At 72.0% G+C, this 57,671-nt stretch carries 45 protein-coding genes, 1 tRNA gene and 1 pseudogene (2 of these 47 only partly in view); 36 read left to right on the top strand and 11 right to left on the bottom strand.

Annotation, left to right across the window (positions count from 1 at the left end):
* The 13 genes from GTY56_RS04815 to GTY56_RS04755 form a co-directional block, all read left to right on the top strand.
* On the top strand, nt 1-724 hold the 3' portion of the coding sequence (locus GTY56_RS04815) for an ABC transporter permease (RefSeq protein ID WP_161362790.1). It extends 296 nt beyond the left edge of the window; 724 of the gene's 1,020 nt are visible here — the last part of the coding sequence; the start codon falls outside the window, past its left edge; the stop codon is at nt 722-724.
* A 17-nt stretch (nt 725-741) separates the two neighbouring features.
* Nucleotides 742-1,788: a substrate-binding domain-containing protein gene (locus GTY56_RS04810; protein WP_161362788.1), complete on the top strand. Its 1,047-nt coding sequence runs from the start codon at nt 742-744 to the stop codon at nt 1,786-1,788.
* A gap of 55 nt (nt 1,789-1,843) precedes the next feature.
* A complete protein-coding gene (locus GTY56_RS04805; protein WP_161362786.1) occupies nt 1,844-3,055 on the top strand; it encodes a Gfo/Idh/MocA family protein in 1,212 nt (403 codons plus the stop codon).
* 14 nt (nt 3,056-3,069) lie between these two features.
* Entirely contained in the window at nt 3,070-4,068 is a 999-nt protein-coding gene (locus GTY56_RS04800) for a sugar phosphate isomerase/epimerase family protein (protein WP_161362784.1), read from the top strand.
* Nucleotides 4,069-4,331: 263 nt separating this feature from the next.
* A complete protein-coding gene (locus GTY56_RS04795; protein ID WP_161362782.1) occupies nt 4,332-8,054 on the top strand; it encodes a ThuA domain-containing protein in 3,723 nt (1,240 codons plus the stop codon).
* A gap of 88 nt (nt 8,055-8,142) precedes the next feature.
* Nucleotides 8,143-9,363, top strand: coding sequence for an inositol-3-phosphate synthase (locus GTY56_RS04790; RefSeq protein WP_237524379.1), 1,221 nt, complete (start codon nt 8,143-8,145; stop codon nt 9,361-9,363).
* A 266-nt stretch (nt 9,364-9,629) separates the two neighbouring features.
* On the top strand, nt 9,630-10,553 hold the full coding sequence (locus tag GTY56_RS04785; protein WP_161362842.1) for an SCO3242 family prenyltransferase: 924 nt from the start codon (nt 9,630-9,632) through the stop codon (nt 10,551-10,553).
* A 95-nt stretch (nt 10,554-10,648) separates the two neighbouring features.
* Nucleotides 10,649-11,668 (top strand): sugar phosphate isomerase/epimerase family protein, encoded by a 1,020-nt coding sequence (locus tag GTY56_RS04780; protein WP_524540077.1) that lies wholly within the window; start codon nt 10,649-10,651, stop codon nt 11,666-11,668.
* Complete coding sequence (locus tag GTY56_RS04775; RefSeq protein ID WP_161362781.1) at nt 11,665-12,435, top strand: EboA domain-containing protein; 771 nt, start codon at nt 11,665-11,667, stop codon at nt 12,433-12,435. The genes GTY56_RS04780 and GTY56_RS04775 overlap by 4 nt, the downstream gene beginning before the upstream one ends.
* Entirely contained in the window at nt 12,435-13,346 is a 912-nt protein-coding gene (locus tag GTY56_RS04770; RefSeq protein ID WP_161362779.1) for a TatD family hydrolase, read from the top strand. Before GTY56_RS04775 ends, GTY56_RS04770 begins: the two co-directional genes overlap by 1 nt.
* A gap of 3 nt (nt 13,347-13,349) precedes the next feature.
* Nucleotides 13,350-14,519 carry a metabolite traffic protein EboE gene (gene eboE / locus GTY56_RS04765; protein ID WP_161362777.1) on the top strand — a complete coding sequence of 390 codons (1,170 nt, stop codon included), beginning with the start codon at nt 13,350-13,352 and terminating at the stop codon, nt 14,517-14,519.
* Complete coding sequence (locus tag GTY56_RS04760) at nt 14,516-15,934, top strand: alkaline phosphatase family protein (protein WP_161362775.1); 1,419 nt, start codon at nt 14,516-14,518, stop codon at nt 15,932-15,934. Before eboE ends, GTY56_RS04760 begins: the two co-directional genes overlap by 4 nt.
* An 81-nt stretch (nt 15,935-16,015) precedes the next feature.
* Nucleotides 16,016-17,068 carry a sugar phosphate isomerase/epimerase family protein gene (locus GTY56_RS04755; protein WP_161362773.1) on the top strand — a complete coding sequence of 351 codons (1,053 nt, stop codon included), beginning with the start codon at nt 16,016-16,018 and terminating at the stop codon, nt 17,066-17,068.
* 125 nt (nt 17,069-17,193) lie between these two features.
* Here GTY56_RS04755 and GTY56_RS04750 read toward each other — a convergent pair whose 3' ends face one another.
* The 4 genes from GTY56_RS04750 to GTY56_RS04735 form a co-directional block, all read right to left on the bottom strand.
* A complete protein-coding gene (locus GTY56_RS04750) occupies nt 17,194-18,582 on the bottom strand; it encodes an OFA family MFS transporter (protein ID WP_161362771.1) in 1,389 nt (462 codons plus the stop codon).
* A gap of 120 nt (nt 18,583-18,702) precedes the next feature.
* Nucleotides 18,703-20,847 (bottom strand): acetate--CoA ligase family protein, encoded by a 2,145-nt coding sequence (locus tag GTY56_RS04745; protein ID WP_161362769.1) that lies wholly within the window; start codon nt 20,845-20,847, stop codon nt 18,703-18,705.
* Between the two features lie 4 nt (nt 20,848-20,851).
* The gene (frc, locus tag GTY56_RS04740) at nt 20,852-22,093 is read right to left on the bottom strand and encodes a formyl-CoA transferase (protein ID WP_107453859.1); all 1,242 of its coding nucleotides are present in this window, start codon (nt 22,091-22,093) and stop codon (nt 20,852-20,854) included.
* A 9-nt stretch (nt 22,094-22,102) separates the two neighbouring features.
* Nucleotides 22,103-23,785, bottom strand: coding sequence for a thiamine pyrophosphate-binding protein (locus GTY56_RS04735; RefSeq protein WP_161362768.1), 1,683 nt, complete (start codon nt 23,783-23,785; stop codon nt 22,103-22,105).
* A gap of 143 nt (nt 23,786-23,928) precedes the next feature.
* Here GTY56_RS04735 and sucC point away from each other — a divergent pair, with 143 nt between their 5' ends.
* The 3 genes from sucC to GTY56_RS04720 all read left to right on the top strand — a co-directional run bounded on the left by sucC (nt 23,929) and on the right by GTY56_RS04720 (nt 27,834).
* Nucleotides 23,929-25,059, top strand: coding sequence for an ADP-forming succinate--CoA ligase subunit beta (gene sucC, locus GTY56_RS04730; RefSeq protein ID WP_161362766.1), 1,131 nt, complete (start codon nt 23,929-23,931; stop codon nt 25,057-25,059).
* A gap of 14 nt (nt 25,060-25,073) precedes the next feature.
* The gene (gene sucD, locus GTY56_RS04725) at nt 25,074-25,988 is read left to right on the top strand and encodes a succinate--CoA ligase subunit alpha (RefSeq protein WP_161362764.1); all 915 of its coding nucleotides are present in this window, start codon (nt 25,074-25,076) and stop codon (nt 25,986-25,988) included.
* Nucleotides 25,989-26,310: 322 nt separating this feature from the next.
* Entirely contained in the window at nt 26,311-27,834 is a 1,524-nt protein-coding gene (locus tag GTY56_RS04720) for an aldehyde dehydrogenase family protein (protein ID WP_161362762.1), read from the top strand.
* 146 nt (nt 27,835-27,980) lie between these two features.
* On the opposite strand, the gene GTY56_RS04715 is transcribed toward GTY56_RS04720, so the two are convergent.
* The gene (locus GTY56_RS04715) at nt 27,981-29,312 is read right to left on the bottom strand and encodes a DUF2254 domain-containing protein (protein WP_161362760.1); all 1,332 of its coding nucleotides are present in this window, start codon (nt 29,310-29,312) and stop codon (nt 27,981-27,983) included.
* A gap of 142 nt (nt 29,313-29,454) precedes the next feature.
* Between GTY56_RS04715 and GTY56_RS04710 the strand changes: the two genes are divergently transcribed.
* A tRNA-Leu gene (locus GTY56_RS04710) sits at nt 29,455-29,539 on the top strand.
* Nucleotides 29,540-29,607: 68 nt separating this feature from the next.
* Here GTY56_RS04710 and GTY56_RS04705 read toward each other — a convergent pair.
* Nucleotides 29,608-31,323, bottom strand: a complete 1,716-nt coding sequence (locus tag GTY56_RS04705; RefSeq protein WP_161362758.1) for a helix-turn-helix domain-containing protein — start codon at nt 31,321-31,323, stop codon at nt 29,608-29,610.
* A gap of 306 nt (nt 31,324-31,629) precedes the next feature.
* Here GTY56_RS04705 and GTY56_RS04700 point away from each other — a divergent pair, with 306 nt between their 5' ends.
* The 9 genes from GTY56_RS04700 to fusA all read left to right on the top strand — a co-directional run bounded on the left by GTY56_RS04700 (nt 31,630) and on the right by fusA (nt 44,191).
* Nucleotides 31,630-33,378 (top strand): FAD-dependent monooxygenase, encoded by a 1,749-nt coding sequence (locus GTY56_RS04700; RefSeq protein WP_161362756.1) that lies wholly within the window; start codon nt 31,630-31,632, stop codon nt 33,376-33,378.
* Nucleotides 33,379-33,423: 45 nt separating this feature from the next.
* On the top strand, nt 33,424-34,293 hold the full coding sequence (locus tag GTY56_RS04695; RefSeq protein ID WP_161362754.1) for an intradiol ring-cleavage dioxygenase: 870 nt from the start codon (nt 33,424-33,426) through the stop codon (nt 34,291-34,293).
* A complete protein-coding gene (locus GTY56_RS04690; protein WP_161362752.1) occupies nt 34,290-35,369 on the top strand; it encodes a maleylacetate reductase in 1,080 nt (359 codons plus the stop codon). The genes GTY56_RS04695 and GTY56_RS04690 overlap by 4 nt, the downstream gene beginning before the upstream one ends.
* 144 nt (nt 35,370-35,513) lie before the next feature.
* A complete protein-coding gene (locus tag GTY56_RS04685) occupies nt 35,514-37,307 on the top strand; it encodes a S8 family serine peptidase (RefSeq protein ID WP_202509724.1) in 1,794 nt (597 codons plus the stop codon).
* Nucleotides 37,308-37,335: 28 nt separating this feature from the next.
* Entirely contained in the window at nt 37,336-38,415 is a 1,080-nt protein-coding gene (locus GTY56_RS04680; RefSeq protein WP_161362751.1) for a ComEC/Rec2 family competence protein, read from the top strand.
* The gene (locus GTY56_RS04675; protein ID WP_161362749.1) at nt 38,412-39,692 is read left to right on the top strand and encodes a patatin-like phospholipase family protein; all 1,281 of its coding nucleotides are present in this window, start codon (nt 38,412-38,414) and stop codon (nt 39,690-39,692) included. The genes GTY56_RS04680 and GTY56_RS04675 overlap by 4 nt, the downstream gene beginning before the upstream one ends.
* A 90-nt stretch (nt 39,693-39,782) precedes the next feature.
* Nucleotides 39,783-40,625, top strand: coding sequence for an NmrA family NAD(P)-binding protein (locus GTY56_RS04670; RefSeq protein ID WP_161362747.1), 843 nt, complete (start codon nt 39,783-39,785; stop codon nt 40,623-40,625).
* Between the two features lie 137 nt (nt 40,626-40,762).
* Nucleotides 40,763-41,677 (top strand): YceI family protein, encoded by a 915-nt coding sequence (locus tag GTY56_RS04665; protein WP_161362745.1) that lies wholly within the window; start codon nt 40,763-40,765, stop codon nt 41,675-41,677.
* Nucleotides 41,678-42,148: 471 nt separating this feature from the next.
* Complete coding sequence (gene fusA, locus GTY56_RS04660) at nt 42,149-44,191, top strand: elongation factor G (RefSeq protein WP_161362743.1); 2,043 nt, start codon at nt 42,149-42,151, stop codon at nt 44,189-44,191.
* Nucleotides 44,192-44,344: 153 nt separating this feature from the next.
* On the opposite strand, the gene GTY56_RS04655 is transcribed toward fusA, so the two are convergent.
* A complete protein-coding gene (locus tag GTY56_RS04655; protein WP_524540076.1) occupies nt 44,345-45,961 on the bottom strand; it encodes a pectate lyase-like domain-containing protein in 1,617 nt (538 codons plus the stop codon).
* Between the two features lie 20 nt (nt 45,962-45,981).
* Between GTY56_RS04655 and GTY56_RS04650 the strand changes: the two are divergent.
* Nucleotides 45,982-46,176, top strand: a pseudogene (locus tag GTY56_RS04650) (family 1 glycosylhydrolase); the annotation flags it as partial.
* A gap of 127 nt (nt 46,177-46,303) precedes the next feature.
* Nucleotides 46,304-47,167: an alpha/beta fold hydrolase gene (locus GTY56_RS04645; RefSeq protein WP_161362741.1), complete on the top strand. Its 864-nt coding sequence runs from the start codon at nt 46,304-46,306 to the stop codon at nt 47,165-47,167.
* A 64-nt stretch (nt 47,168-47,231) separates the two neighbouring features.
* Here the strand turns inward: GTY56_RS04645 and GTY56_RS04640 are convergent, their stop codons facing one another.
* Nucleotides 47,232-47,849, bottom strand: coding sequence for an HD domain-containing protein (locus GTY56_RS04640; protein ID WP_161362740.1), 618 nt, complete (start codon nt 47,847-47,849; stop codon nt 47,232-47,234).
* 170 nt (nt 47,850-48,019) lie between these two features.
* On the opposite strand from GTY56_RS04640, the gene GTY56_RS04635 reads away from it, so the two are divergent.
* Entirely contained in the window at nt 48,020-48,562 is a 543-nt protein-coding gene (locus GTY56_RS04635; protein ID WP_161362737.1) for a hypothetical protein, read from the top strand.
* Nucleotides 48,563-48,599: 37 nt separating this feature from the next.
* Here the strand turns inward: GTY56_RS04635 and GTY56_RS04630 are convergent, their stop codons facing one another.
* A complete protein-coding gene (locus GTY56_RS04630) occupies nt 48,600-49,547 on the bottom strand; it encodes a nucleotide-binding protein (protein ID WP_161362735.1) in 948 nt (315 codons plus the stop codon).
* Between the two features lie 151 nt (nt 49,548-49,698).
* On the opposite strand from GTY56_RS04630, the gene GTY56_RS04625 reads away from it, so the two are divergent.
* Nucleotides 49,699-51,213, top strand: coding sequence for an ABC transporter substrate-binding protein (locus GTY56_RS04625; RefSeq protein WP_161362733.1), 1,515 nt, complete (start codon nt 49,699-49,701; stop codon nt 51,211-51,213).
* A 9-nt stretch (nt 51,214-51,222) separates the two neighbouring features.
* Here the strand turns inward: GTY56_RS04625 and GTY56_RS04620 are convergent, their stop codons facing one another.
* The gene (locus tag GTY56_RS04620; RefSeq protein ID WP_161362732.1) at nt 51,223-51,624 is read right to left on the bottom strand and encodes a Rid family hydrolase; all 402 of its coding nucleotides are present in this window, start codon (nt 51,622-51,624) and stop codon (nt 51,223-51,225) included.
* A gap of 230 nt (nt 51,625-51,854) precedes the next feature.
* Between GTY56_RS04620 and GTY56_RS04615 the strand changes: the two genes are divergently transcribed.
* The 5 genes from GTY56_RS04615 (at nt 51,855) to GTY56_RS04595 (ending at nt 55,801) form a co-directional block, all read left to right on the top strand.
* Nucleotides 51,855-52,121 carry an SCO2583/SCO2584 N-terminal domain-containing protein gene (locus GTY56_RS04615; RefSeq protein WP_161362730.1) on the top strand — a complete coding sequence of 89 codons (267 nt, stop codon included), beginning with the start codon at nt 51,855-51,857 and terminating at the stop codon, nt 52,119-52,121.
* Nucleotides 52,122-52,160: 39 nt separating this feature from the next.
* A complete protein-coding gene (locus GTY56_RS04610) occupies nt 52,161-52,532 on the top strand; it encodes a cupin domain-containing protein (protein WP_161362728.1) in 372 nt (123 codons plus the stop codon).
* Between the two features lie 96 nt (nt 52,533-52,628).
* Nucleotides 52,629-53,546 (top strand): zinc metalloprotease HtpX, encoded by a 918-nt coding sequence (gene htpX, locus GTY56_RS04605; protein ID WP_161362726.1) that lies wholly within the window; start codon nt 52,629-52,631, stop codon nt 53,544-53,546.
* A 7-nt stretch (nt 53,547-53,553) separates the two neighbouring features.
* Nucleotides 53,554-54,138, top strand: a complete 585-nt coding sequence (gene pspAB / locus GTY56_RS04600) for a PspA-associated protein PspAB (RefSeq protein WP_161362725.1) — start codon at nt 53,554-53,556, stop codon at nt 54,136-54,138.
* Between the two features lie 40 nt (nt 54,139-54,178).
* Nucleotides 54,179-55,801: an alpha/beta fold hydrolase gene (locus GTY56_RS04595; RefSeq protein ID WP_161362723.1), complete on the top strand. Its 1,623-nt coding sequence runs from the start codon at nt 54,179-54,181 to the stop codon at nt 55,799-55,801.
* A 152-nt stretch (nt 55,802-55,953) separates the two neighbouring features.
* Here the strand turns inward: GTY56_RS04595 and GTY56_RS04590 are convergent, their stop codons facing one another.
* Nucleotides 55,954-56,589: a TetR/AcrR family transcriptional regulator gene (locus tag GTY56_RS04590; RefSeq protein WP_161362721.1), complete on the bottom strand. Its 636-nt coding sequence runs from the start codon at nt 56,587-56,589 to the stop codon at nt 55,954-55,956.
* 102 nt (nt 56,590-56,691) lie between these two features.
* Here GTY56_RS04590 and GTY56_RS04585 point away from each other — a divergent pair, with 102 nt between their 5' ends.
* On the top strand, nt 56,692-57,671 hold the 5' portion of the coding sequence (locus GTY56_RS04585) for an aldo/keto reductase (protein ID WP_161362719.1). It continues 76 nt past the right edge of the window; only the first 980 of its 1,056 coding nucleotides appear in the window; it begins with the start codon at nt 56,692-56,694; its stop codon lies beyond the right edge, outside the window.

Raw genomic sequence — 57,671 nt, 5'->3', positions numbered from 1 at the left:
CGCCTCCGTGTGGGCCACGACCGTCGCCACCCAGGAGTACGGCTTCGCCGGCATCCTCTTCACGGCGGTGGTCGTCGGCGTCGGCTGCGGCCTGGTCAACGGGGTGCTCATCGCCTACGGCGCGATGGTGCCGTTCATCGCCACCCTCGCGATGCTGGCCTCGGCCCGCGGCCTCGCCCTTCAGATCACCGACGGCAAGACGCAGATCGTCACCGTGCCCTCGGTCCTGGACCTCGGCGAGCGCGACGCCTACGTCCTCGGCATCCCGCCCCTGGTCATGGTGTTCGCCGTCGTCACGGTCATCGGCTGGCTGGTGCTCAACCGCACCACCTTCGGCCGGCGCACCGTCGCCGTCGGCGGCAACCCGGAGGCCGCCCGGCTCGCCGGGATCGACGTCCGCCGCCAGCGGCTCTACCTCTACCTGCTGTCCGGACTGTGCTGCGGCATCGCCGCCTTCCTGCTGATCGTCCTGGCCGGCTCCGGCCAGAACACCAACGGCAACCTCTACGAACTCGACGCCATCGCCGCCGCGATCATCGGCGGCACCCTCCTCACCGGCGGGCGGGGCACCATCACCGGCTCCGTGCTCGGCGTCCTGATCTTCACCACGATCACCAACATCTTCGCCCTGAACAACCTGCAGAGCGACGTCCAGCAGATCGCCAAGGGCGCGATCATCGTCGCCGCCGTGCTGGTCCAGCGCCGTACCGCGAGCACGACCTGAGGAAAGGGATCCCCGCCATGCCAGAGATCACGAGCCGCAGAGGGCTGCTCTTCGGGGCCGCCGCCGTCTCCGCCGGTGCCCTCATCACGGGGTGCACGAGCAACGAACCGTCCGACTCCGGGGACGAACCGGCCGGCAAGGACCAGCCGGTGGCCGACGACAAGCCCGGCAAGCAGGTCACCATCGGCTTCGCCGGACCCCAGGCGGACCACGGCTGGCTCAACGCCATCAACGACAACGCCAAGAGCCGCGCCGAGAAGTACTCCGACGTCACCCTGGAGATCACCGAGGGCTCCAACGACACCGCCCAGCAGATCGGCCAGATCGAGACCCTCATCAACAAGAAGGTCGACGTCCTGGTCGTGCTGCCCGCCGACGGCAAGGCCCTCACCCAGGTCGGCCTGAAGGCCATGCGTGCCGGCATCCCGGTCGTCAACCTCGACCGGATCTTCAACACCCCGCAGGCGTACCGCTGCTGGATCGGCGGCGACAACTACGGCATGGGTCTCAACGCCGGGCACTACATCGGCGAGAAGCTCAAGGGCAAGTCCGGCGCCCGCGTCATCGAACTGGCCGGCCTGGACAACCTGGAGCTCACCAAGCAGCGCACCCAGGGCTTCGACGACGCCCTGAAGAACTACCCCAACATCAAGAAGGTCGCCCGGCAGGCCGCCGAGTTCACCGTCGAGTCCGGGCAGGCCAAGATGGCCCAGCTGCTCCAGGCCCAGTCGAAGTTCGACGCGCTGTGGAACCACGACGACGACCAGGGCGTGGGCGCGCTGCGCGCCATCGAGCAGGCCGGGCGCGACGACTTCCTGATGATCGGCGGCGCCGGCGCGCTCTCCGCCTTCCAGGCCATCAAGCAGGACGACGGCGTGCTCAAGGCGACCGTGCTCTACCCGCCGACCATGGCCGCCTCCGCGATCGACCTCGCCCGTGCCCTCGGCCAGAGCAAGGGCATCGGAGGCCTCGCCGAGTTCGAGATCCCGTCGTCGCTCACGCTCTACTCGGCCGTCGTCGACAAGACCAACGTCGACCAGTACATGTCCACCGGCTTCAAGTGAGCCGCCCCGCACCCCCCACGTGCGCCACCCCGACCAGGACGAGGAGGACACCCGTATGGGACAGCCGCAGGAGCAGCCAGAGGGGACCGAGGCAGGCAAGCCACCCCTGCGCGTGGGGATGGTGGGCTACGCCTTCATGGGCGCCGCCCACTCCCAGGGCTGGCGCACCGCGGGCCGCGTCTTCGACCTGCCGCTGAACCCCGTGCAGGCCGTGATCTGCGGCCGGGACGCCACCGCCGTCCGCGCGGCGGCCGACCGGCACGGCTGGGCCTCCACGGAGACCGACTGGCGGGCCCTCGTCGAACGGGACGACGTCGACCTCGTCGACATCTGCACCCCCGGCGACAGCCACGCCGAGATCGCCCTGGCCGCCCTGGCCGCGGGCAAGCACGTGCTGTGCGAGAAGCCCCTGGCCAACACCGTCGAGGAAGCCACCTCGATGGTGCTGGCGGCCGAGGAGGCCCACGCACGCGGCCAGGTGGCGATGGTCGGCTTCAACTACCGCCGGGTGCCCGCCACCGCCCTGGCCCGCCGCATGGTCGCGGAAGGCCGCCTGGGCCGGCTGCGGCACGTGCGGGTGACGTACCTCCAGGACTGGCTGGTCGACCCGCAGTTCCCGCTGACCTGGCGGCTGCGCAGGGAGCAGGCCGGCTCGGGCTCGCTCGGCGACCTCGGGGCGCACATCGTCGACCTCGCGCAGTACCTGGTGGGGGAGCCGCTGGCGGGCGTCTCCGCGCTGACGGAGACCTTCGTAAGGGAGCGGCCCCTGCCCATCGGAGCGACGAGCGGACTGTCCGCCGTCACGTCCGCCGGCACCGGCCAGGTGACCGTCGACGACGCCGCCCTGTTCACGGCCCGCTTCCCCTCCGGTGCCCTCGCCTCCTTCGAGGCCACCCGCTACGCCACCGGCCGCAAGAACGCCCTGCGCATCGAACTCAACGGCGAGCGCGGCTCGCTCGCCTTCGATCTGGAGCGGCTCAACGAGCTGTCCTTCCACGACGGCGCCGAGCCCGGCGCCGAGGCCGGCTTCCGCCGCATCCTCGTCACCGAACCCGACCACCCCTACCTGGACGCCTGGTGGCCGCCGGGCCACGGCCTCGGCTACGAGCACACCTTCGTCCACCAGGCCCGCGACCTCGTCCACGCCATCGCCGAGGGCCACCGCCCCGAACCCTCCTTCGCCGACGGGCTGCAAGTGCAGCGCGTGCTCGCGGCGGTGGAGGAGAGCGCCGAGAAGAACTCCGTCTACACGCCGATCGCGGTCTGAGGAGGCCCCTTTCGATGCCGCGCACTTTCACGCTCTTCACCGGCCAGTGGGCGGACCTGCCCCTGGAGGAGGTCTGCCGCCTGGCCCGCGACTTCGGCTACGACGGTCTCGAACTCGCCTGCTGGGGAGACCACTTCGAAGTCGACAAGGCACTGTCCGACCCGGGGTACCTCGACGGCCGCCGGGCCCTGCTCGACAAGTACGGCCTGAAGTGCTGGGCGATCTCGAACCACCTGGCCGGCCAGGCCGTCTGCGACGCCATCATCGACGAACGTCACCAGGCCATCGTGCCCGACGTGGTGTGGGGCGACGGGGACCCGGAGGGGGTCAGGCAGCGGGCCGCCGAACGCATGAAGGACACCGCCCGGGCCGCGGCCGCCTTCGGCGTGAACACCGTCATCGGGTTCACCGGCTCCGCCATCTGGCATCTGGTCGCCATGTTCCCGCCCGCCCCCGAAGCGATGATCGAGCGGGGCTACCAGGACTTCGCCGACCGCTGGAACCCGATCCTCGACGTCTTCGACGCCGAGGGTGTGCGGTTCGCGCACGAGGTCCACCCGAGCGAGATCGCCTACGACTACTGGACCACGCAGCGCGCCCTCGACGCCGTCGGCCGGCGCCCCGCCTTCGGTCTCAACTTCGACCCTTCCCACTTCGTGTGGCAGGACCTCGACCCGGTCGGCTTCCTCTGGGACTTCCGCGACCGGATCTACCACGTCGACTGCAAGGAGGCCCGCAAGCGCCTGGACGGACGCAACGGCCGGCTCGGCTCCCACCTGCCCTGGGGCGACCCGCGGCGCGGCTGGGACTTCGTCTCCGCCGGGCACGGTGACGTGCCGTGGGAGGACGTCTTCCGGATGCTGCGCTCCATCGACTACCAGGGCCCGGTCTCCGTCGAGTGGGAGGACGCCGGAATGGACCGCCTCCAGGGGGCGCCCGAGGCCCTGACCCGTCTCAAGGCCTTCGACTTCGAACCGCCCAGCGCGTCCTTCGACGCCGCGTTCAACAGCTGAATCACGCTCCCGGCACAGGTCGGGGACGGGGACCGGCAGTACCGCCGGTCCCCCCTCCGACCTGCACGGACCCTGCTTTGTCCCGGCTTGGGAGAAAGTGTGACCGAGTCCGGCTCAAGGGGTGTTCGCCCCGGACGGACGCGGTTACCGTCCTTGATGTGTTCAGGACACATGCACCTCCGGGGTGACGGCGCACCCCGGCGCCCGCACCGCACGTCTTCGCACCCACCCCGTACGGCCCACCCCGTTCCCGGAGGGACTTCGTGCACAGAACCAGACTCAGAAGCACCGCCACCCCCAGGCGGCCCGCACTGCGCACCACCGTCGCCCTGCTCACCGGCCTGCTCCTCGCCGTGGGCACCCCGGCCACCGTCGCCGGCGCCCACCCCGGCCACCCGGAGCACGACGAACCGGCAGCCGCCGAGGGCCAGTTCCAGCAGGTGCCGCTCGCCAAGGGCGAGCCCGAGACGGGCGAGCCGATGTCGCTCGCCGTGCTTCCGGACCGCAGCGTGCTGCACACCTCACGCGACGGCACCCTGCGCCTCACCGACCAGGCCGGCGTCACCAAGGTCGCCGGCAAGATCCCCGTCTACAGCCACGACGAGGAGGGCCTCCAAGGCGTCGGCATCGACCCGGACTTCAAGAACAACCGGGCGATCTACCTCTACTACGCCCCGCCGCTCGACACCCCCGCGGGCGACGCCCCGGAGACCGGCACCGCCGCGGACTTCAAGAAGTTCGACGGCGTCAACCGCCTCTCCCGCTTCGTGCTCAACGCCAACGGCACCCTGAACACGGCCAGCGAGAAGAAGGTCCTGGACGTCGCGGCCTCCCGGGGCATCTGCTGCCACGTCGGCGGCGACATCGACTTCGACGCGGACGGCAACCTGTACCTGTCGACCGGCGACGACACCAACCCCTTCGCCTCCGACGGCTACACGCCGATCGACGACCGGCCGAACCGCAACCCGGCCTTCGACGCCCGCCGCAGCTCGGGCAACACCAACGACCTGCGCGGCAAGATCCTCCGTATCAAGGTCGCCGAGGACGGCTCCTACACCGTCCCGGAGGGCAACCTCTTCGCCCCGGGCACCGAGAAGACCCGCCCCGAGATCTACGCGATGGGCTTCCGCAACCCCTTCCGGATGAGCGTCGACGACAAGACCGGCACCGTCTACGTCGGCGACTACGGCCCGGACGCCGGCGCCGCCGACCCCAAGCGCGGTCCCGGAGGGCAGGTCGAGTTCGCCAAGGTGACCAAGCCCGCCAACTTCGGCTGGCCCTTCTGCACCGGCGACAACGACGCCTACGTCGACTACGACTTCGCCACCAAGGAGTCCGGCGAGCCGTTCGACTGCGCCGCCCCGAAGAACACCTCGCCGTACAACACGGGCCTCACCGACCTGCCGCCCGCGCAGGCCGCCTGGATTCCGTACGACGGCGGATCCCTGCCCGAGTTCGGCAACGGCTCCGAGTCCCCGATGGCGGGCCCGGTCTACCGCTACGACCCCGAGCTGAACTCCAGCGTGAAGTTCCCCGAAGCCTACGACGGCGACTTCTTCGCCGGTGAGTTCGGCCGCCGCTGGATCAAGCGCATCGAGCAGAACGCGGACGGCTCCGTCGCGAAGATCAACGACTTCCCGTGGACCGGCACCCAGATCATGGACATGGAGTTCGGCCCCGACGGCGCGCTCTACGTCCTCGACTACGGCGTCTCCTGGTTCCAGGGCGACGAGAACTCCGCCCTGTACCGGATCGAGAACGCCGAGGATGGCTTCTCGCCGCTCGCCGAGGTGAGCGCCGACAAGACGTCCGGCGCGGCCGGCCTGAAGGTGCAGTTCACCGCCTCCGCCAAGGACGCCGACTCCACGAACCTCACCTACAGCTGGGACTTCGGCGACGGCACCAAGGGCGAGGGTCTCAACCCCACCCACCGCTACAAGAAGGTCGGCACCTACAGCGCGACCTTCACCGCCAAGGACCCCGAGGGCAACACCGGCAACGCCAGCATCCGGATCGTGGTCGGCAACACCGAGCCGAAGGTCAAAATCGACATCCCCGGCAACGGCACCCTGGCCGAGTTCGGCAAGCCCGTCCCGTTCAAGGTGGCCGTCACCGACCCCGAGGAGACCGTCGACTGCTCCAAGGTCAAGGTCACCTACAGCCTCGGCCACGACTCCCACGCCCACGAGCTGACCAGCGAGATGGGCTGCGAGGGCACCCTGACACCGCCCCCCGGTGACGGCGGCCACGACCCCAACGCCAACATCTACGGCGTCGTCGGAGCCGGCTACACCGACGGCGGGGCCAACGGCCAGGAAGAGCTGACCGGCACCGCCCGCACCGTCCTCCAGCCGCTGCACCGCCAGGGCGAGCACTTCACCACCCAGTCGGGCGTGTCGGTCATCACCAAGACCGGCGCCAACGGCGGCAAAACCGTCGGCGACATCAACGACGGCGACTGGATCTCCTTCACCCCCTACCGGTTCGACGGACAGAAGAAGATGACCGTGCGGGCCTCCTCCGGCGGCGCGGGCGGCTTCATCGAGCTGCGCACCGGCTCGCCCGACGGACCCCTGCACGGCTCGGCCTACATCCCGCCGACCGGCGGCTGGGAGACCTTCCAGAACGTCGACGTGCCCCTGCGGTCGCTGCCGAAGAAGACCACGGACATCTACCTGGTCTTCAAGGGCGGCGAGGGCGCGCTGTTCGACGTGGACGACTTCGAATTCTCCAAGGAGCCGTTCAAGGGCGGCAAGAAGGTCCTGGTCTTCTCGAAGACCGCCGGCTTCCGCCACGACTCCATCCCGGCGGGCATCACCGCCCTGAAGGAACTCGGCGGCCCGGCCGGCATCACCGTCGACGCCACCGAGGAAGCGCGGCAGTTCACCACCACCAACCTCGCCAAGTACGACGCGGTGGCCTTCCTGTCCACCACGGGCGACGTGCTCAACGCCGAGCAGCAGAAGGCGTTCGAGGACTACGTGGCGGGCGGGGGCGGCTACATGGGCATCCACGCGGCGGCCGACACCGAGTACGACTGGGAGTTCTACGGCGGCCTCGTCGGCGCCTACTTCGACTCGCACCCGGCCATCCAGAAGGCCACCGTCCGCGTCGAGGACCACGACCACCCGTCCACCGGGCACCTCGACGACGCCTGGGAGCGCACCGACGAGTGGTACAACTACCGCACCAACCCCCGGGAGAAGGCCAAGGTCCTCGCCACCCTCGACGAGACCACCTACCAGGGCGGCACGATGAAGGGCGACCACCCGATCGCCTGGTGCCAGAGCTACGGCGGCGGCCGCTCCTTCTACACCGGCGGCGGCCACACCAAGGAGTCCTACGCCGATGAGGCCTTCCGCGCCCACCTGCTCGGCGGCCTCCAGTACGCCACCGGCCAGGTGAAGGCGGACTGCAAGCCGGGCAAGGGCTACCGCAAGATCTTCAACGGCCAGACCCTGGACGGCTGGAAGCAGGCCGGACCCGGCAAGTTCACCGTCAAGGACGGCGTCATGGAGTCCGAGGGCGGCATGGGCCTGCTCTGGTACCAGGCCAAGGAGCTGAAGTCGTACTCGCTCAAGCTCGACTGGAAGATGCGGGGCGACGACAACTCCGGGATCTTCGTGGGCTTCCCCGCCTCCGACGACCCCTGGTCCGCGGTGAACAAGGGCTATGAGATCCAGATCGACGCCACCGACGCCGCCGACCGCACCACGGGCTCCGTCTACTCCTTCAAGTCGGCCGACATCAAGGCCCGTGACCAGGTTCTGCGGCCGCCCGGCCAGTGGAACTCCTACGAGATCAAGGTCCAGGGCGAACGCCTCCAGGTGTTCCTCAACGGAGTCAAGATCAACGACTTCACCAACAAGGACCCCCAGCGGAGCCTGACCGACGGCTACATCGGCCTGCAGAACCACGGCGCCGCCGACCATGTCTCCTTCCGCAACATCCAGCTCAAGGAACTGCCCGTCCAGGGCCAGTGAACGGCGGCGGGCGGGGGACGCCGGACCCCCGCCCGCCGTCTCCGTCCCTCCCCCCCCCCGGGGCTCGCGCACGATCAGGAGGCTGCCCATGTCCGCGTCCCTCTCCCGACCGCGTGTGGGGGTGTGGCTGATCGGAGCCCGCGGCTCCGTCGCCACCACCGTCGTCACGGGGTGCGCCGCCGTCACCGCGGGCCTGCACCCACCCACCGGCATGGTCACCGAGACACCCGCGTTCACCGACAGCGGCCTTCCGGCCCTGTCCGACCTCGTCTTCGGCGGCCACGACACCCTCGACTGCCCCCTGCCCAAACGCGCCGAGACCCTGACCGCCGGCGGTGTCCTCCCGCCGGGCATCGCCACCGCCGTCTCGGCCGACCTGGCCATCGCCGACCGCGAGATCCGACCCGGCGGCCCCACACCGGGGGACACCAGGAGCGAGGCCGAACTGATCACGGCCTTCGCCGACGACATACGCGACTTCGTGCACCGCCACGCACTGCAACGGGCCGTGGTGGTGAACGTCGCCTCCACCGAACCCGCCTCCCAGGGGCCCGGCGCCCCCCTTCCGGCCAGCACCCTCTACGCCCTGGCGGCCCTGCGCGCAGGCTGCCCCTACGTCAACTTCACCCCCTCCGAGGGCATGCACCACTCCGTCGCCGCCCGGGCGGCCGAGCACAGCGGCCTGCCGTACGCCGGCCGGGACGGCAAGACCGGGCAGACGCTGCTGCGAGCCGTACTGGGCCCGATGTTCGCGCAGCGGGCGCTGAGGGTCCGGGCCTGGTCCGGCACGAACCTGCTCGGCGGCGGAGACGGCGCGGCCCTCGCCGACCCGGCCGCCGCAGCGGCGAAGAACGCGGGCAAGGAACGCGTCCTCGCCGACACCCTCGGCTCCGTCCCCGAGGGCGAGGTCCACATCGACGACGTCCCTGCCCTCGGCGACTGGAAGACCGCCTGGGACCACATCGCCTTCGACGGCTTCCTCGGCACCCGCATGATCCTCCAGACCACCTGGCAGGGCTGCGACTCGGCCCTCGCGGCACCCCTGGTACTGGACCTGGCCCGCCTGACCGCCCGCGCCCACGAGGCAGGACTGTCCGGCCCGCTCGGCGCGCTCGGCTTCTACTTCAAGGACCCCGTGGGGGAGGGGCCCGCCGGGTTGTCCCAGCAGTACGAGGAACTGGTCCGCTTCGGGCAGAGGCTCGGGCGGGCCGACGAAGAGGCCCGTGGGGCGCGGTCGGTGAGGGACACCGGGGAGAGGGAGACGGGGGAGAGGGACACGGGGGAGAGGGCGACGGGGGAAGCGCTGTGACGCTGCGCCGAAGCCCTTGCGGGTGCCGCGACGGGGCGTCCGGGGGCGCTGCCTCTGGAGACGTTGTCAGTGGCACCGCTGGAGGCGTTGCCCGGGGTGTCGCTGATGGGGTTGCCCGTGGTGCTGACGGTGGCGTTGCCCGTGGTGTCGCTCATGACGTTGCCCGTGACTCCGACGGTGGCGTCGGTCGTGGTGTCGCTGATGGCACGGCCCCCTGCGCATGCGCAGGCCGTCGCTCGCGGCGTAGCCGGGCCTGGGCCGAACTCCTGCGTCTGCCCGCCTTGTTCAGCGTCCCGGGAGACGCCCTGGCCGGCGCGGCCGCCACCGGTTCGGCGCCCAGCCCCCGCACCCTGCTCGCCATCGGTTCCTCCCTCTGCCTCTATGAAGCCGGCATGGCCCTCAACGACTGGGCGGACCGCGACGTCGACGCCGTCGAACGCCCCCACCGCCCCCTGCCCTCCGGCCGTGTCCGGCCCGCCGCGGCACTCACGGCGGCCTGCACCCTCACCGGCGTCGGACTGGCCCTGGCCGCGCGCGCGGGCCGCCCTGCCCTGGCCGTCGCCGGGCCCCTGGCGGCAACCGTCTGGGCGTACGACCTCGGCCTGAAGCACACGCCCGCCGGACCCGTGGCCATGGGCGCGGCCCGCGGCCTCGACCTGCTCCTGGGAGCCGCGGCCACGACGGGCCATACCCGCCCCGCCCTGCCCTCCGCGGCCCTCCTCGGCACTCACACCCTGGCCGTCACCACGGTCTCCCGCCAGGAAGCCCGGGGCGGCTCACCGCTGGCCCCCCTGGCGGCCCTCGCGACGACGGCCCTGCTGACCCGGCAGGTGACGCGTCGCTCCGCCCCGCCGACGAGAGGCCACGGTGCGCCCGCCAGGGGGACTGGGACCGCCCATGCGCCGGCGGGTCCCCGAAGGCCCACCAGGCCCCCCGGGCAGGAGCCCGCGGCGCTGCTCACCACCGCTCTCGGAGCCGCCTACGCGGCGACGGCCGCCCGCCCCTACTTCCACGCCGCCCTGAATCCCTCGCCCCCTCTCACCCAACGCGCCGTCGGCGCCGGCATCCGCGCCACCATCCCCTTCCAGGCCACCCTGGCTGCCCGCTCCCGGGGCACGGCCACCGCCCTCCTCATCGCGGCCCTGGCCCCACTCGGAGCGAGGTTCGCGAAGAAGGTGAGCGTCACATGAGCTCCGAAGCCCCGACCTCAAAGAGCAGTGCGGCCAGGGCCTCACACACAACTCGGGCTGCTGCCTCACCCGCCTCGACCCACCTGCCCCAAGGGGTGCGGGGAACTGCCCGAACAGCCACCACCGGCCCGCAGCCGGACGCCGCCATCGCGCCTCTCGCCGCCCCGCAGGGCACCCTCCCTCCCCTCCGCTTCGGCTACGGCACCAACGGTCTCGCAGATCTCCGGCTCGACGACGCCCTCTCGCTCCTCGCCGACCTCGGCTACGACGGCGTCGGACTGACCCTCGACCACATGCACCTCGACCCGCTCGCCCCCGGCCTCGCCGCCCGCACCCGCCGCGTCGCGCAGCGGCTGGACGCGCTCGGGCTGGGTGTCGCCGTCGAGACAGGTGCCCGCTACGTGCTCGACCCCCGCCGCAAGCACGGCCCGTCCCTGCTGGACCCGGACCCCGACGGCCGGGCCCGGCGCACCGACCTGCTCGTCCGGGCCGTCCGGGTCGCCGCCGACCTCGGCGCGCACGCGGTGCACTGCTTCAGCGGGACCGTGCCGGAGGGAACCGACACCGACACCGCGTGGCAGCGCCTCGCCGAGTCCCTCGCTCCCGTCCTGGACGCCGCCGCCTCCGCGGGCATCCCGCTCGCCGTCGAACCCGAGCCGGGGCACCTGCTCGCCACCCTGGCCGACTTCCACCACCTCCGCCGTGCACTCGGCGACCCCGAACTCCTCGGCCTCACTCTGGACATCGGCCACTGTCAGTGCCTCGAACGCCTCTCTCCCGCCGACTGCGTGCGGGCCGCCGCCCCCTGGCTGCGGCACGTCCAGATCGAGGACATGCGCCGAGGCGTCCACGAACACCTCCCGTTCGGCGAGGGGGAGATCGACTTCCCGCCGGTCCTCGCGGCCCTCGCCACCACCGGCTACCAGGGCCTGACCGTCGTCGAACTGCCTCGGCACTCGCACGCCGGCCCTCACTTCGCCGCGCACTCCCTGCCGTTCCTCCGTCAGGCCGAGCGGACCGCGGCCACCGCGCCGCCCGGCCCCGCCGAGGCCTTTCAGCAGCCCGCGCCTCCCCACGGCGCTCCCTCCACCGACCCTGAAGGGAGCAGCAGATGAGCCACCCCCGCACCACTCCCACGGCGAGAACCGAGAGAGCCCAGGACGCGCCGAGCGCCAGAACCCACACCGGCGAAAACACTCCTGACGCCACCGCCACCGCCACCGCCACCGCCACCCACCCCTCCCTCACAGACCTCCGCCATCACCTCACCGCCCACCTGGACCCACCGGCCCGCGCCTGGCTCGACCACGCCCTCGACGAGGCGGCCGCCCACCCCGGCCTCCACGGGCCCATCTCCGTATGGGAACTGCGGCTGGCCGAAGCCGGCCGGCGCTGCGGCCCCGCACACGCCGACGCCGCACGGGTCCTGATCCTCGACGCGGCCCGCGCCGACACCGACGCTCTGACCCGGGTGTACTTCCAGGGCACCGCCGACGAGCGCCGAGCCGTGCTGCACGCCCTGCCCCACCTCGTGTCCGGCCCGGGCGCCCTCCCGCTGATCGAGGACGCCCTGCGCACCAACGACACCCGGCTTCTCAGCGCCGCCGTCGGCCCTTACACCGCCCGCCACCTGGCGGCCCACGCCTGGCGTCATGCCGTACTGAAGTGCCTGTTCACCGGCGTCCCCGTCGACCACGTGGCGGACCTGCCCCGGCGGGCCTCCGGCGACGGCGAACTCGCCCGCATGCTGGCCGACTACGCCGCCGAACGCACCGCCGCCGGCCGCTCCGTCCCCGAGGACCTGTGCCGCGTTCTGGACCTGACCGAGTCCGTCACCCCGGCTGCCCCCGGCACGGACCACCCCCACGGCAAGGAGTCCTGATGCGCATCTTCGACCCCCACATCCACATGACGTCCCGGACCACCGACGACTACGAGGCCATGTACGCCGCCGGTGTGCGTGCCGTCGTCGAACCCTCCTTCTGGCTGGGCCAGCCCCGGACCTCTCCCGCTTCCTTCCGTGACTACTTCGACTCCCTTCTCGGCTGGGAGCCCTTCCGCGCAGCGCAGTACGGCATCGCCCACCACTGCACGATCGCCCTCAATCCCAAGGAGGCGAACGACCCGCGCTGCACGCCCGTCCTCGACGAGCTGCCCCGTTATCTCGTGAAGGACAACGTGGTGGCCGTCGGGGAGATCGGCTACGACTCGATGACCCCCGCGGAGGACACCGCCCTCGCCGCGCAACTGCAACTCGCCGCCGACCACCAACTGCCCGCCCTCGTCCACACCCCCCACCGCGACAAGCTCGCCGGGCTGCGCCGCACGCTCGACGTCGTGCGGGAGTCCGCCCTGCCCGCGGACCGCGTCCTGGTCGACCACCTCAACGAGACCACCGTCAAGGAGGCCAGGGACAGCGGCTGCTGGCTGGGCTTCTCCGTCTATCCCGACACCAAGATGGACGAGGAGCGCATGATCGCGATCCTGCGCTCCCACGGGACCGAACAGGTCCTGGTGAACTCCGCCGCTGACTGGGGCAGGAGCGACCCCCTCAAGACCCGCAAGGTCGGCGACCTGATGCTGGCCGAGGGCTTCGACGAGGACGACGTCGACCAGGTGCTGTGGCGCAACCCCGTCGCCTTCTACGGGCTCAGCGGCCGCCTCGACCTCGACGTCACCGGCACGGAGGCCACCCACGAGGGCAACTCCATCCTGCGCGGGGTCCCGCGGGAGCCGCACGAGCCGGTCACCGGCTCCGGCACGCCGGCCCGCGTGACCTCCGCGGAGGCGTGAACCATGCGCTTCCGCCACCCCGACGGCTCCACTGTCCACCTCGCCTACTGCACCAACGTCCATCCCGCGGAGACCCTCGACGGCGTCCTCGCCCAGCTTCGTGACCACTGCGAACCCGTCCGTCGCCGCCTGGGACGCGACCGGCTCGGCATCGGGCTGTGGCTGGCGAAGGACGCCGCGCACGCCCTCGTCACCGACCCCTCCGCGCTGCGCGGGCTGCGCACCGAGCTGGACCGGCGCGGACTGGAGGTCGTCACCCTCAACGGCTTCCCCTATGAGGGCTTCGGTGCCGAGGAGGTCAAGTACCGCGTCTACAAGCCGGACTGGGCCGACCCGGAACGCCTCGACCACACCACCGCCCTGGCCCGCGTCCTCGCCGCGCTCCTCCCCGACGACGTCACCGACGGGACCATCTCCACCCTGCCCCTCGCCTGGCGCACCGCGTACGACGACGAGCGCGCGGACACCGCCCGCACCGCGCTGTGCACCCTCGCCGAACGCCTCGACGCCATGGAGGAGCTGACCGGCCGCTCCATCCGCGTCGGCCTGGAACCGGAACCCGGTTGCGTCGTCGAGACCACCCGCGACGCCATCGCCCCGCTCACCGCGATCGGCCACGACCGCATCGGCATCTGCGTCGACACCTGCCATCTCGCCACCTCCTTCGAAGATCCGCACGCCGTCTTCGACGCCCTCACCGAGGCGCGCGTCCCCGTCGTCAAATCGCAGCTCTCCGCCGCCCTGCACGCCGAACACCCCCATCTCCCCGAAGTCCGAGAGGCTCTGGCCGCCTTCGCCGAACCCCGCTTCCTGCACCAGACCCGCACCGCCACAGCGGCCGGGCTGCGCGCCACGGACGACCTCGACGAAGCCCTCGCCGGTCACGCCCTGCCGGACGCCTCACCCTGGCGCGCCCACTTCCACGTCCCCCTGCACGCGGCCCCCGCCACGCCCCTCACCTCCACCCTCCCGGTCCTGAAGTCCGCGCTGACCCGGCTCGTCGGCGGCCCGGCCCCGCTCACCCGCCACCTGGAGGTCGAGACCTACACCTGGCAGGCCCTCCCACCCGAGTCGCGCCCCAGGAACCGCACCCAGCTCGCCGAGGGCATCGCCGCCGAACTCACCCTCGCCCGCGACCTGCTGACCGACCTCGGCCTGAAGGAGCTGCCATGAGCACCGGTCCCCATGACCACCCGGGCCCGGCCGCCACGGACCGCCCCACCCCGCTCCTCGTCCTGGACGTCGTCGGCCTCACCCCCCGTCTCCTCGACCACATGCCCCACCTCAAGGCGCTCGGCCAGTCAGGTTCGCGCGCCCCGCTCGGCACCGTCCTGCCCGCCGTCACCTGCGCCGCCCAGTCCACGTTCCTCACCGGCACCATGCCCTCGGAGCACGGCATCGTCGGCAACGGCTGGTACTTCCGTGAACTCGGCGACGTCCTGCTGTGGCGCCAGCACAACGGACTCGTGGCCGGCGACAAGCTCTGGGACGCCGCCCGCCGCGCCCACCCCGGCTACACCGTCGCGAACATCTGCTGGTGGTACGCCATGGGCGCGGACACCGACATCACCGTCACTCCCCGTCCGGTCTACTACGCCGACGGACGCAAGGAACCCGACTGCTACACCCGGCCGGCCGCACTGCACGACGAACTCACCGCGAAGTTCGGCACGTTCCCCCTGTTCCACTTCTGGGGCCCTGGAGCCGACCTCGTCTCCAGCCGGTGGATCATCGACGCGACCCGCCACATCATCCGCACCCGGCACCCCGACCTGACGCTCTGTTACCTCCCTCATCTCGACTACGACCTCCAGCGCTTCGGCCCCGACGACCCGCGCTCCCTGAAGGCGGCCACCGACCTGGACGCCGCCCTGGCCCCGCTGCTGGACGACGCCCGCGCCGAAGGCCGCACGGTCGTGGCACTGTCCGAGTACGGCATCACCCGTGTGAACCGGCACGTCGACATCAATCGCGCCCTGCGCCGCGCCGGCCTGCTGGAGGTGCACACACAGGACGGGATGGAGTACCTCGACCCGATGGCGTCCCGCGCCTTCGCGGTCGCCGACCACCAGATCGCCCATGTCTACGTGCGCCGCCCCGAGGACCTCGACGCCACCAGGGCCGCACTCGACGGCCTGCCCGGCATCGCTGAACTCCTCGACGACGAGGGCAAGAAGAGCCACCACCTCGACCATCCGCGCGCGGGCGAACTCGTCGCCGTGGCGGAACCCGACGCCTGGTTCACGTACTACTACTGGCTCGACGACGACCGCGCGCCCGACTTCGCGCAACTCGTCGAGATCCACCGCAAACCCGGCTACGACCCGGTCGAACTCTTCATGGATCCCCTCGACCCGTACGTCAAGGTCAAGGCGGCCACCGCACTGGCGCGCAAGAAACTCGGCATGCGCTACCGCATGGCGGTCGTGCCCCTGGACCCCTCACCTATTCGCGGCAGCCACGGCCGCCTTCCGGCGAGCGACGACGACGGTCCGCTCCTCATCTGCTCCACCCCCCGTGCTGTCGGCGACCGCGTCGCGGCCACCGATGTGAAGTCACTGCTGCTCCGACTCGCCGGTCTCGCCTGAGGACACAGCTCTCAGTCCCGAACGGTCACAAGTGAAGCACTCACCACTGACAACGCCCCGCGATCACGAGGAGTTCCACGCATGAGCCGCTTCTCCCAGCCCGACCCCGAACTCGGCCACCGCCTCAGCAGACGAGGCATGCTCGGCGTGGCCGCCGGCGCCACCGCCGCCGCCCTGCTCGGCGCCGCGGCCCCGGCGACCGCCGCCACCGCCACCGCGTCCACCGGCACCGCGTCCGGCGCCAAGGGCAGGGGCCGCCCCGTCCTGCCGCCCGGCCGCCTCGGCATCCAGCTGTACAGCCTGCGCGACAAGGTCTCCACCCTCGGCTTCGGCCCCGTCTTCGCCGAACTGGAGCGGTACGGCTACGACGAGGTCGAGTTCGCCGGCTACACCCAGGGTTCGGCGGGCCCCATCACCCTCGCCCAGCTCAAGCGCCTGGCCCGCAGCCACGGTCTGAACCCGATCGGCAGCCACGTCGGCTACTACTCCTCCGACCCGGGCGCCTACACGTTCGCCCAGAACCTCACCAAGGTCCTCGACGACGCCCAGGCCCTCGGCCTGCGGCACATCGGCACGGCCGCCGGCCCGTTCCGCTACGGCTCGACCGTCGACGCCTGGAAGCGCGCCGCCGAGGACTTCAACACGTACGGCGCGGCGGCGAAGGCCCGGGGCATGAAGTTCTACCAGCACAACCACTCCGAGGAGTTCTCCTTCGCCACCGACAACCCCAAGGTCCGCCTCTACGACGTCCTGCTCAAGGAGACCGACCCCGACCTCGTGTACCTGGAGATGGACATCTACTGGGCGTACGTCGGCCAGTTCCGCTTCTCCAAGCGGCCCGACGGCACGCCCGCGCCCTTCGAACCGCTGAACTACGTCCTGCGGCAGCCCGACCGCTACCCGCTCTTCCACGTGAAGGACGGAGAGAGCGACCCGTCGAACCCGTACGGCTACCGCATGACCGACGTCGGCGACGGCGACATCGACTACCAGCGGTTCATCTCCGCCGTGACCCGCCTGCGCGGGCACCGCATGGCCCACCACTGGCAGGCCGAGCACGACAACCCGGCCGAGTCCTTCACCTTCGCGCGCCGCTCCAGCGCGCACCTGCACTCCCTGAGGGAGAAGTGCTGACGGCCCCACCTGTCCCGCCGGGGTGGCGGACGCGGGGATGGCAGTCGGTCGTTCGGAGAGGGGGACGGTGTACGGCGGCGGACGGTGCCGAGGGTCCGGGTGCCGCGGACGGATCCGGCGTCATGTCAGGTGGTGTCCTCGCCGAGCGGTTGCGGGTTGGGGGAGATGCGGCGCGTTTCCTTGTCGCGTCCCGGCGGGGTCAGGAACAGTGCCACGCAGCCGGCGAACAGGGAGATGGAGCCGGCCAGGATGAAGGCGCCGGAGTGCCCCCAGGCGCCGACGACCACGGCACCCATGCCGGCGCCCAGGCCGGAGACGAGCTTGGCGCTGTAGACCATGCCGTAGTTGGAAGCGTTGTTGTTCTCACCGAAGTAGTCCGCGGTGAGCGCGGCGAACATCGGGAAGATGGCGCCGCCGCCGAAGCCGGAGATCGAGGAGAAGACCAGGAACAGCGGAAGGTTCTCGGCGTTCGCCGACCACAGGATGCCGTACTGGGACAGGCCCAGGATCACGCAGACGACGAGCAGGCACCGCTTGCGGCCGTGCAGGTCGGAGAGCCAGCCGATGACACCGCGGCCGGTGCCGTTGACGATGGCCTTCAGGGACATGGCCGTGGCGACGATCCCGCCCGCGAACCCGGCCTCCTCGCCGATCTCCACCTGGAAGGCGATGCCGAAGATGTTCACGCCGGACGTGCACGCCAGACAGAACCACATCAGGGCGACCCGGCCGGTCTTCCACGCCTCCCTGGGGGAGTACTGGCGCACCGCCGGCGGGTTCATCCGCAGTGAGCGGGCCGCGCGCGGGTCGTCCGGCGGGTTCAGCGGGTCGATCGTGGAGGGCCACCAGTTCTTCGGCGGGTCCTTGAAGAAGTAGCCGGAGCACGCGACCATCGCGGCCAGGAACACACCCACCGAGACCAGCACCCAGCGGAAGTTGGTCAGGTCCATGTAGCCGTTGAAGAGGAAGACGAAGGGCACCGAGCCGTAGGCGAAACCACCGTTGACGAAACCGGTCTTGCCGCCCTTGCGCTCCGGGTACCACTTGCCGACCATGTTGACGCAGGTGGCGTACACCATGCCCGCGCCCATGCCGCTGAACATGCTGAACCCGATGTAGGCGAACACCACGTGCGGCGCGAAGGCGAGGGACAGGTAGCCCAGCAGCGTGCCGGTGGCGCCGAGCATCATGGCCCAGCGGGCCGGCAGTTTCCCGCTTTCCCGCAGCTTGCCCGCGGGGAAGGCCACCGCGGCCTGGAAGAAAACCCAGACGGTCATCATCCAGAAGATGTGCATGCTGTTCCAGCTGTGCGCCGTGTGCAGGGTGTCCTCGGCGGACGCGAACGCGTACTCGGCGGAGGAGATGCCCATCATGCCGATCCAGGGCAGGATCACCATCCACTTGCGTTTGCGCCCCATGATGTCGATGTCGGTCTCACCGAGGCGGTAGACGCGACCGTTCGCGTCGGTGACCTCCCGGTAGGGAACCGTGGTGGGCAGATCGGTCGTTGTCATGTCGTGTCGCACCCCTTGCGTCGAAAGATCTGGCCAGCGCCCCCTGTCCCATGCCTTTCGTGCGCGTGCGGCTCCCGGGGCCGGCCGACGCGCACCGTCGGCCGGCCCCGCTCACTCACCTCATGTACCGCCCCCCAGCCGTCCCGCCTCCCGCGCCCAGCGGTACTTGGCGCCGAGCACGGCCACCGGCTTCTCGGTCGTGTACGGGTACGCCACGACCCCCCGCTCGAAGAGGTACTGGCAGGCCTCCTCGACCTCCACGTCCCCCGCGAGCGACGCCACCACGGGCTTCTCGATCCCCCGCTCCCGGAACTCGGCCACCACGCGCGCGGTGAGCTCCGCGAAGACCATGGGAGGAGTGACGATGGTGTGCCAGTAGCCGAGGACGAGCGCGTGGACGCGCGGGTCCTCCAGACCCAGCCGGATCGTCGCCTCGTACGTCGACGGCGGCTCGCCCCCGGTGATGTCCACCGGGTTGCCCGCGGCCCCGAAGGGCGGGATGAACCTCCGGAACGCCTCGTCCAGGTCCGGCGGGATCTCCATCAGCGACAGGCCGTTGTCCGTCACCGCGTCGGAGAGCAGCACACCACTGCCGCCGGCGCCCGTGATGATCACGACGTTGTCGCCCTGGGGAGCGGGCAGCACCGGCAACGCGCGCGCGTACTCCAGCATCTCGTTCAGCCCCGGAGCCCGGATCACCCCGGCCTGCCGCAGGATGTCGTCGTACACGGCGTCGTCGCCCGCCAGGGCACCGGTGTGCGAACCGGCCGCCTTGGCACCCGCCGCCGTCCGCCCGGCCTTCAGCACGACCACCGGCTTCTTCGGCACGGTGGCCCGCGCCGCCGCCACGAAGGCGCGGCCGTCCTTGAGATCCTCCAGGTGCATCGCGATGCACTGGGTGTTCGGATCCTCGCCGAACCAGGTCAGCAGGTCGTCCTCGTCCAGGTCCGACTTGTTGCCGAGCCCGACGATCGCCGACACGCCCGTCTTGGTGGTCCGCGCGAAGCCCAGGATGGCCATCCCGATGCCGCCCGACTGCGAGGTCAGCGCGACCCCGCCCTTGACGTCGTACGGCGTGCAGAACGTGGCGCACAGGTCCTGCCAGGTCGAGTAGTAGCCGTAGATGTTCGGCCCCAGGAGCCGTACGCCGTGCCGCTCGGCGATCGCCACAATCTCCGCCTGGAGTTCGTGCTCGCCGGTCTCCGCGAACCCGGAGGGGATCAGGACGGCGTTCGGGACCCTCTTGCGTCCCACCTCCTCCAGAGCCGAGGCCACGAACTTGGCGGGGATCGCGAAGACCGCCACATCCACCTCACCGGGAACGTCCGTGACACTCTTGTACGCCTTGCGGCCCAGAATGTCATCGGCCTTGGGGTTCACCGGATGGATCTCCCCGGCGAACCCTCCGTCGATGAGGTTGCGCATCACCGAATTGCCGATCTTGCCCTGCTCATTGGAGGCGCCGATCACGGCGACCGAGCCCGGCTGCATCAGCCGGCGCATCGAGGTGAGGATCTCGTCGCGTGAGTACGTCCGGCGCGGCACGGGCTGCGACTCGGCGAGGATCACCCGGATGTCGGCCGCGACGGCCCCCTCCGCCGTCGCGATCACCGGGTTGAGGTCCACCTCGGCGATCTCGGGGAAGTCCGCGACGAGTTCCGAGACCCGGCGGATCTGCTCGGCGACGGCCCACCGGTCCACGCCCGCCTGGCCGCGCACCCCGCGCAGGATCTCCGCCGACCGGATCGAGTCCAGCATCGACAGCGCCTCGTCGGCGTCCACCGGCGCGAGCCGGAACGTGACGTCCTTGAGGACCTCGACGAGCACCCCGCCGAGCCCGAAGGCGACCACCTTCCCGAACGTCGGGTCCGTGACCGCGCCGACGATGACCTCCTGCCCCTTCGGCAGCAGCTCCTGCACCTGCACGCCCGAGATGCGGGCATCGGCGTCGTAGGCGCGCGCGTTGTCGATGATGGTGTGGAAGGCGGCCCGTACGTCGGTCGCGCCCTCGACCCCGACGATCACTCCGCCGGCGTCGGTCTTGTGCAGGATGTCCGGCGAGACGATCTTCATGACGACGGGCCCGCCGAAGCGTGCCGCGAACGCCACGGCCTCGTCGACGTCCGTCGCCAGTTCCTCGCCCGGTACGGCGATCCCGTACGCGTCGGCGATCACCTTGCCCTCGGGCGCCGTCAGCGCGGTCCGTCCCTCGGCCCGCACGGACTCCAGGAGGGAACGCACCCGCGAGACCCGGTCTTCCGCCATCACGTCAGATCACTCCGTTCGACTTGAGCAGGCGCACTTCCTCGTCGCCGAGGCCGAGTTCGCCGACGTAGACCTCTTCGTTGTGCTCGCCGAGCAGCGGGGAGCTGGTCACCTCGACGGGGGAGTCGGACAGCTTCAGCGGGCTGCCGACGGTCACGAAGTCGCCGCGCTCGGGGTGGGGGACGGTGACGACCATGTCGTTGGCGGCGAGCGAACGGTCCTCGATGATCTCCCGGGTGGAGAGGATCGGCCCGCACGGGATGTTGCGCGCGTTGAGCCGCTCCAGCACCTCCCACTTGGGCAGCGTCGAGGACCACTCCTCGATCAGCTGGAACATCTTCCCGAGCTTGGGCAGCCGCGCCTCGGGCGTCGCCCACTCGGGGTCGTCGGCCAGCTCGGGCCGGCCGATGAGCTCGCTGATCGGCTGCCAGCCGACGGGCTGCACGATGACGTACACGTAGTCGTTCGGGCCGCCCGGCGCGCACTTGACGGCCCAGCCGGGCTGGCCGCCGCCGGACGCGTTTCCGGACCTGGGAACCTCGTCGCCGAAGTCGTCGTTGGGATATTCAGCGAGCGGCCCGTGTGCCAGACGCTGCTGGTCCCTCAGCTTCACCCGGCACAGGTTGAGTACGGCGTGCTGCATGGCCACGTTGACCCGCTGCCCGCGCCCGGTGCGCTCCCGTTGGTAGAGCGCGGCGAGGATGCCCGCCACGGCGTGCACACCCGTCCCCGAGTCCCCGATCTGGGCCCCCGTCGCCAGCGGCGGCCCGTCCTCGAAACCGGTGGTCGACATCGACCCGCCCATGGCCTGAGCGACGACCTCGTACGCCTTGAAGTTGGTGTACGGGCCCTCGCCGAACCCCTTGATGGAGGCATAGACGATCCGTGGATTGATCTCCTGGATGCGGTCCCAGGTGAAGCCCATCCGGTCCACCGCGCCCGGGCCGAAGTTCTCGACCATGACGTCGGAGCGCCGGATCAGCTCGGTGAGGATCTCCTTGCCGCGCTCGGTCTTGGTGTTGAGGGTGATGCTCCGTTTGTTGCAGTTGAGCATCGTGAAGTAGAGGGAGTCGACGTCCGGCAGGTCACGCAGCTGCTTGCGCGTGATGTCGCCGGTCGGCGCCTCCAGCTTGACGACGTCCGCGCCGAGCCAGGCGAGCAGCTGGGTCGCCGACGGCCCGGACTGGACGTGGGTCATGTCCAGGACGCGGATGCCTTCGAGGGCCTTGGTGGACGGAGGGGTCATCGGGGCACCTCACTTGTACATGGTCTGGTTCATGGTTCCGGGGGCGTACGCGTCGGGGTCGACCCAGACGTTGATCAGCGACGGCTTGCCGGACTCGCGGGCGCGTCGCAGCGCCGGGCCGATGTCGGCGGGGTCGCGGACCTCCTCGCCGTAACCGCCCAGCATCTGGGCGAACTTGTCGTAGTGGACGTCGCCGAGGGTGTTGCCGATCCGGTCGCGGTCCTTGCCGTACTTGGCGGCCTGGCCGTACCGGATCTGGTTCATGGAGGAGTTGTTGCCGACGATGCCGACGAACGGGAGGTCGTAGCGGACGAGCGTCTCGAAGTCCCAGCCGGTCAGGGAGAACGCGCCGTCGCCGAAGAGCGCGACGACCTCCTTGTCGGGCCGCGCCTGCTTGGCCGCGAGCACGAAGGGGACGCCGACGCCGAGCGTGCCGAGGGGCCCCGGGTCCATCCAGTGCCCGGGCGACTTGGGCTGCACGACCTGCCCGGAGAAGGTGACGATGTCGCCGCCGTCACCGATGTAGATCGAGTCCTCGGTGAGGAAGTCGTTGATCTCGCTGACCAGGCGGTAGGGGTGGATGGGTGAGGCGTCGGACCTCAGGTTCGGCAGCCGCTTCTCCAGAGCGTTCTGCTCGGCGGCCCGCAGCTCGTCCAGCCACTCCTTGCGCTTGGACGCACCGCCGTTGATGCGCCCGGAGGCCGCCTCCGTCACGGACTTCAGCACCAGACCGGCGTCGCCCACGATGCCGAGGCCGATGTCGCGGTTCTTGCCGACGGTGCGGTAGTCGAGGTCGATCTGCACGACGGTCGCGTCCGGCGACAGCCGCTTGCCGTAGCCCATGCGGAAGTCGAAGGGCGTCCCGACGACGACGATGACGTCGGCGCCTGAGAAGGCGTACCGGCGGGAGAGCTGGAAGTGGTGCGGGTCGCCGGGCGGCAGGGTGCCGCGTCCCGCGCCGTTCATGTAGGCGGGGATGTTGAGAGCCCGCACGAGATCGATGGCCGCCTCGGTGCCCCGGGTCGTCCAGACCTGGCTGCCGAGCAGGATGGCCGGCTTCTCGGCGTGCACCAGCAGGTCGGCGAGCTTCTCGATCGCCTCGGGGTCACCGGCCGAGCGGGTCGATGCGCGGTAGGCGCCTTCCTGCGGCACGCGGGCCTTGGCGGCCGGGACCTTGGCGTCCAGCACGTCACGCGGGATCTCCAGGAAGGAGGGGCCGGGCGCGCCGTGATAGCACTCGCGGAACGCCATGGACACCATGTCCGCGGCGCGGGCCGTGTCGGGTACGGTCGCCGCGAACTTGGTGATCGGGTTCATCATGTCGACGTGCGGCAGGTCCTGGAGGGACCCCATCTTGTGCTGGGTGAGGGCCCCCTGACCGCCGATCAGCAGCATCGGGGACTCCGCGCGCAAGGCGTTGGCGACACCAGTGACGGCGTCAGTCGTGCCGGGGCCCGCGGTGACCACCGCACAGCCGGGCTTGCCGGTGATGCGGGCGTAACCGTCGGCGGCGTGGGCGGCGACCTGCTCGTGGCGTACGTCGACGACCTCGATGCCCTCGTCGACGCAGCCGTCGTAGATGTCGATGATGTGGCCGCCGCACAGCGTGTAGATGCGGTCGACTCCCTCGGCCTTCAGCGCCTTGGCTACGAGATGACCACCGGAAATCAAGTCCTGGGTGTCGTCGGGCATGGCGAAGTCCTGTCCCTTCGTAGGGGGTTGGAGCGACTCGCAGTACATTGCATACAGTCGACGAATACTGTATGAAGCTTGTTATCCCGCATCCGGTGGGTGGTGTCCAGGGGGCGTGCGGCACTTTCAGTCAGGAGCCGGAAATGGACCTGTACGAACACCAGGCAAGGGAACTCTTCGAAGAACACGGCATCTTGGTGCCCTGGGCCGAGGTGACGGACTCGCCCAAGGAAGCACGCGAGATCGCACGCAGGCTCGGCGGGCGAGTCGTGGTGAAAGCCCAGGTGAAGACCGGTGGACGCGGCAAGGCCGGCGGAGTGAGACTCGCCGCCGACCCGGCCGCCGCGGAGCTGACCGCACGCCAGATCCTCGGCATGGACATCAAGGGCCACACGGTCGGCAAGGTCATGCTGGCCCAACCCGTCGACATCGAGAACGAGTTCTACGTGTCTTACGTACTCGACCGCGCGGCGGGCCGCTTCCTCGCGATCGCCTCGGCCGAGGGCGGCATGGAGATCGAGGAGGCCGCCGCCACGCGGCCGGAGGCGGTCGCCCGCATCCCCCTCGACCCGGCCGAGGGCATGACCTCGGCCAGGGCCACCGAGATCGCCGACGCGGCCGGGCTGCCGCCCCAGGCCGTCGACGTCCTCGTACGCCTGTGGCAGGTACTGGTCCGCGAGGACGCCCTCCTCGTCGAGGTCAACCCGCTCGTCCGCACGACGGACGGCCGGATCCTCGCGCTCGACGGCAAGGTCACCCTCGACGACAACGCCCGCTTCCGGCAGGCCCGCTGGGGCGCGGACGACACCGGGCACGACGACCCGCTGGAAGCGGCCGCCGCCGCGAAGGGCCTCAACTACGTCAAGCTGGACGGAGAGGTGGGCATCATCGGCAACGGCGCAGGACTCGTCATGTCGACCCTCGACGTGGTCGCCGGGTGCGGCGCGCGGCCGGCCAACTTCCTCGACATCGGCGGCGGAGCAAGCGCCCAGGTGATGGCGGACGGGCTGTCGGTCATCCTCTCCGACCCGGCCGTGAAATCCGTCTTCGTCAACGTCTTCGGCGGGATCACCGCCTGCGACGCGGTCGCCGACGGCATCGTGCAGGCCCTGGAAACCGTCCGGCTGACCAAGCCGCTCGTCGTCCGCCTGGACGGCAACAACGCGGCCCGGGGCCGGGCCGTTCTCCACGAGCACGCCCATCCGCTGGTCCAGCAGGTCACCACCATGGACGGCGCCGCCGCCCGTGCCGCCGAACTCGCCGGCACGGCCTGAGGAGAGGGAACGCCATGGCCATCTACCTCACCAAGGGGAGCAAGGTCCTCGTCCAGGGAATGACCGGCGGCGAGGGCATGAAGCACACGCGGCGGATGCTCGCCGCCGGCACGAACGTCGTCGGCGGGGTGAACCCGCGCAAGGCCGGCCGCACCGTCGACTTCGACGTCCCCCAGCGCCTGAAGGGCCTGGGAGGTGCACCCAGGGCCGTGCCCGTCTTCGGCTCGGTCGCCGACGGGATGCGCGCGACAGGAGCGGACGTCACCGTGGTCTTCGTGCCGCCCGCCTTCGCCAAGGCGGCCGTCGCCGAGGCGGCGGACGCCGGGATCGGCCTCGCCGTCGTCATCACCGAGGGCATCCCCGTCCACGACTCCGTCGCCTTCACCGCCTACGCCCAGGACAAGGGCACCCGCATCGTCGGCCCCAACTGCCCGGGCCTCATCACACCCGGCCAGTCCAACGCGGGCATCATCCCGGCCGACATCACCAAGCCGGGCCGTATCGGACTGGTCTCCAAGTCGGGCACGCTCACGTACCAGCTCATGTACGAGCTGCGCGACATCGGCTTCTCCACCTGCGTCGGCATCGGCGGCGACCCCGTCGTCGGGACCAGCCACATCGACTGCCTCGCCGCCTTCCAGGACGACCCCGACACCGACCTGATCGTCCTCATCGGCGAGATCGGCGGCGACGCGGAGGAACGGGCGGCGGCGTACATCCGCGAGCACGTCACCAAGCCGGTCGTCGGATACATCGCCGGTTTCACCGCACCCGAGGGCAAGACCATGGGGCACGCGGGTGCGATCGTCTCCGGCTCCTCCGGTACGGCGGCCGGGAAGAAGGAGGCCCTGGAAGCGGTCGGGGTGAGCGTGGGCAGCACACCGACCGAGACGGCGAAGCTGGTGCTCGCGCGGCTCGAGGGGCGCTAGCGGGCCACCCCCTCCGGCTCCGGCCGGTTGTCGGGCTACCTACTCCGGCTCCCCGGCCGGTTGTCGGGCTACCTACTCCGGCTCCCCGGCCGGTTGTCGGGCCATCCATGCCGGCCCCCCCGGGCAGTTGCCGGGCTGCCCACTCCGGCTCCCCGGCCGGCTGCCGGGCCACCTGCTCCGGCTCCCCGGCCCACTTCAGGGCCCCCACTCCGGCTCCCGGCCGGTTGCCGGGCAGGCTGCGCCTACACCCCGGCCGATGACCGAACCGGCCCCTCCGGCGAATTCCCCCGCCCCCGACCGTGCACCGAGAGCGGAGCAACCCTTGGCACCCACCCTCACTCTCAAGACCGGCACGTCCTGGCCCGACGCGTGGCGGCGCTGTCTCGCCGTCGCCCCCGAGGCCTTCCGCGACGACCGGGTCCTCAACCTCTGGAACGGCGCCTGGCAGGAGGACGGCCGGGTCCTGCCCGCCGTCAGTCCCGTGGACGGCATGCCGATCGCCGGGCCGCCCCGCCTGGACGGAACCACCGCCCACCGGGCCGTCTGTGCCGCCCTCGACCAGCACCGCGCCTGGCGGCATCTCCCCCTGGAGGAGCGCCGGGCCCGGGTCGCGGCCACTCTCGACGCCCTCGCCGAACACCGCGGTCTGCTCGCGCTGCTGCTCGTCTGGGAGATCGGCAAGCCCTGGCGGCTCGCCCGGGCGGACGTGGACCGGGCCATCGACGGGGTCCGCTGGTACGTCGACGGGATCGAGCCGATGCTCGACGGCCCCGTGTCCAACATCGCCAGCTGGAACTACCCGATGAGCGTGCTCGTTCACGCGGTGCTGGTCCAGGCACTGGCAGGCAACGCGGTCATCGCCAAGACCCCGACCGACGGCGGTGTCGCCTGTCTGACCCTGGCCTGTGCCCTCGCCGCCCGCGAGGGAATCCCCGTGACCCTCGTCAGCGGCAGCGGAGGCGAGCTGTCGCAGGCGCTGGTGCGGGCACCCGAGATCGGCTGTGTCTCCTTCGTCGGCGGCCGTGACACCGGCGCCGCTGTGGCCACGGCCGTCGCCGACCTCGGCAAACGACACGTACTCGAACAGGAAGGACTCAACACCTGGGGCATCTGGAACTACTCGGACTGGGACACGCTCACCGCGGTGATCCCCAAGCTCTTCGACTACGGCAAGCAGCGCTGCACGGCGTACCCGCGCTTCGTCGTCCAGCGGCACCTGTTCGACGCGTTCCTCGCGGCGTACCTCCCTGCGGTGCGTACGCTCAGGGTCGGGCATCCGCTCGCCGTGGAGCAGCCCCACGACCCGTACCCGGAGCTGGACTTCGGGCCGGTGATCAACGCGGCCAAGGCGAAGGAACTGCGGGACCAGGTCGCCGAGGCGATCGAGCGCGGCGCCGTACCGCTGCACCGCGCCACGCCCGACGGCGCCCGTTTCCTGCCCGGCCAGGACACCTCCGCCTACGTCCAGCCGGTCACGCTCCTCAACCCGCCCTCGTCCTCTCCGCTGCACCACGCGGAGCCGTTCGGCCCGGTCGACACGATCGTCCTGGTCGACACGGAGGCGGAGCTGCTGGCCGCGATGAACGCCTCCAACGGCGCTCTGGTCGCCACGCTGTCCACGGACGACCGGGCGACGTACGACCGGCTCGCCCCGCACATCCGCGCGTTCAAGGTCGGCCACGGCACGCCCCGCTCCCGGGGGGACCGCGACGAACTGTTCGGCGGGCTCGGAGCTTCCTGGCGCGGCGCGTTCGTCGGCGGGGACCTGCTGGTGCGCGCCGTGACGCGGGGACCGGAGGGGGAGCGGCTGCCGGGGAACTTCCCGGAGTACCAGCTGCTGCCCTGAGGCAGGGGGCGCGTCCGACGCCGGTTCCCGCGGGGTTCGCTTCGAGGAGCCGGCGTCGGACGCCGTGACGAGCGACCTGCCATGGCGGGCCGGACCTCTGCGGACCGGTCCCGGGCGCGCGGCGCGATGTTCCGGGGAGATGTCGCTCAGCCGATGCCCTGCCGGTCCGGGCGCAGGGCGAAATCCCGGTCCGCCTCGTTCGGCGCCGCCAGATCGACGGCCTGCCGGAGCAGTTCGCGATGGCGCAGCAGCGGCTCGCGGCGTTCCGGCGGCGCGAGCAGGAGCAGGTCGTCGAGGCCGGCCAGCAGGCGCCGGGAGATCTGAGGGCTGCCGACGGCGCATCCCCGTACCTCGGCGAACCCGAGGTCCACCAGCTCGGTCCAGTCCGGCACCGGCTGCACCAGCCGCACCGCACCGGCCCGGTCCCGGTGCAAGGCGGCGTCCAGCGGCCGCCGGCTCAGCGCCGCCAGGAACTGGACGACACGGTCCAGCGCCTGCACGGCGGTCGTCGGGTCGTTGATCGCGGGCGACAGGGCGCGCAACGCGATGTCGGACAACTGCCGTAGCCCGAAACCGAGATCCTGGTGGTAGGTCCGCTCCACTCCGACCGAGATCGCGTAGCGCAGCATCCGGCGCGGCGGGACCGGCCCGCCGTGGACCGCCAGCAGGGGCATGCCCGGCACCACGAAGTCCCCGATCCGCGGGATCAGCCGCAGGACGACCCCGTGCTTGCGCGCCACCCGCACCAGCCGCGCGACATGCACGTCCCGCAGCACCCCCGCCCGGCCCTCGTGCGGCACCGAAGCGGTCACGGCGCCCAGGCCGGGGACCTCCTGGCCGACCGCCGGGACGGGCATCGAGGCGGCCACCCGGAACGACTCCGAGGCGATCCGCGCGATCACATGGCTGATCCGCATCAGCCGCAGCGTGGAGTTCACGTACAGCACGAAGAGCAACAGGCTCAGCCCGACCATGCACAGGGTGAGCACCGACTGCACCAAGGGCGCCGACGTGACGGCCCGGGGGTCCTCGACACTGTCGAAGCTCGTCATGACCAGCAGGGTCAGCACGAAGGTCGCCAGGAACACCGCGAAGGTCGCCTTGGTGATCCGGCTCCGGACGAAGAGCCGCACCACCCGCGGGGTGAACTGCCCGCCGGCCATCTGCACGGCCACCAGCGAGATGCTGAAGACCACACCGATGAAGGTCATCATCGCCGAGCCGACCGCGCTCACCACGGCCTTCGCGTCCTCCGCGAACCGCAGCAGCTCGCCGAGCGTCTCGTAGTCCCGGTCCTCCTGGAGCGCGTCGACGATCGCCGCGTCGAGCGCCACCGCCCCCACCCAGACCACGAACACGCACACCATCGCCGCGGTCGGGGCGAACCAGAACGTGTCCCGCAGATGCTCCCTGAGCGGTGACAGCGCACGGGGGCGACGCCCCGCCCGGGATCTCTGCGTAACCATCCAGTCACTCATGGTGCGACCCTAGAGGTATCGCAGTGCGAGGTCCGGGACCCCCGCCAGGCGCACGGAAACGCAGGTGAAAGGCACTCCGAAAGCTTGGTATTGTTGTCCGTGTCGCCGCGGGGAACACCCCTGGCAAGGCGGCAGACACCTGGTCCGGGTGGCGGAATGGCAGACGCGCTAGCTTGAGGTGCTAGTGCCCTTTATCGGGCGTGGGGGTTCAAGTCCCCCCTCGGACACAGACCAGCTCGGGCGGGTCGAGATCTTCTCGACCCGCCCGAGCTGTTGTGCGTCATCCTCCCGGGCCTCAGCGCCGGTACTCCCGCAGTTTGCGGTACAGCGTCGCCCGGCCGATCCCCAGCGCGGCAGCCGCGCGTGCCTTGTTGCCGCCGTGGCGGCGCAGCGCATCCAGGATCGCGGCGCGCTCGGCGTGCTCCATCGGGCTGAGCGGGCGCGCGGCCGGCCCTTCGCGAACGGCGTCCGGCAGCTCCGCCCGGCGCACCGGCCCGCTCGCCCGCCGCCGCTCCGCCAGGGCCCGTACGACATGGGCCAGCTCGGTGACGTTCCCGGGCCAGGGGTACTGCTGGAGCGCACGCAAGGCGTCCAGGGTCCACGTCAGCGGCGGCTGTCCGGGCGCCGTGCGGGGAGCGAGGGCCGGCAGGAGTTCCGGTAGGTCCTCGGTGCGTTCGCGCAACGGCGGCAGGGCCACCGAGCGGGCGGACAGTTTGTCCAGCAGGCGCTCCAGACAGGGGCCGACCGGTGCGCCGGGTGTGTAGGTGACCATCAGCCGGGTGTCCGGGTGCTGGTCGAGCAGGGAGTTGAGCGCAGCCACGCCGGGCTGCGCCAGGCGCTCGGCGTGACGGAGCAGGAGCGGGCGGCCGGGCTGCCACACCGGCAGGGCCTGGCCGAGACCCGGGTCCCGCGCCGCGTCGGCGGCCTGGGCGGGCTCCGGGCCGAACAGCTCCCGCGCCAGCGCGGACTTGCCCGTGCCGCGCTCGCCGGTGAGCAGCAGGGGTTCCGGGGAGCGGGCCAGTTCGACGGCACGGCCGACGGCGTGCCGCCAGGGGACCGAGGAGCCGGTCAGTGCGACCGGCGGGGCCGCGGCCGGGGGCTGGGGCGCCGGATCGTCGAGCGGGTCCAGGGCGGCCACGATCCCGATCGGCCTGCCCTCCAGGCGGACCGGCGTGACATGTGCGGTGCACCCGGCTCCCTCCGGCAGCTCCGCGAAGCCCGTGGCGTCCGTGTCCCGGGCACCGGCCGCCGTACGTTCCAGCACCGCGAGCACTTCGGGCGTCAGCAGCCGCTGGGCCGCGTCGCTGACCAGCCGGTTGCGGCCGTCGAGGGCCACCACGGCCCGGTTCTGTCCCTGTGCCGCCCGCACGTAGGCGTCCAGCAGCACCCGCTCGCCCCGCCCGGCCCGCGCCCGCAGTTCGGTCTCGACCGCGGTGGCGGTCGCCTCGGCGAGCGCCGCCTGCGGATGCGGCCGGCGCGCTGCGGACAGCCGGGACGCGACCGTCAGCGTGCCCAGCACCTGCCCGCCCTCCGGACCGAGCACCGGGACGCTGACCGCGGACACGTCCTGCCACCGGTCGAGGAAGTGCTCGGGCCCGTGCACCTCGGCCCGGCTCCGGACGCGCAGGGCGAGGGCCGCGCTGTTGTTGCCGACCGCCTGCTCCGACAGCACCGCGCACCCGCCCAGCCCGGGCACGCTCCCCGCCGTCCACAGCACGCGCAGTCGCTCGTCGGTCAGGACGAGCAGCGACCCGTCCACGCCCAGTGCGGGGGCGATCCGGTCGAGCACCGGCCGGGCGGCACCGAGCAGGACCGACTCCCCGGGAGGCGGCGGACAAGCCACCGGCTCCTCCAAGTCGTGCGGCACACCGAAGAACCGCGCGCGCCGCCACGCCGCGATGAGCTCCTCCGGCACGTCCGGGGGCAGCGGACGTCCCGACAGGAACCGCTCGCGGGCGGTGCTCAGCGAGGGCGGGGCGGTGGCTGCGGGGGAGGGGTCTGTGGTGGTCACGGCACGGACCACCGTAACGGGTTCGGTTGAACGAGCAACAACCGCTGGGGTCCGGTCCGCCTCACCGGTGTCCCGGCAGGGCACGGCCCCGTCCGGCAGGCACGGCCCGTCCGCCGGCGGTCTCGTAGGGGCACAGCCCGCCGCACCGGGCGTCTCGTAGGGACACGGCCCGCCGCACCGGGTGTCTCGTAGGGACACGGCCCGCCGCACCGGGTGTCTCGTAATGAGACACCCGAGGCCGACGGGAGCACGCCATGATCACGAGGTCCGACTCCCCGCCGCCCGAACCCCTCCGCAGGAGCGCCCGTGTCCACCGTCGTCGAGACCGACGTCCTGATCGTGGGCAGCGGCCCGGCCGGTGCGTCGGCCGCGCTCGCCCTGAGCACCTACGGCGTCCCCAACATCGTGGTGACCCGCTACGCGAGCCTCGCCGACACCCCCCGTGCGCACATCACCAACCAGCGCACCATGGAGGTGCTGCGCGACCTCGGTGTGGAGCAGGAGGTCGTCGCGCAGGCCACTCCGCAGCACCTGATGGGCAACACGACGTTCTGCACCAGCCTGGCGGGCGAGGAACTGGGCCGGGTGCGCTCCTGGGGCAACGACCCGCTCGTGCAGGCCGAGCACGAACTCGCCAGCCCCACCCGCATGTGCGACATGCCGCAGCACCTCATGGAACCGGTCCTCGTCAACGCCGCCGTCGCCCGCGGCACCCGGCTCCGCTTCCAGAACGAGTACCTCTCCCACACCCAGGACGCCGACGGCGTCACGGCCACCGTCCGCGACCGGCTGCGCGGGGACACGTACGAGATCCGCGCCAAGTACCTGATCGGCGCCGACGGAGGACGGTCGAGGGTCGCTGCGGACACCGGGCTGCCGATGGGCGGTCAGATGGGCGTGGCCGGCAGCATCAACATCGTCTTCGAGGCGGACCTGAGCAAGTACACCGCCCACCGCCCGTCCACCCTCTACTGGGTCCTCGCCCCGGGCGCGACGGTCGGCGGCATCGGCGCGGGGCTGGTGCGCTGCGTGCGCCCGTGGAACGAGTGGCTGATCGTCTGGGGCTACGACGTGAGTGCCGGGGCACCCGACCTGACCACCGAGTACGCCGAGTCGGTCGTCCGGCAGCTCGCCGGCGACGACGACATCCCCGTGACCGTCAGGTCGTCCTCGGCGTGGACCGTCAACGAGATGTACGCGGAGTCGTACGCGAACGGCCGCGTCTTCTGCGCCGGCGACGCCGTGCACCGGCATCCGCCGTCCAACGGCCTCGGCTCCAACACCTCGATCCAGGACGCCTACAACCTCGCCTGGAAGCTCAGAATGGTCCTCGACGGCACCGCCCACCCGAGGCTGCTCGACAGCTACACCACCGAGCGCGCCCCGGTCGGCCGGCAGATCGTCACCCGCGCCAACCGGTCCATCCGGGAGACCGCCCCGGTCTTCGAGGCCCTCGACGGCCTCTCCCCGCAGACCCCCGAGCAGCTGTGGGCCAACATCGCGGCCCGCAAGGACGCCACCGAGGCCGCCGAGAAGCAGCGGGCGAAGCTGCGCGAGGCGATCGCCTTCAAGGTCTACGAGTTCAACGCGCACGGCGTCGACCTCAACCAGCGCTACCCTGCCGACGGTTCTGCCGCGATCGTCCCGGACGGCACGCCCGACCCCGGCTTCGCCCGCGACCCCGAGCTGTACCACCAGCCGTCCTCCCGGCCCGGTGCCCGGCTGCCGCACGCCTGGATCACCTCCGGCACCTGCACGCTCTCCACCCTCGACACGATCGGCCGGGGCCGCTTCACCCTGCTGACCGGCATCGGGGGAGAGGCCTGGGCGCGGGCGGCCGAGGCGCAGGAGGTGGAGATCACCACGGTGGTGATCGGCCCCGGGCAGCCGTACGAGGACCCGTACGGCGACTGGGCACGGCTGCGGGAGATCCCGGACGCGGGCGCCCTCCTCGTACGACCGGACGGGTTCGTCGCCTTCCGGCACCACGGCGCCGGTCCGGACGCCGGGAAACTGCTCACGGACGCGCTGCGGCGCATCCTCGGGCACGCCTGACCGCGCCATCATGGACGAAGTGGACGTCGACGACGAGGAGCCGGGATGACCACCGACGCGACCGGGGCCGGCATCACCGAGCAGGTCCTCGCCGGCCTGCGCGGGACCGCGGATCCGAGGCTGGGGGAGCTGCTCACCGGCCTCGTCCGCCACCTGCACGACTTCGCACGCGAGACCCGGCTCACCCAGGAGGAGTGGGAGCGGGCGATCGCCTTCCTGACGGCGACCGGCCAGGCCTGCACCGACACGCGCCAGGAGTTCATCCTGCTGTCGGACGTCCTGGGCCTGTCCATGCTGGTGGAGACCCTGAACGGCGATCGCGCGACGGGGGCCACCGAGTCGACCGTGCTGGGCCCCTTCCACCTGACCGAGTCGCCGGTCCGGGCGCTCGGCGACGACATCGACCTGGTGGGCGGCGGCGAGAGGTGCGTGGTCAGCGGCCGGGTGCGGTCCGCCGACGGCACGCCGCTGCCCGGCGCCCTCATCGACGTCTGGCAGGCCGACGACAAGGGTTACTACGACGTCCAGCAGCCCGGAGTCCAGCCCGCCGGCAACGGACGCGGGCTGTTCACCGCCGACGCCGAGGGCCGCTTCTGGTTCCGCACCTGCGTCCCGGCGGCGTATCCGATCCCGACCGACGGCCCGGTCGGCGGGTTGCTGCGCGCGACCGGGCGGCACCCCTACCGCCCCGCGCACATCCACTTCATCGCCGAGGCCGAGGGCCACACGCCCGTCACCACGCACATCTTCGTGGCCGGCGGCGACTACCTCGACTCCGACGCGGTGTTCGCCGTCAAGCAGAGCCTGGTCCAGGACTTCACGGAGACGGACGACCCCTCGCTGGCCCGGGAGTTCGGCGTGACGAACCCCTTCCGGCACGCCCGCTTCGACCTCGTCCTGGAGCGGGCCGCATGACGTTCCAGGAGCGGTTCACGTACGAGACCCGGCCCGTGCGGGTCGTCTTCCGGCCCGGCGCGGCCGTCACGGCCACCCCGGACGAGGCGGCCCGCCTGGGTCTGCGGCGGCTGCTCGTGGTGTGCGGCAGCCGGGGCGAGCCGGTGGCACGGACGGTGGCGGACGCCCTCGGCGACAGGTGCGCCGGGCTGCACCCCGAGGCGCGGATGCACGTGCCCGTCGAGGACGCCGACCGGGCCGTCGCCGCTGCCCGGGCGGCCGGTGCGGACGGCTGCGTCGCGGTCGGCGGCGGCTCCGCCATCGGGCTCGGCAAGGCGATCGCCCTGCGCACCGGACTGCCGCTGATCGCCGTGCCGTCGACCTACTCGGGCTCCGAGATGACCCCGGTGTGGGGCCTGACCGAGCAGGGCGCCAAACGCACCGGCCGCGACCCGGTCGTCCAGCCCCGCAGCGTCGTCTACGACCCCCGCCTCACCCTCTCCCTGCCCCTCCCCCTGACCGTGACCAGCGGGATCAACGCACTCGCGCACGCCGTCGAGGCGCTGTACGCCCCGGACGTCTCCCCGCTGGTCTCGGTCATGGCGGAGGAGGGCGTCCGGGCGATGACCGAGGCGCTGCCGCGGCTGGCCGCCGACCCCGAGGACCTCGACGCGCGCGGCCGGGCCCTGTACGCGGCATGGCTGTGCGGCGCGTGCCTCGGCACGACCACGATGGGGCTGCACCACAAGCTGTGCCACGTCCTCGGCGGCACCTACGGCCTTCCCCATGCCGGGACCCACACCGTCGTCCTGCCCCACGTCCTCGCCCACAACGCCCCCGCCGCCCCGCAGGCGTTGACCGTACTGAGCCGCGCCCTCGGCGGCACCGACGACGCGCCCCGCGCCCTGTGGGACCTGGCCGGCCGGCTCGGCGCCCCACGCTCCCTCGCCGAACTGGGCCTGGCGGAGGGCGACGTGACCCCGGCGGCGGCCCGGGCCGCGGGCGAGCCGTACGCCAACCCGCGGGAGGTGACGGCGGAGGGGGTACGCGGCGTGCTGCTCGCCGCGTACGAGGGCGGTCCGCCTTCCACGGCATAGACGCCACCGGCCCGTGCGGGCACCCGCCGCGGTGCGGTTGCCGCGCAGGTGACCCGGGCGGAGGATGAAAGCAGGCCCTCCGGCCGCTGTCGCCGTCTCCCACCGTCCTGCGCAGGGCCGCACGCACGCGCACCGGGAGTCCACATGGACCGAGCCGACCTGTCAGCGGTGTTCTACGGGGACGGTCCCGTGCCCGTCCTGTGGGCCACCTACTGCCCCGTGCACTTCGACGTGTGGCTGGCGTTCGCCCAGCCGCAGAACGGGCCGGGGAGCGCCGACCGTCCCGGGGCCCCGGCCCCGGCGGGAGAGCGGGGACGCAAGGACCTGATCCTCGCGATCCGCGAGGAGTACGGCGTCGAGCAGGTGCTGGAGCGCTTCCAGACCCGCGGGCTGATGGAGAAGTGCCGTCCGATCGCCGCCGGCGGTTTCGTGGCGGCGCAGCTGACCCTGAAGGAACTCGTCAGCGACGTCCTGCCCCTGACCAGTCTGGCCGGCGCCGTGCGTGTCGCCCACGAACTCGCCCGGAACGGCGGGACCGAAGGCCTCGAAGCCGCCCTCGCCGGACACGTCAGGACCCCCGCCACCAGCGAGATCCACGACAGCATGGAGCGCCGGCAGGAACGCGGCCGGCACGTCACCTGGCTGCTGAGACTGCTGCACCGGATCGTGTGGAGCGCGCGTCCGGACCTGAACCGGGGTGAGACGCGGGAACGGGCCGTGACCGGCGTGCTCGTCGACATGCTGGACGCCGTCGTCGTGGACCCCGCGGCCGTGCGCCGGCCGCACCTGCCCGCCGAGCGGGTCGTCGACCGAAGGCAGAAGTACCCGGTCGTCTCCGTGACGACCAACCGCCCGGCGACCGGAGCGGTCGTACGGTCCCGCCGGACGATCAAAGCCGACGCGGCGGAGCAGGTCTTCTCGGTCGACACCGCCTCGATCGGCTGGGCCGTGGTCGACAGCGGCATCGACGCGCGGCACCCCGCCTTCCACGACTGGGACACCACGGGGCCGAGACCGCAGCCGCTCCGGACGCGTATCGCCCGCTCCTTCGACTTCACCGGCGTGCGGGACAAGCTCCCCGCCGAGGTGCTCGTGGGCGGTCTCGTCAACTGGGTGGCAGCTCTGCCGTCCGTCGAGACCACCCCGTCCCCGGAACAGCCCGCGCGGCCACCGCCGGCCGACCATCACGGCACCCACATCGCCGGCATCATCGGCGGCTGGTGGCCGGAGCTGGAGTTCCGCGGGATCTGCCCCCGCATCCGGCTGTACGACTTCCGGGTCCTCGACGACGACGGCGGTGGCGACGAGTTCTCCATCGTCACGGCGTTGCAGGCGATCCGTCACATCAACGAGCAGGCCGGGCGGCTCATCGTCGCCGGGGTCAACATCAGCTTGTCGGTGCCGCACGACGTCGCCGGCCACTCCACCGGATGGACCCCCGTGTGCGTCGAGTGCGACCGGCTGACGCGGTCGGGCGTCGTGGTCGTCACCGCGGCCGGCAACTCGGGATTCGCCGGCACCGCGCGGACCGTGGGTGCCGACTACCGGGACATCAGCATCTCCGACCCCGGGAACGCGGAGTCCGTCATCACCGTCGGCTCCACGCACCGCAGCAACCCGCACCGTCACGGCGTCAGCTACTTCTCCAGCCGGGGCCCCACCGGCGACGGGCGGCCCAAGCCCGACCTCGTGGCGCCGGGGGAGGACATCGACGGCCCCATCCCCGGCGAGGGCATCGCCGCCATGCACGGCACCAGCCAGGCGGCGGCGCATGTCAGCGGCGCCGCGGCCATGCTGCTGGCCCGCAACCGGGAACTTCTCGGCCGCCCGGAACGCGTGAAGGAGATCCTCTGCGCCACGGCGACGGACCTGGCTCGCGAACGCCACTTCCAGGGCCATGGACTCGTCGACGTGCTCCGCGCCATTCAGTCCGTCTGACGGATCGGTCCACCAGCCAGGAGCCGGCATGTTCACCTTCGAATTCCTCGACGCCCACCACGGCGACTGCTTCCTCGTCCACTGGGGCGCCCCCCGGGACCGGGTCATGCTCGTCGACGGCGGCCCCGGCGGCGTCTACCGGGCCACGCTCCGGGGACGCCTGCTGCAACTCGGTGGACGAGACGGCGACGACCCGCCCCACCTCGACGTCGTGTGCCTCTCCCACGTCGACGACGACCACGCCGACGGACTCGTCCGGCTCTTCCGCGACATGAGGCAGGCCCAGCAGGACGGGGACGCCCTGCCGTACGCGGTGGACACCCTGTGGTTCAACTCCGTGGAGGAACTCGTCGACCGGCGCGCCCCCGGTCTGAGCGCCTCCGTCCGGCCGCTGCTCGAACGTGCCGCCACCGACACGGCGGCCGGGGCGAGTTACCGGCAGGGCCGCGACATCCGCGACGCGGCCACCGCACTGCGCCTGGACGGCAACGCACCGTTCGGCGGCCCGCTCACCGAGGGCGCCGAGGCCGTCCTCGACGACCTGGACGTCACCGTCGTGGCGCCGGACGACGAAGCGCTGGAGGAACTGGAGGAGCGGTGGCGCAAGGCGAAACAGCGAAACGAACCCGACGTCATCACCGCGGGCTACGTCGACGGGTCCGTGCCGAACCTCTCCAGCATCGTCCTGCTGCTGCGCCACGCGGACTGCACCGCCCTGCTCACCGGTGACGCCCGCGGTGACCGCGTGCTGTCCGGGCTGCGCGCGCTGGGCATGCTCGACGACTCCGGGCCCCTCCACGTGGACCTGCTGAAACTGCCCCACCACGGCAGTGACCGCAACGTCGAAGCGGACTTCTTCGAACAGGTGCGGGCCGACCACTACGTCATATCCGCCGACGGCGTCCGCCACCACCATCCCAGCGAGGACACGCTGCGCTGGCTCGTCGAGTCCCGGGCACCGGACGACGCGTACGTCGTCCACCTGACCAACCACATCCCGTTCGCCGAGGAGGAACTGACGCGGCTGCGCGAGGGCCGCGCCTTCGACGTCGACGTCCGGGCGCCCGCCGAGCAGGCGCTCCTGATCACGATCGGAGACCCGCCATGACCACCTCCCGGCAGGCGCCCGCCCCGTCCGCGTCCCCGTCCGGCGCCGTGCCCGCCGCCGGACCGCGGTGGGCCGTCGACTCACCCGCCGCGGGCACCGGCCTCACGGCCCGTCCCTGCGGTGACGCTCTCCGCCCCGCCGAACCGCCCGCCACCGCGCACCCGGTCGCGCTCGCCCTGTCCGGTGGGGGCTTCCGCGCCACCCTCGCCGCCCTGGGCTTCGTGCGGCTGCTGGCCGACACCGGGCAGCTTTCCCGGCTGCGGTACTCCTCGTCCGTGTCCGGTGGTTCGGTCGCCAACGGCTTCCTCGCCACCGCCTGGCCCGCGCTGCGGAGGGAGAACTTCACCGCACGGGCCGTCGACGAACTGGTGGTCGAGCCGGTCGTCGACCGCGTCTCCTCCCGCTCCCTCAAACGCGCCCTCGTCCGCGGCCTGTGGCGGACCCTCGGCCCCTCGACCCGTACGGATCTCCTCGCCCGGCGTCTGGACGAGTGGTTCCTGCGGGAGACCGAACTGGAGCACCTGGACCCGGAGGTGCGCTGGATCGTCAACGCGGCCAACCTGACCACCGGTGCGCGCTTCACCTTCGAACGCGACGTGTACGGCGACTACACCATCGGGCTCGCCCCCACCGCCGGCACACGGCTGCGGCTGAGCCGGGCCGTGTCGGCCTCCGCCGCGGTGCCCGGCGCGTTCCCGCCGGTCGTCCTCGACCAGGCTGCCTTCCCGTGCGCCACGCACCCGCCCGCCCTGCTCGACGGCGGTACGTACGACAACACCGGTCTGGAGGCCATCGACTCGGACCGCTACCGGAACACCTTCCTGTGCGTCCTCAATGCCGGAGGTCTGCTGCGCCCCGGCGTGTACGGGCACGTCCCGGTGGTACGGGACCTGGCCCGGGCCAACTCGCTGCTGTACCGCCAGAGCACCACGCTGCGGACCCGTGCCGTCGTCGAACGCTTCGAGCGCGCGAGGGCCGTCGGGCCGGACGGTGAGACGCCCCGCGGTGCCCGCCGCGGGATCCTCGTCCAGCTCTCCACCGGTTTCCCGGCCGACGGCCCGGACGCGCTGCGCCGCTGGCGCGCGGCCTTCCCGGAACACCCGGCCCACGACGGCCGCCACCTCGCCCTCGTCCCCACCGTGTTCGACCGCCTCGACCCCGCTCTCTGCCGTGCGCTCGTCCATCGCGGCTGGTGGCTCGGCGGCGCGGCCCTCGCGGCGTATCACCCGGAGCTGCTTCCCGGTGACCTGTCATCGCTGCGCCCGCCGCGCCGATGACACCCCGGTCGGCGACGGCAGCAGGTACGGCCCTGACCGGCCCGAACGATGCGGACAGTAGATGGCCGCAAGCCTTCCTAGGGTCGCGGTATGACGCAGACGCAGAGGATTCTTGTCACCGGCGCCACCGGAACCGTGGGCCGTCAGGTCGTCGCCGAGCTGCTCGACCGGGGGCACGAGGTGCGTGCCCTGACGCGTGACGCAGCGAAGGCCTCCTTCCCGGCCGGTGTCGAGGTCGTCGAGGGCGATCTCACCGCGCCGGAGGGCCTGGCCACGGCCCTGGAGGGTGTCACCGGCCTCCACCTGATCACCTTCGGCGGGGCCGCGTTCAGCCCGCTGGAGACCGGCCAGCGGCTCCTGGAGCTCGCCCGCTCCGCCGGGGTGCGCCGCGTCACCGTGCTGCACGGCGGGGGCCCCACCCCGCTGGAGGACGCGGTGCGCGCCGACGACGGCGTGGACTGGACCGTGCTCATGCCGGTCGAGTTCATGGCCAACGCCTTGGAGTGGCGGGAGGGGATCGTGGCGGCGGGCGAGGTGCGGGAGCCGTTCGTCGGCCGGCTGAGCGCCATGGTCCACGAGGGCGACATCGGCGCCGTCGCCGCGGTCGCGCTCACACAGGAGGGGCACGGCGGCCAGGAGTACGTGATCACCGGCCCCGAGGTGCTGACCGTCGGCGACAAGGTGAAGACGATCGCCACAGTCGTCGGCCGGGAGATCACCCTGGTCGAGCTGACGCGGCAGCAGGCCCTCGCGCAGTGGCGGTCGCAGGGTCTGGCCGAGGACGTCATCGGCTTCCTGCTGGAGGCGTACGGGAACACACCGGAGGTGGGGCGGACTGTCTCCGGCACCGTCGAGAAGGTCACCGGCCGCCCCGCGCGCACCTTCGCCCAGTGGGCCGCCGAACACGCGGACGCCTTCAGGGGGCAGTCCTGACTGTCTCGTATTGAGACACCCGCGCCGGAGCCGGGTCCGTCAAGATCGACAAGGGGGTGTGACCGCAGCAAGGTGCGGCCGTCGGCGTGCGCTGAATCGCCGCCGGCCGGCCGCACACCCGAAGAAAGGTGACCACCATGGCCCTCGCACTGCTCCGGCGCCGGTGGCTCAAGAGCACCCCCGCCGCGGCGGCGGGCCTCGCCCTCCCCCTCCCCGCCGGCGCGGGTGCCGTCGCCCGCGAGGTCGTCGATCCGACGGGCTCGCCGCTGGCCGCGGCGGACGTCACCGTCACCGCCCTGGACACCCACCGCGTCGCCGTCCGCGGCACGACCGACCCGTACGGCTACTTCCTCGCGGCCCTGCCGCCCGGCCGGTACAGCCTGCTCATCTCGGTGGAGGGGCTGCGGCCGCACCGCGAGACGATCGAGACGGGCCCGGGCACCGCGGCGGCCACCGAACGCGTCTGGTTGCAGCCCGCCGAGGCGCTCCAGCTGCCGACGCCCGGAACCTGGCTCTTCGACCCGCCGCACACGGCGATCCGGTTCATCGCCAAGCACGTCGGCATGGCCCATGTGCACGGCCGCTTCGAACGCTTCGAGGGCGGCATCCGGATAGCCCCCGACATGGCCGACTCCCGCGTGCACGTCCGCATCGACGCCTCCAGCATCACCACGGGCAACAGCACCCGCGACAACCACCTGCGGTCCGCCGACTTCCTCGACGTCGAGCGCTTCCCGCACATCGACTTCACGAGCGCGCGCTTCGCCTACCGGGGCGGCAGCAAGTGGACGCTGCAGGGCTCCCTCACGATGCACGGCGTCAGCCGCTCGGTGGCCCTGGACACGACGTACCTCGGCACCGTGAACGGCGGCTACGGCCAGGAGTTGCGCTGCGCGGCCCTGGCGACGGCGGAGCTGCACCGCGAGGACTACACGTTGAACTGGCGTTCGATGCTTGCCCGGGGTATCGCCGTGGTCGGCCCGACCGTCCAGCTGGAGCTCGACGTCCAGGCGATGTACCGCACCCACGACACGCCCACGCCGCCGGAGTAGGGGTCCGGCCCCGGGCCATGTGAGGGACCGGATCGACTCCGCGCCCACGGCCCCGTCGGAGGGGAGAACCCCGCCCGCCCGGCATCCGGCAACTGCTGTGGCGGGCGGGGCCGCCCCGCTCCCGCCGCTCACCGGCCCGGTGCCGGAAAATCCCTGGCCCCGTTCCCCTCGGCCTCCCTACACTCACGCCCATACCCGGCGCCGCCCACTACCGAGCGCCGGGCACCACCGCGACGAACGAAGGGGGACGGCCATGCGTGACCACACCGCTGTCGCCGTCTCCCTGCCGCAGCACGAGGTGATCCTCGTGTCTTCGTCGCCCCGGTGCCCGCTGCGCGGCGGCACCGGCTGACCGGGACGGATGCCTGACCCCGAACAGTCCTGACACCACGTCGAGTTCGGGCTCACTCGGCCCTTTTCGCCCGGGAATCGCGCTGCCCCTGTTCTGATCGCACCGAAAGGCCCCGGGCCGTGCGCACCCACCTCAACCCGCTCGCCGTCGTCCGCAACCTCGGCATCCTCGCCCATGTCGACGCCGGCAAGACCACCGTCACCGAACGGATCCTGTTCGCCACCGGAACCACGCACAAGCGCGGCGAGGTCCACGACGGCACCACCGTCACCGACTTCGACCCGCAGGAGCGCGACCGGGGCATCACCATCTTCGCCGCGGCGGTGAGCTGCGCCTGGGACGGCCACCGGCTCAACCTCATCGACACCCCGGGGCACGTCGACTTCGCCGACGAGGTGGAGCGTGCGCTGCGGGTGCTCGACGGTGCGGTGGCCGTGTTCGACGCGGTGGCCGGGGTGGAACCGCAGAGCGAGTCGGTCTGGCGGCAGGCCGACCGGCACGGCGTGCCGAGGATCGCGTTCGTCAACAAGATGGACCGCGCCGGCGCCGACCTCGACGCGGCCGTGGCGTCGATCCGGGAGCGGCTGCACCCGGCGCCGTTGGTCGTGCAGTTGCCGATCGGCGCGGAGGACGCCTTCACCGGCGTCGTCGACCTGGTGCGCATGCGCGCACTGCTGTGGGCCGGTGACGGCACCGCCGAGGACGTGCCGGTGCCGGCCGGCGTGCGGGTCGCGGCCCAGGAGCGCCGCCGGTCGCTGGAGGAGGCCGTGGCGGAGCTGCACCCGGGCGCGCTGGAGGAGTTCTGTACTACGGGCACGCTCTCCGAGGGGACCCTCTCCTCGGCGCTGCGCGAGGTGACCCGGGACGGTGACGGCGTGGTCGTGCTGTGCGGCTCCGCGTACCGCAACCGCGGTGTGGAGCCACTGCTCGACGCGGTCGTGGCCTATCTGCCGTCGCCGCTGGACGTGCCGCCGGTCCGCGGCACGCACGACGGTGAGGAGCAGGAGCGGACCGCCGACCCGGCGGCACCCGCTGCCGCCCTCGCGTTCAAGGTGCACGCCACCCCGACGGGGCGGCTGACGTACCTGCGGATCTACTCCGGCACGATCGAGAAGGGAGACACACTGTGGGACGCGAGCGCTGGGCGCAGCGAGCGGATCGGGCGGATCCTGCGGGTGCAGGCCGGCCGGCACGCCCCGCTGGAGCGAGCCGCCGCCGGGGACATCGTCGCCGTGGTCGGGCTGAAGTCCGCCCGCGCGGGGTCGACCCTGTGCGCGGCGGACGCGCCGCTCGCCCTGGAACCGCCCGGCGTGCCCGAGCCGGTGGTGTCCGTCGCGGTCGAGTCCCGCCGGGCCGGTGACACCGGCCGGCTCGCGTCGGGGCTGGCGCGGCTGACCGAGGAGGATCCCTCGCTCCTCGTGCGGTCCGACCCGGAGACCGGGCAGACGGTGCTGTCCGGCATGGGGGAACTGCACCTGGAGGTGGCGGTGGAGAAGCTCCGGCGTGACCTGGGGCTGGAGGTCAACGTCGGCCGCCCCCGGGTCAGTCACCGCGAGACCGTCGGCCGGGGTGTGTCCGGGCTGGTGTTCCGGCACGTCAAGCAGGACGGCGGGGCGGGGCAGTTCGCCCATGTCGTCCTCGACGTGGAACCGCACGCGGAGGGAGGCTTCGAGTTCCGTTCGGCCGTCGTCGGCGGACGGGTGCCGCAGGAGTTCGTGCGGGCGGTCGAGGCCGGCTGCCGGGACGCCCTCACCGAGGGCCCGCTCGGCGGGCACCCGGTGACCGGGCTGCGGGTCACCCTGACCGATGGGTCGACCCACGTGAAGGATTCCTCGGACACGGCGTTCCGCACGGCCGGCCGGCTCGGTCTGAGGGAGGCCCTGCGCGCCTGCGCCATGGTCCTGCTGGAGCCGGTCGCCGAGGTCACGGTCACCGTGCCCGAGGACGCGGTCGGCGGAGTGCTCGGCGATCTCGCCGCCCGGCGCGGGAAGGTGACCGGCTCGGTCACCCGCGCGGGCGCGGCGGTCGTCACCGCCACCGTGCCGCTGGCCGAACTGTTCGGCTACGCGACCCGGTTGCGCAGCCGCACCCAGGGCCGCGGCACCTTCACGGCCCGGCCCACCGGTTACGCGCCGGCGCCGGTCGTGGCATCGGCGCGGTAGCGCACGGGCCCGGCCCCTCCCCTCGCCGCCCGGAGGGAGGGGCCGGGCCGGTGTCGCCTTGGCCGGGCCGGTGTCGCCTTGGCCGGTCCTGCGGCCCTTCCCTTCCGGTCGGAACCGAGGGCTCGCCCCGGCTGTCACAAGCTGTCCCGCAGGCTACGGGTACGACACCACCGTCGAGGGCACCGTGGACGTCCCCGACGTCGGCGACCCCGTGTCGTTGATGACCCGTTCGTACTGCCCGTTGCCGCCGAGCGAGACCACGAGCAGGTCGTGGAAGCGCACCCCGGGCCGGTTCGGCGCCGCGAAGCCGTGGTGCTGCACGATGGTCGGGTCGACGTTGTAGTAGCAGTAGCTGCCCAGGCCCCAGCCCTCGTGGCTGGTCACCGCGTCCCCGACCCGGTAGGCCGCGTAGCCCTTGACCGGACCGTTCTGGATCGCGGCCTGGTTCGGGGCGTCGTACGCCTTCTCGTTCTGGAAGAAGACCGTGCGGCCGCGTTCGCCGAACCACTGCACGTCGTACTTGTTGAAGTGCTCCACGAACAGGCCGGTCGCCAGCACGTCGTGGCCGTTGACGACGACGCCGTGGTCCGCGCGGTTGGTCTCCCAGCCGACGCCGTCCCCGTGGTCGGCGCGCCAGACCCAGGTGTGGTCGACGACGGTGTGCCGGCTGTTGACGACCATGCTGGTGGTGGCCTTGCCCGGGCCCGCCCCGCCGATCCGGATGAACACGTCCTGGACGGTGGTCGGGTTGGCGGAGTGGTCCCGGGAGGCGCCGCGCGGTCCGATCTCCAGCAGCGTGGCGGAGTTGACCGGTCCGGCGTCGACGAGGAACCCGGCCAGCCGTACACCGTCGACGTCGGCGGTCTTCAGCGCGGTGACGCCGTTGTCGGGGATGAGCGTGGCGTAGCCGAGGCCGAGGACGACGGTGCCGGCCCGTTCGACCCGCACCGGCTGGTCGAGGTGGTAGATCCCCGGTGTCAGCAGCAGGTGGAGCCCTTGGGCAAGGGCCTGGTTGAGCGTGGCCGCCGTGACACCGGGCCGGGCGACGTAGAAGCGCGACAGCGGCAGCGATGTGCCTCTCGGGGTGCCGTTGCCCCAGGTGACGCCCCGGGCGTCGGTCCGCTTCTCGGGCAGGAAGACCCGGTACTCGCTGCCGCTGAGGTACAGGAACGGCTTCTCGCGGGAGACCGGCGTCGTGGCCAGGGTGGTGTACGGCGGGTTGGGGAAGCCCTGCGCGGGGGCGCCTTCGACACCGGAGAACACCATGTTCCACACGCCGTTGAGCCAGCCGCCGATCGCGCTGTCCCGGGTGTACCACTGCTGCTGCGAGTAGGGCTGCACCTGGCCGTCGATGCGGCTGTCGGCGATATAGCCGCCACTGGACCAGCCGTAGCCGGTCGGGGCGAGGTTCAGGTTGCCGCGGACGTGCATCCGGCGGAAGGGGGCCGCCTGCGACACCGCCCAGCGGTTGGTGCCGTTGACGGGGACGACCGCGAGGTTCTCCGCGGAGCGCCAGAAGTTCTGCGTGGCGTTGCCGTCGAACCATCCGGCGTCGACGGTGATGTCGCCGTTGATGGTGGTGTCGTCGGGGGAGAGGCCGAGGCCGGAGATCGAGGTGTAGAAGCCGATCTGCGCGTTGAGGCCGTGGTAGGTGCCCGGCTTGAACAGCAGTTGGTAGCGGCCGGTGCCGAACTGGGCGGACTCCTGCTGCCGGAAGATCTCGTCCAGTCTGCCCTGAATGTTCGGCGTGGACGGGTTGAAGACCAGCACGTTCGGGCCGAGGTCGCCACCGCCGGGCAGCCCCGCTGGCCGGCTACTTCGCCTGGTCGCTGCTGGACAACTTCGAGTGGGCGTACGGCTACGAGAAGCGGTTCGGCCTCGTCCACGTCGACTACGCCACGCAGCGGCGCACGATCAAGGGGACGGGGCACCGGTACGCCGAGGTCGTCCGGGCCCATCGGAGTCGGGCGAGCAGGGCCGCCTGACCCGCACGCCGGCGCCGCCCCCGGCCGCGCCTTCGGCGGCCACGGTCCCACCCGCTGGTCCAGCGACTTCGCCGCCCGGGCGGAAATACCGTGGCCCCCGCCGTCACCACCTGCCAGTCTCACGCTCATGCCCACCTTCACCGCCCCCGACGGCACCTCCCTCGCCTACCACGTGACGGGGCACGGCCCACCGCTGGTCTGTCTTCCCGGTGGCCCCATGCAGGACTCCGCCCACCTGGGCGACCTCGGCGGTCTGACGGCTCGCCGCACGGTGGTGCGGCTGGACCTGAGGGGCACCGGCGGGTCGGCGGCGCCCAAGGACCCGGCGTCCTACCGGTGTGACCGGCAGATCGGTGATGTCGAGGCGCTGCGTGCGGAGTTGGGGCTGGAGCGGATGGACCTGCTCGCGCACTCCGCCGGCGCGAACCTGGCCGCGCTGTACACGGCCCGCCATCCGGAGCGCGTGCGCCGCCTCGCGCTCGTCACCCCCAGCGTCTTCGCCGTCGGCCTCGGCGTCACCGCCGAGGACCGGCTGGAGACGGCACGCCTGCGCCGGGACGAACCCTGGTTCGCCCCGGCGTACGCGTCGCTGGAGGCGATCACGGGCGGCCGGGCGACAGCCGGTGACTGGGACGCCGTGGCCCCCTTCTGGTTCGGCCGCTGGGACGACGGGGCTCGCGCTTTCCGCGCGGCGGAGCAACGCCTGCGCAACGGCGAGGCCGCGGCCCTGTACGCCGGCGACGGCGCCTTCGACCCCGACGCCACCCGGGCCGCCCTCGCCGCGTTTGCCTCACCGGTCCTCCTGCTCACCGGCGAGTACGACGTGGCCGGGCCGCCCCGCGCGATGAAGGAGTACGCGGACCTCTTCCCGGGAGCCGAACTGGTCACGCAGAGCGGGGCCGGGCATGTTCCGTGGAGGGACGGGCCGGAGCGGTTCGTGAGCGCGGTGGCGGGATTCCTGGACGGGATGGGCGGTGCCGACGGTTCCTGAACACCCGGGCGGCGTTCCGGCCTCCGGAATGCGGCGGGTGTGCGCGTCGCTCCCGCCGGCGCTGTCAGTCGCCCACGCCGGCCACCCGCTGGACGCCGGCCCCGCAGGGCACCGGCCGGGTGAGGTCCGGGTCGCCGAACTCCGTGCGCAGGGCCTCGAACGCGGTCACCTTGTCCTCGCCGAAGCGGCGGACGTGGGCGGCGTATTCGGCGGGGGAGAGACAGGCCGACGGCCGGGACTTGGTGTGGAACTTGTCCGCGTACATCACCAGCCTCTCCTCCTCCGTCACCGCCAGGTAGTCGGCGGGCGGCAGGGGCAGGCCCTGGCTCACGATGTCCTGCCGGGTGAGTCCCACTCCGGTGTGGTGCGAGCAGAAGCGGCGCAGGGTGTCGGAGAAGCCCTCCGCTTCGAGGATCTCGTGGCCGAGCAGGCCGTGCCGGATGTAGTTCCGGTGGTCCAGCCGTCCGTCGTCCCCGTAGAGGCGGTAGACGCCGATGTCGTGGAGGAGACAGCCGGCGCGGACCAGTTCGGCGTCTACGTGGGCGAGGTGGGGCGCGGCGAGGAGCTGCTCGGCGATTGCCCAGACGATCTCGCAGTGCGTGTGGACGAGGGCGAACGCCTCGGTGGTGGGCGCGTACTTCTCGTGCAGCGCCTGGATCTCTGCGGGGCCCGGAATCCTCATCGGGGGAGCGTAACAACCGCCCGCCCGGACGGGCCGGGAAGTTCCCGCGGCTGCCCTTTTCACGCGATCGGATGGTGCTGCGGGGAGCGGGCACCTGCCCGGCCCACGGGCCGTTCGAGCTGGTGACGGGACTTGTCGTCCATCATTCGGCACAGGGACGGGAGCACACCATGGGCCTGCACTTCCACCGCAACCCCGACGGCACGACGACCGGGCGCAACGAGGCCAACGGCTTCACCGTGACACATGCCGAAGAGGAGGAGGTGAAGCGGCAGCTGTACGAGGACGCCGGGTGGGAGTACACGCCTCCACCGCCGCCGGTTCCGCCCGGTTTCCATCGTTTCTCCTTGCTGCACGACGAGTTCCGGGCCTGCGGGTTCGAGGACGAGAGGTACGCGGGGCTGCGGGCGCGTCCGCCGGAGGGGTGCGTGCCGGCCGGCCGGGGGCGCCTCGCCCTGGAGTGCCGGCGGCGGGGGAAGACGCTCCTGGACGCGGTCGCCGGAACCGTCGCGGAGGTCCGCACCGAGCACGGCCTGGTGATGAACAGCCTGGGCGTCGACAAGCCCGAGGAGTGGTATGACGCGGACACCAAGAACGGATACGCGGCGCACATCGTCGCGCACCTGCTGCTGATGGCCGCCGACCGCGCCCGACTGCTCGGGTACGGGCGCAAGGACGTGGTCCGGCTACTCGATGCCACCGGAATCGAGTAGCCGGCGGAAGGCGGGCCGGCCGTGACCGTGGTGCGCCTCAGAGCAGCGCGGCAGACCCCGGCACGTAGTCCGGGTCCACCTGCGCCGCAAGGTCCCCACCCGTACGCGCGTCCGCCCAGGCGTGGACGTTGCGCAGGTGGAACTCGACCGCGTGGCGGTGGAGGCGGTCCCAGTCGCGCGGGTGGGAGTCCACGGTCTCCCGGAGGATCCGCAGGGCGTGGAGGTTGTGCGGTTCCAAGGAGGTGAGGGCGTCGGCGCGGCCCTGTTCCGCCGCGCGGATCCCGGGGGAGTGCACCAGGTGGGTCAGGAGGTCGTCGCCCACCTGCTCCTTGAGGAAGAGCAGGTCGTCCTCGCCGGTCACCTTGTTGCCGACGACCGCGATGCGGATGCCGAACTGTTCGGCGTGGTCGCGGTACTGGCGGTACACCGAGACGCCCTTGCGGGTGGGTTCCGCCACCAGGAACGTCACGTCGAAGCGGGTGAACAGGCCCGACGCGAAGGCGTCCGCGCCCGCCGTCATGTCGACCACGACGTACTCGCCCGGGCCGTCCAGCAGGTGGCCGAGGTACAGCTCCACCGCACCCAGCTTGGAGTGGTAGCAGGCCACGCCCAGGTCGGACTCGTCGAACTCGCCCGTCACCATGAGGGGGACGCCGCCCGCCCGGCCGACGTGCCGCGTGTGCAGTGCGTCGTCGCCGAGCGGGCGGAGGAGACGGGAACCACGACCCGGCGGGGTCGTCTTGATCATCGCCTCGGGTGAGGGGATGCGGGGATTGTCGCCCCGCAGGAGTGTTTTGATCTCGGCCACATGCGCGCCCAGGGGAGGGGCGGACTCCTCGGCGCCGCCGAGCGCCTCGGCCAGGTGCTGGTTGATGTCGCCGTCGATGGCGAGGACCGGTGCGCCGGAGCGCGCCAGGTGGCGGGAGAAGAGCGCGGACAGCGTGGTCTTGCCGCTACCGCCCTTGCCGACGAACGCGACCCTCACGACCGCCCCACCTTTTTGAAAATGGATGTCATGTGGATAGGTTTAAGGAGTGGTCCGTACCCGTGTCAAATTCCTTGCTCCGTACGGGATCTGAAGGGTCCCCGGCGTGGATCGTCCGGTTGACCGGCGTGTTCCGCTTGATGCATATGCTGTGCAAGTGCGTCATCACAGCATCAAGAGCCGCCTCCGGTTCCTCATCGCCCTCGCCCTCACGCCGTGTCTGGCCGGCTGTTTCGTGTCCCCCGGCGGGGAGTCGTCCCCGGAGGGCGGGCCGTCGGGCTCGCGGCTGCGCGTCGCCCTGGCCTTCCCGCCCGCCGAGAACCTCTCGCCGTACGGAGCCGACGCGACCCTGCTCAGTCGCCTCGGCGTCACCGAGGGACTCACCGCCCTGGATGCCAACGGCGCCGCGGCCCCCGCGCTCGCCCGGTCCTGGCAGCGGGAGGGCGACCGCACATGGCGGTTCACCCTGCGCGACGCCACGTTCCAGGACGGTACGGACGTCACACCGGCCGCCGTGGCCGCCGCGCTCACCCATGCCACCCGGGCCGAGCCCGCCCCCGCCGCCCTCGCCGGTGTCACCCTCGGTCCGAAGGCCGACGGCGAGCGCGGCATCCGCATCACCACCCGGGAGCCCGACCCCGTCCTGCCCATGCGCCTGGCCGGTCCGAGCCTCGCGATCCTCTCCCCGAAGGCGTACCGGAAGAAGGGCGGCCCCACCCCGGTCGGCACCGCCACCGGCCCCTTCGAGATCACCGACGTCGACGGTGGTGCTTCCGCCACTCTCGACCGCTACGACGACTACTGGGACGGTCTCGCCCACGCCGCCGGCATCGACGTGCGCTTCGTCCAGGACGGCACGGCCCGCGCCAACGCCGTCCGCACCGGGGACGTCGACATCGCCGAGGCGATCCCCGTCGCCCAGGCCGCGACGCTCGACGGGGCCACCCTCAAGGAAGCCGGCACCACCCGGACCACCAGCCTGCAACTCAACACGGAGAAGGGACCTTTCAAGGACCCGGAGCTGCGCGCCGCCGCCCGCGCGGCCATCGTGCCCTCCGCCCTCGTCAAGGGCGTCTTCGAGGGGTACGCCGACCCGGGCGCCGGTCTCTTCGGACCCGCCGTCACCTGGGCCGAGAGCAAGCGGGTGAAGCCGGTCGGCCGCGCCGAGCCCGCCCGGCCCGACGGCACGTCGATCACCCTCGCCACCTACGACAACCGGCCCGAGCTCCCCGAGGTCGCCCAGGTCGTGCAACAGCAGCTGCAAAAGGCCGGATTCACCGTGAAGCTGGAAGTGCGGGAGTACGCACGGCTGGAGAGCGACGCGCTCGCCGGGAAGTTCGACGCGTTCATCGGCGCCCGCAACAGCCTCCTGGACACCGGCGATCCCGTCGGAGTCCTCGGCAGCGACTACACCTGCGACGGCGGCTACAACCTGGCCCGGCTGTGCGACGAGAAGACCGACCGGGCCGTCGCCGAGGCCGTCCGGACCGACGGCACCGGAGAGCGGCAGGACGCCGCCATGGCTGCCGAGGCGGCGATCCTCCGCACGGACGCGGTCGTGCCGCTGGCCCACCAGCGGATCGTCGTCGGCGTCTCGGCCGAGGTGCGGGGCGTGCTGCTCGACCCGTACGAGCGGACCCTGGTCGGCACCGGGACGCGTCGCTGACCGGTCCGTTCAGGCGGGCAGCCGCGTGTCGATCACGCAGCTGATCTCCACGAGCTGCCCGGGAAAGGTCAGTTCGGTGACGCCCAGGGCCGTGCTGACCGGGCGGTGGGCGCCGAAGTACGCCCGGTTGGCCTTCCCCACGACCTCGGCGTTGCGCACCAGGTCCACCGCGTACAGCGTCTGGGACACGATCTGATTGCGCGTCGCGCCGTAGTGGGCCAGGACCCTGTCGAGGTTGGTGTAGGTCTGCTCCAGCTGGGCGGTGAGGTCGTCCTCGGCGTGGAAGCCGCCCGCCTCGTCGAAGGCGAGCTGCCCGGAGACATGGATCAGTTCGCCGGACCTGATCGCCTGGGCGTAGCCGAAGTGGCTCTCGGCCGGGATGCCGTGGTCGTAGACGTCGGTGGTGTTCACCGTCGGTGTCCTTCCGTCGGGCGCGAACCCGCGCTCTCTTGTGGTTACTGGGAAACCGTAGGAGAGTGAACGCCAACCTGGAAGAACGCACTTTTCGGTAACGGGGGAACCAGATGGTGACCAAGCAGGTGAGGGACCTGCCCGAGAACGCGGACCTGCGGCGGGCGGACTCCCTGGCGCGGGCGTTTGTTCTATTCTTGGGTCAAGGACCACACGGGGGTGGAGCGGCAATGCCCGAGCACGAACAGGACGATCAGCAGCGCGAGTTCGACCTCAGATGGGCGGACGGAGCCGAGCACAAGGAGCCCTCGGCCCGGGCCCGTATGCTCGCCGCCCGCTGGAAGCACAACCCGCCCGGGCCCGTGCCGTTCCGGGCCGACCCGGAGCACGTCGGCTCCCGCCGCCGTTCCCCCTGGATGTCCACCGCGCTGGTGCTGGGCTGCGTGGCGGCGGTGATCGTGCTGCTGGGGTACATCAACTTCAGGGCTCCGCACTAGAGGCTGTCCGGACACCGGCGGCTGCTAGCGTCCGGCCCCGTGGACGACAGCGTGTACGTGGGCAACGCCGGTACGGACGCCGCCCTGGACCGGGGGTGGATCCTCGGGCACTTCAAGGACGCCGGGGATCCGCGGCACAGCGAGGCCGTGGAGATCAAGTGGGGTGTGCACCCGCCCGGCGACGAGCGCGCGCAGTGGGTGAGGGGTGAGGAGCGGACGGCGCTGTTGGTCCTGGTCAGCGGGCGGTTCCGGGTCGAACTGCCCGGGCGGAGTGTGCTGCTGGAGCGGCAGGGGGACTACGTGGTGTGGGGGCGTGGTGTCGATCACTCGTGGCGTGCGGAGGAGGAGTCGGTCGTGCTGACGGTGCGGTGGCCGTCCGTGCCCGGCTACGCGGTGCCCGCCGGCGGCTGACGGCTTTGCCGGTCCTGGGGGTGATCACGACCCCTCCATGGGGGGCCCGGGTGCACACTGGCGGTGGGACGAGTGCGTGACTGCGGGGTGAGGCAGATGCACAGCCGCTTCCGGAGCGACCGGCGGTTGACCACCCGGATGGGGATCACGCTGTTCCTGCTCGGATTGTTGTACGTGGGGTTCGTCGCCGCGTTGATCGTGCTGCTGAGATCCTGGGTGCTGGTGGTGGTGGTCGCGGCGGCGCTGCTCGGCGCCCAGTACTGGTTCTCCGACCGGATCGCCCTCTACGCCATGCGCGGGCGGGTCGTGCAGCGGGAGGAGTACCCCGAGCTGTACACGGTGATCGACCGGCTGTGCGCCCTGGCCGACATGCCGGCCCCGGTGGTCGCCGTGTCCGCGATGGACATGCCGAACGCGTTCGCGACGGGGCGCAGTCCGGATCACGCGGTGGTGTGCGTGACGACCGGGCTGCTGCGGCGGCTGGAGCCGGCCGAGCTGGAGGGCGTGCTCGCCCACGAGCTGTCGCACGTGGCCCACAAGGACGTCGCCGTGATCACCGTCGCGTCGTTCCTCGGGGTGATCGCGGGGCTGATCGTGCGGTTCGCCTTCTACTCGCAGCTGTTCGGCGGGGGCCGCAGGGACCAGAACACCGCTGCCGTCTTCGCCGCCGTGATGGGTGTGTCCGCGGCCGTCTACGCGATCAGCTTCCTGCTGATCCGGGCCCTGTCCCGGTACCGGGAACTGGCTGCGGACCGGGCGGCCGCGCTGCTCACCGGCCGGCCCTCGGCACTGGCCTCCGCGCTCACCAAGGTCTGCGGCGACATCGCCCGCATCCCCGCCAAGGACCTGCGCACGGCCCAGGCTTTCAACGCCTTCTACTTCACACCGGCGCTGGGCCGCGAGCCCGGGATCGCGCGGCTCTTCTCGACCCACCCGAGCCTGGAGCAGCGGCTCGACCAGCTGGGCCGGATCTCCGCCGAGCTGGGCGAGGCGGCGGCCCCCGGAGGGATGTGACCGACCCATGGGACTGCTGGACATCCTGCTCGGCCGGACGAAACCGGTCGGGGCGGATCTCGACCGGATCTTCGCCCTGCCCGCGGCGGCCGTGACGCTGGAGGCCGCCGCGGGCTTCACGCCGACCGGGCGGGGCGCGGTGTGCTTCGCCACCGTCGAGGGCGCGGCCTTCGAGCAGTCCCACCGCGAGGTGCAGGCCCTGCTGGACGCCGACACCGACCGCGACGGCCCGCCGGTGGAGCTGCGGCAGGACGACTACGGCTACTCGTGGCTGGTCTCGCACCGCTCGCCCGACCGGCTCTCCGCGCTCGTGAACGACCTGCACGCCGTGAACAGCCAGCTGGAGGCCAACGGTTTCGGTCCCCAGTTGCTGTGCTCCCTGGTCGGGTTCGAGGACCGCGCCGGCCGTCGGCTCGCGCTGGTCTACCTCTACAAGCGCGGCACGTTCTACCCCTTCGCACCCCTGCCGGACGGCACGGAGCGGCGCGACAGCGCACTCGAACTCCAGGTGCGGGCCGCGCTCTCCGGTGATCTGCGCCTGGAGCCGGACCTGGGCCGCTGGTTCCCGGTGTGGGGGGCGCCAGGGCTGTGAACGCCCCTCGTGGACCGGGGCCGCGTGAGTGAATGGCCGTATGAGTGGGCTGATCCCTTTCCATCACGTCGTCGGCGGCGAACGGCTCAGCGGACTGACCACCGGCAGTGGCCGGCCGGTCCGGGCCACGGTCGTCCTGCTGCACGGCGCGGGCACCGGAAACAAGGAGCGGCTGGTGCCGCTGCTGGCGGAGTTCGCCGCGCACGGCTGTCACGCCCTCGCCTTCGACTTCTCCGGGCACGGGGAGAGCACCGGCCTGCTGCGGGAGCTGAGCCTGCGCCGCCGCTTCGAACAGGCCGTCTCCGTCATCGACGCCCACGCGCGGGGGGACGCCCCGCTGGTCCTGGCCGGGATCAGCATGAGCGGCCAGACGGTGGCGGACCTCGTGGGGCACTACGGGGACCGGGTGGCGGCCCTGGGGCTGTGCGCGCCGGCGGTGTACGGGGCCGAGGCGTGGGACGTGCCGTTCGGCGCCGGTGACGGGCGGTTCAGCGAGATCATCCGCAGGCCCGGGAGCTGGCGCGCGGCCCCGGCGCTCGACGTCCTGCGGGCGTTCGAGGGACGGGCGGTGCTCGTGGTGCCGGGCACGGACGAGGTGATCCCGCCCGCCGTGACCGAGGCGTTCTGCGAGGCGCTGGCCCGGCGGGCCCAGTTCACCCACTGGGAACTCCCGGACGCCGAGCACCGGTTGGGACTGTGGTTCCGCGACCACCCCGAGGATCGCCGCGAGTTCGTCGCCGCCGTGCTGACCGGGCTCGGCGAGCAGGGCTGGACGGCGACCCGCGCGTGGGTGGCCAAACAGCTGCCCGAGGACCGTACGGTCGGCAAGTCGGCTTTCCTGACCGGTGGCTGGAGCGCCCAGATGCGGCGGCTGACCCTCGACGACGGCACCGAGCTGGCGCTGCGGACCTTCGTGAAGCCCTTCTTCCGGCGGCACGCGCCCGGGCTGCTGACCCGCGAGGCGGAGATCCTCACGCTGCTGGCGGAGCAGGAGGGCGTGCCGGCCGCCGAGCTGATCGGCGTCGACGCGACCGGCGAGCACTGCGACCATCCGTCCCTGCTGATGTCCGTGCTGCCGGGGCGGGTCCGGGTGGACGAGGAGGAACTCGACGCGCGGGTGGACCTGCTGGCGGGCCAGCTGGCCCGGATCCACCGGATCGTCCCCCGGGAGCGTCCGCGTGCGTACCAGGCGTGGACGTCGCCGGCGGCGGTCCCGGCCGGGTGGGAGCGGGCCGTGGACGTCATCCGCCGCGCTCCCCCGCCCTACGACGGCTGCTTCCTGCACCGCGACTTCCACCCCGGGAACGTCCTGTTCACCGGTTCGGGGGCCGGTCTGCGGATCAGTGGTGTCGTCGACTGGGTGGAGACCTCGTGGGGGCCCGCCGACCTGGACGTCGCCCACTGCTCGACGGCACTGGCGCTGCTGTTCGGCCCCGGCTACGGCCTCGGTTTCCGGGAGCGCTACGAGGCCCTGGGCGGGCGGCGACTGGCCGACGGCCCGGAGCATCTGTACTGGCGGCTGCTCGATGCCCTGGCGTACGTCCCCGACGCGGCGAAGCTGGCGGGGCCCTGGCGGGAACTGGGCCGGACCGATCTGACGCCGCGGGTGCTGGGCGAGCGGCTGGAGGCGTATGTGGAAGGGCTGATGGAACGGTACGCCTGAGGAGGCGGGCCGGTCGGGGCGGTCGCGTGCGTCCCGCACCGAGCGGTACGCCTGAGGGAGCGGGCCGGCCGGGGGGCGGTCGCGTGCGTCCCGCACCCGTCCGGTGCCCCCGTGACCCGGGCCCCGGCGCTTCTGCCGCGCTTCCCCGTCCGTCACGCGCGCTGGGGCTTCCCGTCTCCGCCCGTGACGTAGACCCCCGCCCGCGCCGCCGTCACCGCCGCCTCGGCGGCCCGGTCGGCGGTGGCCTCGTCGAGTCGGCCGCCGCTGATCAGCAGGTGGTAGTAGAGGGGGGCGGAGACCGCGCGGACGACCTCGTGCGGGTCGGTGCCCCCGGGCACCTCGCCCCGGTCGACGGCCTGCCGGACACAGGGAGCCCATTCCCTGACGCGGATGTCGTAGAAGCGGTGCAGCGCGGCGGCCGTTCGCGCGTCGCCGGTCGCCGCGGCGATCAGGGCCTTGAACAGCGGCCCCTGCCGAGGGTCCGTCAAGGTGCGCTGGACGAGGCGGGCGTTGGCCGTCAGGTCGCCGAGCAGCGATCCGGTCTCGGTGCGCGGCGCGGACTGCTCGGCCATGTCCTCGAGAAGGTCGGCCACCAGGGCGGTCACCGTTCCCCAGCGCCGGTAGACGGTCGTCTTGCCCACGTCGGCGCGGCGCGCGACGTCGGCCAGGTCCAGGTCGGTGAAGCCCTGCTCCGTGAGGGCGTCCTCGGCGGCCCGCAGCACCGCCTCCCGCACGCGCGCCGTGCGTCCCCCGGGTCGTACGGTCCCGGGCTCACCTCCGTCAGCCATAACGGCACTCCTGTTCCATTAACGACTTCACCCTGCTGCCTTAGTGATTGTTAACGGAACCAGAGACCCGTTAAGCAGGGTCGCTGTCGACAGGAGTCCGCGATGGAGTACAGACGACTGGGCGCGTCCGGCCTGATGGTCCCGGCGCTGAGCTTCGGAGCCGGCACGTTCGGCGGGCGGGGCCCGCTCTTCGGCGCCTGGGGCACGACCGACGCGCGGGAGGCGCGCCGCCTGGTGGACATCTGCCTGGACGCCGGGATCACGATGTTCGACACCGCCGACGTCTACTCCGGCGGCGCGTCCGAGGAGGTGCTCGGGGAGGCGATCAAGGGCCGCCGCGACCAGGTGATCGTCTCCACGAAGACGAGCCTGCCGATGGGCGACGGCCCCGGCGACGCGGGCTCCTCCCGCTCCCGGTTGATCCGCGCCTGCGAGGACGCCCTGCGCCGACTCGGCACGGACCACCTCGACCTCTTCCAGCTCCACGCCTTCGACGCCGGGACCCCGGTGGAGGAGGTGCTGGCCGCGCTCGACTCACTGGTCCAGGCGGGCAAGGTGCGCTACACCGGCGTCTCCAACTTCTCCGGCTGGCAGGTGATGAAGTCCCTCGCGGCCGCCGAGCGGCACGGCCGTCCCCGTTATGTGGCGCATCAGGTGTACTACTCCCTGATCGGCCGCGACTACGAGTGGGAGCTGATGCCGCTCGCCCTCGACCAGGGTCTCGGCGCGATCGTCTGGAGCCCGCTCGGCTGGGGGCGCCTCACCGGCAAGGTCCGCCGCGGCACACCGCTCCCGCCCGGCAGTCGCCTGCACCGCACCGCCGACCACGGCCCGCCCGTCTCCGACGAGCACCTCTACGCCGTGGTCGACGCCCTGGACGAGATCGCCGAGGAGACGGGCAGGGCGGTGCCGCAGATCGCCCTGAACTGGCTGCTTCAGCGGCCGACCGTGTCGTCCGTCCTCATCGGCGCCTGGGACGAGCGGCAGTTGCGGCAGAACCTCGGCGCCGTCGGCTGGAGCCTCACCCCCGGACAGGTGGCGAAGCTCGACGCGGCGAGCCACCGCCCGGCGCCGTACCCCCA

It is taken from the genome of Streptomyces sp. SID5643 (assembly GCF_009872555.1).
GTDB lineage: Bacteria > Actinomycetota > Actinomycetes > Streptomycetales > Streptomycetaceae > Streptomyces > Streptomyces iakyrus.
Note: the sequence above shows the minus strand (reverse complement) of the source record. Positions and strands in the feature narration are given on the sequence as shown.

Excerpts from the sequence above, each read along its gene's own strand:
- GTY56_RS04590 (WP_161362721.1), bottom strand. The coding sequence starts at position 56,589 with ATGGCTGACGGAGGTGAGCCCGGGACCGTACGACCCGGGGGACGCACG.
- GTY56_RS04695 (WP_161362754.1), top strand. The coding sequence starts at position 33,424 with ATGACCACCGACGCGACCGGGGCCGGCATCACCGAGCAGGTCCTCGCC.
- GTY56_RS04770 (WP_161362779.1), top strand. The coding sequence starts at position 12,435 with ATGCGCATCTTCGACCCCCACATCCACATGACGTCCCGGACCACCGAC.
- eboE (WP_161362777.1), top strand. The coding sequence starts at position 13,350 with ATGCGCTTCCGCCACCCCGACGGCTCCACTGTCCACCTCGCCTACTGC.
- GTY56_RS04750 (WP_161362771.1), bottom strand. The coding sequence starts at position 18,582 with ATGACAACGACCGATCTGCCCACCACGGTTCCCTACCGGGAGGTCACC.
- GTY56_RS04735 (WP_161362768.1), bottom strand. The coding sequence starts at position 23,785 with ATGCCCGACGACACCCAGGACTTGATTTCCGGTGGTCATCTCGTAGCC.
- GTY56_RS04810 (WP_161362788.1), top strand. The coding sequence starts at position 742 with ATGCCAGAGATCACGAGCCGCAGAGGGCTGCTCTTCGGGGCCGCCGCC.
- GTY56_RS04690 (WP_161362752.1), top strand. The coding sequence starts at position 34,290 with ATGACGTTCCAGGAGCGGTTCACGTACGAGACCCGGCCCGTGCGGGTC.
- GTY56_RS04640 (WP_161362740.1), bottom strand. The coding sequence starts at position 47,849 with ATGAGGATTCCGGGCCCCGCAGAGATCCAGGCGCTGCACGAGAAGTAC.
- GTY56_RS04665 (WP_161362745.1), top strand. The coding sequence starts at position 40,763 with ATGGCCCTCGCACTGCTCCGGCGCCGGTGGCTCAAGAGCACCCCCGCC.
- GTY56_RS04805 (WP_161362786.1), top strand. The coding sequence starts at position 1,844 with ATGGGACAGCCGCAGGAGCAGCCAGAGGGGACCGAGGCAGGCAAGCCA.
- GTY56_RS04615 (WP_161362730.1), top strand. The coding sequence starts at position 51,855 with ATGCCCGAGCACGAACAGGACGATCAGCAGCGCGAGTTCGACCTCAGA.
- GTY56_RS04595 (WP_161362723.1), top strand. The coding sequence starts at position 54,179 with ATGAGTGGGCTGATCCCTTTCCATCACGTCGTCGGCGGCGAACGGCTC.
- GTY56_RS04685 (WP_202509724.1), top strand. The coding sequence starts at position 35,514 with ATGGACCGAGCCGACCTGTCAGCGGTGTTCTACGGGGACGGTCCCGTG.
- GTY56_RS04675 (WP_161362749.1), top strand. The coding sequence starts at position 38,412 with ATGACCACCTCCCGGCAGGCGCCCGCCCCGTCCGCGTCCCCGTCCGGC.
- GTY56_RS04645 (WP_161362741.1), top strand. The coding sequence starts at position 46,304 with ATGCCCACCTTCACCGCCCCCGACGGCACCTCCCTCGCCTACCACGTG.
- GTY56_RS04670 (WP_161362747.1), top strand. The coding sequence starts at position 39,783 with ATGACGCAGACGCAGAGGATTCTTGTCACCGGCGCCACCGGAACCGTG.
- GTY56_RS04800 (WP_161362784.1), top strand. The coding sequence starts at position 3,070 with ATGCCGCGCACTTTCACGCTCTTCACCGGCCAGTGGGCGGACCTGCCC.
- GTY56_RS04745 (WP_161362769.1), bottom strand. The coding sequence starts at position 20,847 with ATGGCGGAAGACCGGGTCTCGCGGGTGCGTTCCCTCCTGGAGTCCGTG.
- GTY56_RS04715 (WP_161362760.1), bottom strand. The coding sequence starts at position 29,312 with ATGAGTGACTGGATGGTTACGCAGAGATCCCGGGCGGGGCGTCGCCCC.
- GTY56_RS04760 (WP_161362775.1), top strand. The coding sequence starts at position 14,516 with ATGAGCACCGGTCCCCATGACCACCCGGGCCCGGCCGCCACGGACCGC.
- htpX (WP_161362726.1), top strand. The coding sequence starts at position 52,629 with ATGCACAGCCGCTTCCGGAGCGACCGGCGGTTGACCACCCGGATGGGG.
- sucD (WP_161362764.1), top strand. The coding sequence starts at position 25,074 with ATGGCCATCTACCTCACCAAGGGGAGCAAGGTCCTCGTCCAGGGAATG.
- sucC (WP_161362766.1), top strand. The coding sequence starts at position 23,929 with ATGGACCTGTACGAACACCAGGCAAGGGAACTCTTCGAAGAACACGGC.
- GTY56_RS04775 (WP_161362781.1), top strand. The coding sequence starts at position 11,665 with ATGAGCCACCCCCGCACCACTCCCACGGCGAGAACCGAGAGAGCCCAG.
- frc (WP_107453859.1), bottom strand. The coding sequence starts at position 22,093 with ATGACCCCTCCGTCCACCAAGGCCCTCGAAGGCATCCGCGTCCTGGAC.
- pspAB (WP_161362725.1), top strand. The coding sequence starts at position 53,554 with ATGGGACTGCTGGACATCCTGCTCGGCCGGACGAAACCGGTCGGGGCG.
- GTY56_RS04680 (WP_161362751.1), top strand. The coding sequence starts at position 37,336 with ATGTTCACCTTCGAATTCCTCGACGCCCACCACGGCGACTGCTTCCTC.
- GTY56_RS04635 (WP_161362737.1), top strand. The coding sequence starts at position 48,020 with ATGGGCCTGCACTTCCACCGCAACCCCGACGGCACGACGACCGGGCGC.
- GTY56_RS04790 (WP_237524379.1), top strand. The coding sequence starts at position 8,143 with ATGTCCGCGTCCCTCTCCCGACCGCGTGTGGGGGTGTGGCTGATCGGA.
- GTY56_RS04755 (WP_161362773.1), top strand. The coding sequence starts at position 16,016 with ATGAGCCGCTTCTCCCAGCCCGACCCCGAACTCGGCCACCGCCTCAGC.